General features: G+C 70.5%; 54 protein-coding genes (2 of these 54 cut by a window edge). 14 read left to right on the top strand and 40 right to left on the bottom strand.

The features are described 5' to 3' along the window. The 5 genes in view from VNR19_RS07440 to VNR19_RS07420 are tightly spaced (at most 50 nt apart) and all read right to left on the bottom strand, a layout consistent with a single transcriptional unit that may run on beyond the window. A protein-coding gene (locus VNR19_RS07440; protein WP_325725390.1) for a bifunctional riboflavin kinase/FAD synthetase crosses the window boundary here: on the bottom strand, nt 1-90 show its 5' portion. It extends 870 nt beyond the left edge of the window; only the first 90 of its 960 coding nucleotides appear in the window; the start codon lies at nt 88-90; its stop codon lies off the left edge, out of view. Next, nucleotides 87-554, bottom strand: coding sequence for a hypothetical protein (locus VNR19_RS07435; protein WP_325725388.1), 468 nt, complete (start codon nt 552-554; stop codon nt 87-89). Before VNR19_RS07435 ends, VNR19_RS07440 begins: the two co-directional genes overlap by 4 nt. Nucleotides 555-604: 50 nt before the next feature. After that, a complete protein-coding gene (locus VNR19_RS07430; RefSeq protein ID WP_325725386.1) occupies nt 605-973 on the bottom strand; it encodes a hypothetical protein in 369 nt (122 codons plus the stop codon). Beyond that, on the bottom strand, nt 970-1857 hold the full coding sequence (gene truB, locus VNR19_RS07425) for a tRNA pseudouridine(55) synthase TruB (protein ID WP_325725384.1): 888 nt from the start codon (nt 1855-1857) through the stop codon (nt 970-972). Before truB ends, VNR19_RS07430 begins: the two co-directional genes overlap by 4 nt. Next, entirely contained in the window at nt 1857-2543 is a 687-nt protein-coding gene (locus VNR19_RS07420) for a nucleoside/nucleotide kinase family protein (RefSeq protein ID WP_325725382.1), read from the bottom strand. Before VNR19_RS07420 ends, truB begins: the two co-directional genes overlap by 1 nt. 81 nt (nt 2544-2624) lie before the next feature. Here VNR19_RS07420 and VNR19_RS07415 point away from each other — a divergent pair, with 81 nt between their 5' ends. Then, nucleotides 2625-3494 carry an HhH-GPD family protein gene (locus VNR19_RS07415; protein ID WP_325725381.1) on the top strand — a complete coding sequence of 290 codons (870 nt, stop codon included), beginning with the start codon at nt 2625-2627 and terminating at the stop codon, nt 3492-3494. On the opposite strand, the gene VNR19_RS07410 is transcribed toward VNR19_RS07415, so the two are convergent. Next, nucleotides 3495-4790, bottom strand: coding sequence for a nucleotide disphospho-sugar-binding domain-containing protein (locus VNR19_RS07410; protein ID WP_325725380.1), 1296 nt, complete (start codon nt 4788-4790; stop codon nt 3495-3497). A gap of 65 nt (nt 4791-4855) precedes the next feature. On the opposite strand from VNR19_RS07410, the gene VNR19_RS07405 reads away from it, so the two are divergent. Next, nucleotides 4856-5482, top strand: coding sequence for a TetR/AcrR family transcriptional regulator (locus VNR19_RS07405; protein ID WP_325725378.1), 627 nt, complete (start codon nt 4856-4858; stop codon nt 5480-5482). A 24-nt stretch (nt 5483-5506) separates the two neighbouring features. Here the strand turns inward: VNR19_RS07405 and rbfA are convergent, their stop codons facing one another. From rbfA to VNR19_RS07380, 5 genes are all read right to left on the bottom strand, one after another. After that, nucleotides 5507-5941 (bottom strand): 30S ribosome-binding factor RbfA, encoded by a 435-nt coding sequence (gene rbfA, locus VNR19_RS07400; protein WP_325725376.1) that lies wholly within the window; start codon nt 5939-5941, stop codon nt 5507-5509. A 103-nt stretch (nt 5942-6044) separates the two neighbouring features. Beyond that, nucleotides 6045-8780: a translation initiation factor IF-2 gene (gene infB, locus VNR19_RS07395; protein ID WP_325725433.1), complete on the bottom strand. Its 2736-nt coding sequence runs from the start codon at nt 8778-8780 to the stop codon at nt 6045-6047. A gap of 77 nt (nt 8781-8857) precedes the next feature. Continuing rightward, nucleotides 8858-9130 (bottom strand): YlxR family protein, encoded by a 273-nt coding sequence (locus VNR19_RS07390; protein ID WP_325033160.1) that lies wholly within the window; start codon nt 9128-9130, stop codon nt 8858-8860. Nucleotides 9131-9174: 44 nt separating this feature from the next. After that, nucleotides 9175-10164: a transcription termination factor NusA gene (gene nusA / locus VNR19_RS07385; protein WP_325725374.1), complete on the bottom strand. Its 990-nt coding sequence runs from the start codon at nt 10162-10164 to the stop codon at nt 9175-9177. A 110-nt stretch (nt 10165-10274) separates the two neighbouring features. Then, a complete protein-coding gene (locus tag VNR19_RS07380; RefSeq protein WP_325725372.1) occupies nt 10275-12113 on the bottom strand; it encodes a lipase family protein in 1839 nt (612 codons plus the stop codon). Nucleotides 12114-12190: 77 nt separating this feature from the next. On the opposite strand from VNR19_RS07380, the gene VNR19_RS07375 reads away from it, so the two are divergent. Next, entirely contained in the window at nt 12191-12997 is an 807-nt protein-coding gene (locus VNR19_RS07375) for a DUF1206 domain-containing protein (protein WP_325725370.1), read from the top strand. Between the two features lie 12 nt (nt 12998-13009). Here VNR19_RS07375 and VNR19_RS07370 read toward each other — a convergent pair whose 3' ends face one another. After that, nucleotides 13010-14809, bottom strand: coding sequence for a proline--tRNA ligase (locus tag VNR19_RS07370; protein ID WP_325725368.1), 1800 nt, complete (start codon nt 14807-14809; stop codon nt 13010-13012). 61 nt (nt 14810-14870) lie between these two features. Between VNR19_RS07370 and pcp the strand changes: the two genes are divergently transcribed. Further along, nucleotides 14871-15506 carry a pyroglutamyl-peptidase I gene (gene pcp, locus VNR19_RS07365; protein WP_325725366.1) on the top strand — a complete coding sequence of 212 codons (636 nt, stop codon included), beginning with the start codon at nt 14871-14873 and terminating at the stop codon, nt 15504-15506. A 16-nt stretch (nt 15507-15522) separates the two neighbouring features. On the opposite strand, the gene VNR19_RS07360 is transcribed toward pcp, so the two are convergent. The 3 genes from VNR19_RS07360 to VNR19_RS07350 all read right to left on the bottom strand — a co-directional run bounded on the left by VNR19_RS07360 (nt 15523) and on the right by VNR19_RS07350 (nt 18039). Further along, nucleotides 15523-16692 (bottom strand): hypothetical protein, encoded by a 1170-nt coding sequence (locus VNR19_RS07360; RefSeq protein ID WP_325725365.1) that lies wholly within the window; start codon nt 16690-16692, stop codon nt 15523-15525. Beyond that, entirely contained in the window at nt 16689-17225 is a 537-nt protein-coding gene (locus VNR19_RS07355; protein ID WP_325725364.1) for an RNA polymerase sigma factor, read from the bottom strand. Before VNR19_RS07355 ends, VNR19_RS07360 begins: the two co-directional genes overlap by 4 nt. A 64-nt stretch (nt 17226-17289) precedes the next feature. Then, nucleotides 17290-18039: a metallophosphoesterase family protein gene (locus VNR19_RS07350; RefSeq protein ID WP_325725362.1), complete on the bottom strand. Its 750-nt coding sequence runs from the start codon at nt 18037-18039 to the stop codon at nt 17290-17292. Between the two features lie 60 nt (nt 18040-18099). On the opposite strand from VNR19_RS07350, the gene VNR19_RS07345 reads away from it, so the two are divergent. After that, nucleotides 18100-18975: a hypothetical protein gene (locus VNR19_RS07345; protein ID WP_325725360.1), complete on the top strand. Its 876-nt coding sequence runs from the start codon at nt 18100-18102 to the stop codon at nt 18973-18975. 10 nt (nt 18976-18985) lie between these two features. On the opposite strand, the gene ispG is transcribed toward VNR19_RS07345, so the two are convergent. Beyond that, on the bottom strand, nt 18986-20116 hold the full coding sequence (gene ispG / locus VNR19_RS07340) for a flavodoxin-dependent (E)-4-hydroxy-3-methylbut-2-enyl-diphosphate synthase (RefSeq protein ID WP_325725431.1): 1131 nt from the start codon (nt 20114-20116) through the stop codon (nt 18986-18988). 85 nt (nt 20117-20201) lie between these two features. Further along, nucleotides 20202-22136, bottom strand: a complete 1935-nt coding sequence (gene nhaA / locus VNR19_RS07335; RefSeq protein ID WP_325725358.1) for a Na+/H+ antiporter NhaA — start codon at nt 22134-22136, stop codon at nt 20202-20204. A gap of 426 nt (nt 22137-22562) precedes the next feature. On the opposite strand from nhaA, the gene VNR19_RS07330 reads away from it, so the two are divergent. Further along, nucleotides 22563-24518 carry an anthranilate synthase family protein gene (locus tag VNR19_RS07330; protein WP_325725356.1) on the top strand — a complete coding sequence of 652 codons (1956 nt, stop codon included), beginning with the start codon at nt 22563-22565 and terminating at the stop codon, nt 24516-24518. Nucleotides 24519-24826: 308 nt separating this feature from the next. Here VNR19_RS07330 and VNR19_RS07325 read toward each other — a convergent pair whose 3' ends face one another. Continuing rightward, nucleotides 24827-26152 (bottom strand): M50 family metallopeptidase, encoded by a 1326-nt coding sequence (locus VNR19_RS07325; protein ID WP_325725354.1) that lies wholly within the window; start codon nt 26150-26152, stop codon nt 24827-24829. A gap of 92 nt (nt 26153-26244) precedes the next feature. Between VNR19_RS07325 and VNR19_RS07320 the strand changes: the two genes are divergently transcribed. The 3 genes from VNR19_RS07320 to VNR19_RS07310 all read left to right on the top strand — a co-directional run bounded on the left by VNR19_RS07320 (nt 26245) and on the right by VNR19_RS07310 (nt 29468). Beyond that, entirely contained in the window at nt 26245-26847 is a 603-nt protein-coding gene (locus tag VNR19_RS07320) for a hypothetical protein (RefSeq protein WP_325725353.1), read from the top strand. 116 nt (nt 26848-26963) lie between these two features. Continuing rightward, nucleotides 26964-27686, top strand: a complete 723-nt coding sequence (locus VNR19_RS07315; protein WP_325725351.1) for a YcnI family copper-binding membrane protein — start codon at nt 26964-26966, stop codon at nt 27684-27686. Between the two features lie 111 nt (nt 27687-27797). Further along, complete coding sequence (locus VNR19_RS07310) at nt 27798-29468, top strand: Mur ligase family protein (protein WP_325725349.1); 1671 nt, start codon at nt 27798-27800, stop codon at nt 29466-29468. 8 nt (nt 29469-29476) lie between these two features. On the opposite strand, the gene dxr is transcribed toward VNR19_RS07310, so the two are convergent. Both dxr and VNR19_RS07300 read right to left on the bottom strand, forming a co-directional pair. Then, nucleotides 29477-30565 (bottom strand): 1-deoxy-D-xylulose-5-phosphate reductoisomerase, encoded by a 1089-nt coding sequence (gene dxr / locus VNR19_RS07305; protein ID WP_325725347.1) that lies wholly within the window; start codon nt 30563-30565, stop codon nt 29477-29479. Nucleotides 30566-30586: 21 nt separating this feature from the next. Next, on the bottom strand, nt 30587-31537 hold the full coding sequence (locus VNR19_RS07300; protein WP_325725345.1) for an FKBP-type peptidyl-prolyl cis-trans isomerase: 951 nt from the start codon (nt 31535-31537) through the stop codon (nt 30587-30589). A 210-nt stretch (nt 31538-31747) separates the two neighbouring features. Between VNR19_RS07300 and VNR19_RS07295 the strand changes: the two genes are divergently transcribed. Next, on the top strand, nt 31748-32464 hold the full coding sequence (locus tag VNR19_RS07295; RefSeq protein WP_325725429.1) for a lysophospholipid acyltransferase family protein: 717 nt from the start codon (nt 31748-31750) through the stop codon (nt 32462-32464). An 18-nt stretch (nt 32465-32482) separates the two neighbouring features. Here the strand turns inward: VNR19_RS07295 and VNR19_RS07290 are convergent, their stop codons facing one another. Then, nucleotides 32483-32965, bottom strand: coding sequence for an OsmC family protein (locus tag VNR19_RS07290; protein ID WP_325725343.1), 483 nt, complete (start codon nt 32963-32965; stop codon nt 32483-32485). 105 nt (nt 32966-33070) lie between these two features. On the opposite strand from VNR19_RS07290, the gene VNR19_RS07285 reads away from it, so the two are divergent. After that, nucleotides 33071-34060 (top strand): asparaginase, encoded by a 990-nt coding sequence (locus VNR19_RS07285; protein ID WP_325725341.1) that lies wholly within the window; start codon nt 33071-33073, stop codon nt 34058-34060. Nucleotides 34061-34094: 34 nt separating this feature from the next. Further along, complete coding sequence (gene ald, locus VNR19_RS07280) at nt 34095-35210, top strand: alanine dehydrogenase (RefSeq protein WP_325725339.1); 1116 nt, start codon at nt 34095-34097, stop codon at nt 35208-35210. Nucleotides 35211-35305: 95 nt separating this feature from the next. Here ald and VNR19_RS07275 read toward each other — a convergent pair whose 3' ends face one another. The 6 genes from VNR19_RS07275 to VNR19_RS07250 form a co-directional block, all read right to left on the bottom strand. Beyond that, nucleotides 35306-36535, bottom strand: a complete 1230-nt coding sequence (locus VNR19_RS07275; protein WP_325725337.1) for a saccharopine dehydrogenase family protein — start codon at nt 36533-36535, stop codon at nt 35306-35308. 24 nt (nt 36536-36559) lie between these two features. Continuing rightward, the gene (locus VNR19_RS07270; RefSeq protein ID WP_325725334.1) at nt 36560-38125 is read right to left on the bottom strand and encodes an APC family permease; all 1566 of its coding nucleotides are present in this window, start codon (nt 38123-38125) and stop codon (nt 36560-36562) included. Between the two features lie 9 nt (nt 38126-38134). Continuing rightward, nucleotides 38135-41026 (bottom strand): FtsK/SpoIIIE domain-containing protein, encoded by a 2892-nt coding sequence (locus VNR19_RS07265; RefSeq protein ID WP_325725332.1) that lies wholly within the window; start codon nt 41024-41026, stop codon nt 38135-38137. Between the two features lie 66 nt (nt 41027-41092). Continuing rightward, nucleotides 41093-42055 carry a PP2C family protein-serine/threonine phosphatase gene (locus VNR19_RS07260; RefSeq protein WP_325725330.1) on the bottom strand — a complete coding sequence of 321 codons (963 nt, stop codon included), beginning with the start codon at nt 42053-42055 and terminating at the stop codon, nt 41093-41095. A gap of 105 nt (nt 42056-42160) precedes the next feature. Continuing rightward, nucleotides 42161-43144 (bottom strand): aldo/keto reductase, encoded by a 984-nt coding sequence (locus tag VNR19_RS07255; RefSeq protein WP_325725328.1) that lies wholly within the window; start codon nt 43142-43144, stop codon nt 42161-42163. Nucleotides 43145-43211: 67 nt separating this feature from the next. Then, on the bottom strand, nt 43212-43946 hold the full coding sequence (locus VNR19_RS07250) for a large exoprotein (RefSeq protein WP_325725326.1): 735 nt from the start codon (nt 43944-43946) through the stop codon (nt 43212-43214). 207 nt (nt 43947-44153) lie between these two features. On the opposite strand from VNR19_RS07250, the gene VNR19_RS07245 reads away from it, so the two are divergent. Next, nucleotides 44154-44642, top strand: a complete 489-nt coding sequence (locus tag VNR19_RS07245) for a DUF4282 domain-containing protein (protein ID WP_325725324.1) — start codon at nt 44154-44156, stop codon at nt 44640-44642. 18 nt (nt 44643-44660) lie between these two features. Here VNR19_RS07245 and VNR19_RS07240 read toward each other — a convergent pair whose 3' ends face one another. From VNR19_RS07240 to prmC, 13 genes are all read right to left on the bottom strand, one after another. Beyond that, nucleotides 44661-45410 (bottom strand): YaaA family protein, encoded by a 750-nt coding sequence (locus tag VNR19_RS07240; protein ID WP_325725322.1) that lies wholly within the window; start codon nt 45408-45410, stop codon nt 44661-44663. A gap of 72 nt (nt 45411-45482) precedes the next feature. Then, nucleotides 45483-45743 (bottom strand): F0F1 ATP synthase subunit epsilon, encoded by a 261-nt coding sequence (locus tag VNR19_RS07235; RefSeq protein ID WP_325725319.1) that lies wholly within the window; start codon nt 45741-45743, stop codon nt 45483-45485. 1 nt (nt 45744) lies between these two features. Further along, complete coding sequence (gene atpD / locus VNR19_RS07230) at nt 45745-47205, bottom strand: F0F1 ATP synthase subunit beta (RefSeq protein ID WP_325725317.1); 1461 nt, start codon at nt 47203-47205, stop codon at nt 45745-45747. A gap of 23 nt (nt 47206-47228) precedes the next feature. Next, complete coding sequence (locus tag VNR19_RS07225) at nt 47229-48125, bottom strand: F0F1 ATP synthase subunit gamma (protein ID WP_325725315.1); 897 nt, start codon at nt 48123-48125, stop codon at nt 47229-47231. 20 nt (nt 48126-48145) lie between these two features. After that, a complete protein-coding gene (gene atpA / locus VNR19_RS07220; RefSeq protein ID WP_325725313.1) occupies nt 48146-49783 on the bottom strand; it encodes a F0F1 ATP synthase subunit alpha in 1638 nt (545 codons plus the stop codon). 63 nt (nt 49784-49846) lie between these two features. Beyond that, nucleotides 49847-50638 carry a F0F1 ATP synthase subunit delta gene (locus VNR19_RS07215; protein ID WP_325725311.1) on the bottom strand — a complete coding sequence of 264 codons (792 nt, stop codon included), beginning with the start codon at nt 50636-50638 and terminating at the stop codon, nt 49847-49849. Beyond that, the gene (locus VNR19_RS07210) at nt 50638-51207 is read right to left on the bottom strand and encodes a F0F1 ATP synthase subunit B (RefSeq protein WP_325725309.1); all 570 of its coding nucleotides are present in this window, start codon (nt 51205-51207) and stop codon (nt 50638-50640) included. The genes VNR19_RS07215 and VNR19_RS07210 overlap by 1 nt, the downstream gene beginning before the upstream one ends. Nucleotides 51208-51232: 25 nt before the next feature. Further along, nucleotides 51233-51469 (bottom strand): ATP synthase F0 subunit C, encoded by a 237-nt coding sequence (gene atpE / locus VNR19_RS07205; protein ID WP_179491144.1) that lies wholly within the window; start codon nt 51467-51469, stop codon nt 51233-51235. A gap of 44 nt (nt 51470-51513) precedes the next feature. Beyond that, the gene (gene atpB / locus VNR19_RS07200) at nt 51514-52323 is read right to left on the bottom strand and encodes a F0F1 ATP synthase subunit A (RefSeq protein WP_414684128.1); all 810 of its coding nucleotides are present in this window, start codon (nt 52321-52323) and stop codon (nt 51514-51516) included. A gap of 155 nt (nt 52324-52478) precedes the next feature. Continuing rightward, nucleotides 52479-53009, bottom strand: coding sequence for a Cg1360 family ATP-synthase-associated protein (locus VNR19_RS07195; protein WP_325725306.1), 531 nt, complete (start codon nt 53007-53009; stop codon nt 52479-52481). Beyond that, a complete protein-coding gene (locus VNR19_RS07190; protein ID WP_325725304.1) occupies nt 53006-54166 on the bottom strand; it encodes an MraY family glycosyltransferase in 1161 nt (386 codons plus the stop codon). Before VNR19_RS07190 ends, VNR19_RS07195 begins: the two co-directional genes overlap by 4 nt. Continuing rightward, a complete protein-coding gene (locus tag VNR19_RS07185; RefSeq protein WP_325725302.1) occupies nt 54163-54933 on the bottom strand; it encodes an L-threonylcarbamoyladenylate synthase in 771 nt (256 codons plus the stop codon). The genes VNR19_RS07190 and VNR19_RS07185 overlap by 4 nt, the downstream gene beginning before the upstream one ends. 33 nt (nt 54934-54966) lie before the next feature. Next, complete coding sequence (gene prmC, locus VNR19_RS07180; RefSeq protein WP_325725300.1) at nt 54967-55848, bottom strand: peptide chain release factor N(5)-glutamine methyltransferase; 882 nt, start codon at nt 55846-55848, stop codon at nt 54967-54969. A 105-nt stretch (nt 55849-55953) separates the two neighbouring features. On the opposite strand from prmC, the gene cysK reads away from it, so the two are divergent. Next, nucleotides 55954-56789, top strand: the 5' portion of a protein-coding gene (gene cysK, locus VNR19_RS07175; RefSeq protein WP_325725298.1) for a cysteine synthase A. It continues 103 nt past the right edge of the window; only the first 836 of its 939 coding nucleotides appear in the window; it begins with the start codon at nt 55954-55956; its stop codon lies off the right edge, out of view.

The raw sequence follows: 56789 nt of genomic DNA, 5'->3' as shown, positions 1-56789 counted from the left end.
GCCTGCGTGCACGCCGTCGAACTTGCCGATCGCCACGACCGACGGGCCGAACCCGTCGGGCACGTCGGCGGGGTCGCGGAAGACGATCATGATGCGGCTGCTGCGGTCGCGGACTCGGCGGGCGTCGTGACGGAAGGGCGGTGGGCGATGAGCCACCACAGGCCGAAGAACGGCAGCACGAGCGGCACGTAGAGATAGCCGAAGTAGCCGTCGGGTCCGAGGCCGCCGAAGTACGACCATACGGACGGATGCCCGAAGATCTCGGGCATCACGAAGCTCAGTGCGCCGACGACGAGGACCCCGACGAGCTCGAACCCGATGGCGATCCACGCGACGACGTACCACGTGTGCGAGCGCGAGAAGATGAGCGCCAGCGTCGCGAGGATGTAGACGAGCGCCGAGATGGCCGACAGCGTGTACGCGAGGGGTGCCTCGTCGAACCTCTCGACGATCTGGACGAAGGAGCGACCGGTCGAGGCGAGCGCCATGATCGCGTAGACGATCACGAGAACGCGGCCGATGCCGGTCATGCGGGTGCGAGTGGGCGACGACATGACTCGTCAATCCTAAGACGCCTGGTGCGCGCGGCCTCCCGCGTGGGGCGTCATGCGACCTGGATCGTCCAGATCACCTGCATCCGCCACACCATCACCGCCACAGCGAGCGCCGCGACGCCCATGATCACGGTGCTCCACCGGCTGCGCTCGAGAAGGGCCCACACGACGGCCGCGGGCGGCAGCAGCGCGGCCGAGACGAGGTACACCCAGAACTCGAGGATGCTGCCCGTGGGCGGGTTGCCCACCATGGGCGCGATGATCGCGATCACGATCTGCGCGATGAGGAGCAGCTCGAGCAGCGCGAGTGAGCCGACCGTGAGGTCGCTCGGCCGCCGGCCCGCGAGTCCGAGCACGATGCACAGCACTCCGGCCGCGCTCGCGACGATGACCTGCACGATCGTGAACCACAGGATCAAGGGAGGGCCTCCTCGGGCATGTTCATGGCGCTCTTGATGTCGTCTCCGCGGCGTTCGACGATCCCCACGAGGCGGCCGTCCGGGTCGATCGCCGCGACTCGGCTCGACGCGAGCCGAGCCGCCGCACCGGCGAGTCGCTTGCCGTGACGCAGGTCGCGCGCCTCGTCGGCGGACACGTCGAGGCGGCCGAGCACGGCGGCCGCCGCGTTCGCGGGGTCGATGGGGGTCGCGGTGTGCAGGTCGTCGAGCATCGCGGCATCCGCGACCCGGAAGGGGCCGATGCGCGTGCGCCGCAGCGCCGTCAAGTGACCGCCGACTCCGAGTGCCGCGCCCAGATCGCGCGCGAGGGCACGGATGTACGTACCGCTCGAGCAGTCCACGACGACGTGGAGGTCGACGAAGCCGTCGCCCCGTCGCTCCGCGAGCACGTCGAAGCGACTGACCTGGACGTCGCGGGCGCGCAGCTCCACCTGCTCCCCCGCGCGCGCGAGATCGTAGGCGCGACGGCCGCCGACCTTGATCGCGGACACGGTGCTGGGCACTTGCGAGATGCGTCCCGTGAGCGCCTCGACACCGGACGCGATCGCGGACGGGGTGACGTGCGAGGCATCCGTCGTCGCCGTGATCTCGCCGTCGGCGTCGTCGCTGTCGGTCGCGACCCCGAGCCGGATCGTCGCCTCGTACGTCTTGTCGAGCCCGACGATGAACGTGAGCAGGCGAGTCGCACCCTCGACGCCGAGGATGAGCAGGCCCGTCGCCATCGGGTCGAGCGTGCCGGCGTGGCCGATCTTGCGCGTGCCGAGCGCGCGGCGCGCTCGGGCGACGACGTCGTGGCTCGTGACCCCCCCGGGCTTGTCGACGAGCAGGACGCCCGCGCCGGCCATCAGCGGGCGCCCTCGGTCACGCGACGCGGGTGGTCGTAGTCGCTGTTGTCGACGATGACGGATGCCGCGGCCTTCGGCGCCGCCTCGCGGAGGTAGAGCTCCTGCCCCAGCACATATCGCGCGTTCGAGCGCGCGTTCGGGTCGGGATCCGCGCCGTCCCGCTGCGCCATGCGCTCGTACGCCACCTCGAACGGCACGTCGAGCCACAGCGACCAGTCCCACAGGTCGCGCAGCTCCGGGCGATGCAGGAAGATCCCGTCGACGATGAGCACCGCATCGAGGGGGCCGGTCACCCATTCCGACTCGACCGGCGCGTCGCGCGCGACGTCGAACGCGGCGAGCTGGAACCCCGTCGTGGCGCCTGTCTGCGCTCCGTCGCGGAACGGGTCGATGAGCACGCGGCGGAACGTCGCGTAGTCGTACGAGTCGCGGTAGAACCCCTCGGGACTCGTGCGGCCGCGCGCGTAGCGCTCGGCGCGCGGACGGTGGAATCCGTCGATCGAGGCGCGGAACGCGGCGGCACCGCTGTCGCGGAAGACGTCCGCGAGACCGTCCGCGAACGTCGTCTTGCCCGCTCCGTCGATGCCGTCCACCGCGACGATGACCCGCCCGCCGGGATACCGCCGACGCACCTCGTCGCGAAGCTCGCGCCACAGCGTGGTGACGGGGGTGACGGGCAGCCGCATGCGTCCAGCCTACGAGTTGCGGGTGATCGGCGAGTGCGCGCGTGCCTCGGCCGGCAGCGACAGCCGCCTAGGCTGGAAGGCATGCCCGACGCAGTCATGGCGTGGTACCGCGAGAACGCGCGCGACCTCCCGTGGCGGCGACCCGGGTTCGCCGAGAAGTACGGCGGCTGGGGCGTGCTCGTGAGCGAGTTCATGCTGCAGCAGACGCCGGTGACGCGCGTCATCCCGCACCTCGAAGCCTGGCTCGCGCGCTGGCCGACACCGAGCTCGCTCGCGGCGGATGCCCCGGCCGAGGCCGTCCGCCAGTGGGCGAACCTCGGGTACCCGCGACGCGCACTATGGCTCCACCGCGCCGCGGTCGAGATCCGCGACCGCCACGACGGCGTCGTGCCCCGCGACGTCGACGCCCTCCTCGCGCTCAGCGGCATCGGCGACTACACCGCGCGCGCGATCGCAGTGTTCGCGTACGGACAGAGGCATCCGGTCGTCGACACGAACACGCGTCGCGTGATCGCGCGCGCCGTCGAGGGTCGGAGTCAGCCCGGCGCGCCGTCGCGTCGGGACCTGGGGTCGATGGAGAGGCTGCTGCCCGCGGGCGACGCCGAGTCCGCGTTGTTCAACGCCGCGATGATGGAACTCGGTGCGACGGTCTGCACCGCCCGATCTCCGCAGTGCAATGCATGCCCGCTCGCGTATATGTGCGCGTGGCGACGCGCCGGCCGACCCGACACGGGCGACGCGCGGCGCAAGCAGGCGCGCTATGAAGGCAGCGACCGGCAGGCGCGCGGCGCGGTGCTGAAGGCGCTGCGGAACGCGTCGACCCACGCCGTGCCGATGGACGCGGTCATCCCCGAGTGGCCGGATCCGCTGCAGCGCGACCGCGCGATCGACTCGCTCATCGCGGACGGGCTGGCCGAGGCATCCGACGGTCTTCTCCGGCTGCCCGCCTGATCACGCCGCGCGGCTCGTTGCCATCACGCGCTCGACCACCTCGAGGAGGCCGGCCTCGCCGGGCGCGTCACGGATGTCGGCGGCGATCCGTCGCGCAGCGGAGCGGTACGACGGATCCGAGAGCACCTCGAGGACGGCGGCGCGGATGCGGTCGCTCGACGGCGTTCCCGTGCGGAGGTCGACCCCCGTGCCCGACCACGCGACCCGAGCGCAGGTCTCGACGTTCTCCTCGGTGTCGCCCGCCGCGACGATCGGCACCCCGTGCGCGAGAGCCGCGTGAAGGGATCCGTACCCCCCGTTGGTCACGAAGACGTCGACGTGCGGCATGAGCCGGTCGTAGTCCAGCATCCGCGCCACGCGAGCGTTCGACGGCACCTCCCCGACGTCGGACTCCGGTCGCCCTCCGGTTGCGACGACGACGAGCACACGCGGGTCATCGGCGAACGCCCGCAGCGTCGGGTGCACGAGCTCGCCGAAGTCGCGGTTCGCCAGCGTGCCCTGGCTCACGTGGATGACGGTCTCCGCGGCCTCGACGTCGCGCCACCAGGCGGGCGGCGCGGTGCCGACGCCGGGCGATCGGAGCGGTCCGACGAAGGTGAGGGATCGGGGCGCGTCGCTTCGCGGGTACTCGAACCCCGGGACCGAGAACTGCACGTAGGCATCGGCCGCCCTCGGCCAATCGGTCAGGAACACGGGGAGGCTCGCCCCGGTGTGTCGACGCGCCGCGGCATCCGCCTCGCGCTGGAGGCCGCGGAAGATCCCGTGCGCGACGATCCGGTTCAAGACCCTGTTGCGGGTCCGCCCCAGGAGATCGCTCCGAGGGGGCAGCCCGGTCATCGGGGGTGCCGTGTCGCGGCTGAGCAGCACGACGGGTATGGCTCCGTATGCGATCACTGCGGGGCGCTCGGAGCGGGGCCTCGCGCACACTGCCCCGAGGACGAACACCCCGATGTCGCCCGTGATGACGGCGGCGCCTCGTCCGATCTCCCGCTTGATCGCGTCGAACCAGCCGGGAAGGGTCGCGATGAAGTTCCGTCTCGTGTTGTCGATGGCGAAACGGATGCCGGTGAGACGCGTCCCGTCGCGTTCGCGGCCGGCGTCGAGCATCTCCGCCGTGATGTCCGCGGTCTTCGGAAGCTGCACATGCTCTCCGCCCGCCGACTCCACGGCATCGCCGTAGGCCGCCCCGGTCAGGAACCGCACGTGGTGCCCCGCTCGGGTGAGCGAACGGCAGACGGCGAGCATCGGCGCGACATGCCCGTCGAGGGGAATCGCACAGGCAAGGACGGATGACATGTGAGCGCCTCCTCCCATCGAGGGAGTCGAGCGCTCTTATTCACCCGTCTCCGACTAGGATCAATATGCCTCGCACCTACGACAACAGCAGACGCGCTGCCCGGGCGGCCGAGACACGGCGACGCATCGTGGACGCCGCGATCGGGGTCTTCCGCGAGCGGGGATACGCGGGCGCACGCTTGACTGAGATCGCCGAACGCGCCGGTGTGTCGGTCGACACGGTGAACGTCAACGGCCCGAAGTCCGCACTGCTGCAGGCTGCGGTCGAGGTCGCCTCCTTCGGGCAGGAGGGCGAGCACCTCGTGTTCGAGTTCGATCTGGGGGCGGACATCCTCCGTCAGCTCGACGCAGACGGTCTTGCGCGACTGCTCGCAGAGTTCCTCGTCGACCTCAACGAGCGCGTGGGAGCACTGTGGACCGTGCTGACGGCCGAGGCGATCGTCGACGAAGAACTCGCCGCTCGCCATGACGCGATGCTCGCCAGCATCATCCGCTCGACCCACGCGCTCGTCAGGCTGTGCGAAGAGCGCGGCTGGACGAGCGGCGACCTGACGCACGACCAGCGTGTCGCGACCCTGCTCACAATCGGTTCCATCGACGCGTACCGGCGCGTGCGCCACGGGCTCCGGTTCGACGCCGACTCCTACCGCGAGTGGCTGCGCATCGGGATCGTCACCGCCCTGCGCACGTGAGCGGGCGGCGGGACACGCGCCAGATCACTCCTCGTCGGCGGCCTCGCGCGGCTTGACGTACGGGTCGGCGTCGCCGGCGTACGACGCGGATGCCGCCATCCCCGCGACCGCCGCGTCGCGCTCGCGCGCCTCGCGCAGCAGGTCCTCGATGTGCCCCGCGTTCTCGGGCAGCGCGTCGGGGATGAACTCGAGCGTCGGGGTGAGGCGCACGCCGAGCTGGCGCCCGACCTCGCTGCGGAGCATGCCGGTCGCGGCTTTGAGCGCCTCGCCCGAGGCGATGCGCTCCTGCTCGTCACCGAGCACCGTGTAGAAGACCGACGCGTGCTGCAGGTCGCCCGTCACGCGCACGTCGGTGATCGTGACGAAGCCGAGGCGCGGGTCGCGCAGACCCTTCTCGAGCCGCTGCGCGATCAGAACGCGGATGCGATCGGCCAGTCGTGCCTGCCGTTCCGAAGCCATTTCCTCACCTCTGCTTGTCTGATTGCCTACCGCGGTCGAACCGCGGAGGCTCCGGATGCCTCCCTGATCGTCTCAAGGAGGCATCCGGAGCCGCAGCCCACGGTCACGTCCGGGGCTTCTCGACCAGCTCCGTCGTCTCGATCTCGTCGCCGACCTGGATGTCGTTGTACCGGCCGAGGCCGATACCGCACTCGAAGCCCTCGCGGACCTCGGTGACGTCGTCCTTGAAGCGACGCAGCGACTCGATCGCCAGGCCGTCGGCGATGACCACGCCGTCACGGATGACACGAGCCTTCGCGTTGCGCGTGATCGTGCCCGAACGGACGAGGACACCGGCGATGTTGCCGAACTTCGAGGAGCGGAACACCTCGCGGATCTCGGCGACACCCGACTGGACCTCTTCGAACTCCGGCTTGAGCATGCCCTTGAGGGACTGCTCGACGTCGTCGATCGCGTTGTAGATGACCGAGTAGAACCGGATGTCGACGCCCTCGCGCGCGGCGCGCTCGCGGGCCTTCGCGTCGGGACGGACGTTGAAGCCGATCACGATCGCGTTGTCGATCGTGGCCAGGTTCACGTCGGACTCGGTGATCGCACCGACGCCGCGGTGGATGATCCGCAGCTGCACCGACTCGTCGACCTCGATCTTGAGGAGCGATTCCTCGAGCGCCTCGACGGCACCCGACACGTCGCCCTTGATGATGAGGTTGAGCGACTCGACCTTGCCCTCTTCGAGAGCACGCGTGAAGTCCTCGAGCGAGATGCGCTTGCGGGCCTTGGCCAGCTGGGCGTTGCGCTCGGCGGCCTCGCGCTTCTCGGCGATCTGGCGGGCGGTGCGGTCCTCGTCGGTGACGATGAACGTGTCGCCCGCGCGCGGCACCGAGTTCAGACCCTGCACCTGCACCGGACGCGACGGCGCGGCCTCTTCGACCGGCTCGCCGTTCTCGTCGATCATCGCGCGGACGCGGCCGTACGCGGTGCCGGCGACGATCGCGTCGCCGACGCGCAGCGTGCCGGACTGGATGAGGACGGTCGCCACCGAGCCGCGGCCCTTGTCGAGCTTCGCCTCGATCGCGACGCCGCGTGCGGGCTTGTTCGGGTTCGCGCGCAGGTCGAGACCCGCGTCGGCGGTGAGCAGCACCGCGTCCAGGAGGTCCTGGATGCCGATGTTCTCGCGAGCCGAGACGTCGACGAACATGACGTCGCCGCCGTACTCCTCGGCGACCAGGCCGTACTCGGTGAGCTGCTGGCGCACCTTGGCCGGGTTCGCCTCGGGCTTGTCGATCTTGTTGACCGCGACCACGATCGGGACACCCGCCGCCTGGGCGTGGTTCAGCGCCTCGACCGTCTGCGGCATGATGCCGTCGTCGGCCGCGACCACGAGGATCGCGATGTCGGTCACCTGGGCACCACGGGCACGCATGGCGGTGAACGCCTCGTGACCCGGGGTGTCGATGAAGGTGATCGCGCGCTCGATGCCGTCGTGCTCGGTCCAGACCTGGTACGCACCGATGTGCTGCGTGATGCCGCCGGCCTCGCCCGCTACCACGTTCGTCTGACGGATCGCGTCCAGGAGGCGCGTCTTACCGTGGTCGACGTGGCCCATGACGGTGACCACGGGCGGACGGATCTCGAGATCCGCCTCGTCCTCGTTCTCGAGTTCCTCATCGAGGTCGAGGCCGAAGCCCTCGAGGAGCTCTTTGTCCTCGTCCTCGGGCGAGACCATCTGGATCTTGTAACCCAGCTCCTCGCCGAGGATCTCGAACGTGGCCTCGTCGAGCGATTCGGTCGCGGTCGCCATCTCACCCAGGTTGAACAGGATGGTGACGAGCGTGCTGGGCTGGACGGTGTAGCCCTTCAGCGACTCGAGCTTGTCGGCGAAGTCCGAGATGGACGCGCCGCGACGCAGGCGGATGACCTCGCCGTTGCCCTTCTGGACGTTGACGCCGCCGACGACCGGCGCCGACCGCATCTCGAACTCTTGACGCTTCGCCCTACGCGACTTGCGCTGCTTGGATTTGCCGCCGCCCTTGCCGAAGGCGCCTGCTGTGCCGCCGCCGGGTCCGCGACCGCGACCGCCGCCGCCGGGACGACCGGCGAAGCCGCCCGGTGCACCGGGTCGCTGGAAGCCGCCGCCACCGCCGGGACGACCCGCACCACCCGGACGCTGCTGGAACGGCGCGCCGGAACGGCCGCCGCCGCCACCGGGACGACCCCCGCCGCCCGGACGCGGAGCGCCGGGACGCGGAGCACCCGGGCGCGGAGCCTGGGGACGCGGGATGTTCGCCGGGGTCGGGCGCTGGCCCATGCCCTGCTGCGACGAGAAGGGGTTGTTGCCCGGGCGCGGGCCCGCGGGACGCTGGCCCATGCCCTGCTGCGATGAGAAGGGGTTGTTGCCGGGGCGCGGAGCGCCACCGGGACGCGGCGGCTGCGGGGTGGGCGCGGACGGCTTGGGAGTCGCCGGCTTCGGCGCAGCGGATGCCGCGGGCTTGGCCGCCTCGGGCTGCGCCGGCGCCGCGGGGGCGGCGTCGGGAGCGGCGGGAGCGGACTTGGGCGCGCTCGCACCGCCCTTGCCGCCGGCCGATCGGTCGGCGGGAGCCGCGGGGGCGGCGGGCCGCACCGGGCCGGGACGCCCGACCGGGCGCACCGAAGGGGCCGCCGGAGCCTCGGGCTCGGCGGGCTTCTTGGCCGCTCCGTCAGCCTCGAGGGCCGCGCGAAGCTTGCGAGCCACGGGGGGCTCGATGGTGGACGAGGGGCTCTTGACGAATTCGCCGAGCTCCTTCAGCTTCGCGAGGGCGACCTTGCTGTCGACGCCGAGCTCGGAAGCGATCTCGTGCACGCGTGGTTTTGCGTTTGCCACAGTTCTCCTGTCTGGGGCCTGCCCAGACAGGGCAGACCGTCAATTGCGGACGGGTCTCATTTCGAGCCGTTCACTTTGTGTCCATAGCCGTTCAGCCGTTTCTCGATGGTCTGCGTGTCAAGCGGGCCTGACACACGCAATGCTCGTACGAAGGCGCGACGCCGGATGGCTTTCTCCACGCACTCACGCGTCTCATGCACCCACGCACCCCGCCCGGGCATCGACGCGCGCTCATCGGGAAGAAGGACGGAGTCGACCGCCACCACCCTCAGGAGAGTGGATCGGGGGGCACGTGCGCGGCAGCCGACACACGTTCGTACAGGTTCCATTCTACACCCCAGCGCCGCGCACCCGCGGTCGCGGCCGGTCGCTGTCAGGCCTCTTCGAGGATCGAGTCGGGCTGGATGTCGATCTTCGCCCCCGTCAGCTTGGCCGCCAGACGCGCGTTCTGGCCTTCCTTGCCGATCGCGAGCGACAACTGGTAATCCGGCACGAGCGCGCGCACGGCCTTCGACGAGGCGTCGAGCACGAACGCCGACGTGACCTTCGCCGGCGACAGCGCGTTCGCGACGAACTTCGCCAGCTCCGGGTCGTAGTCGACGATGTCGATCTTCTCGCCGCCGAGCTCCTCCGTGACCGCGCGGACGCGACGGCCGAGCTCGCCGATGCACGCGCCCTTCGCGTTGATCGTCGGATCGTTGGCCTTCACGGCGATCTTCGAGCGGTGACCGGCTTCGCGCGCGAGCGAGACGATCTCGACGAGACCGTTCGCGATCTCGGGCACCTCCAGCGCGAAGAGCTTGCGCACGAGCCCGGGGTGCGTGCGGGAGACGGTGATCGACGGGCCCTTGGGCCCCTTCGCGACGCTCGTGACGTAGACGCGCAGGCGCGAGCCGTGCGTGTACTCCTCGCCGGGCACCTGCTCCTCCGGCGGCAGGATCGCCTCGACGGAGCCGAGGTCGACGTGCACCATGCGCGGGTTCGGGCCCTGCTGCACGATGCCGGCGACGATGTCGCCCTCCTTGCCGCGGAACTCGCCCAGCACGGCGTCGTCGGCGATGTCGCGCAGACGCTGGCTGATGACCTGCTTCGCGGCGAACGCGGCGATGCGGCCGAAGTCGTCGGGGGTGGTCTCCTCCTCGCCGATCACAGCGCCCTCTTCGTCGAGGACGGGGAGGTAGATCGCGACGTGGCCGGTCTTGCGATCGAGCTCGGCGCGCGCGCCGGCGGGGAGTTCGCCCGTGGTCGAGGTGTGCTTGGCATAGGCGGTCAGGATCGCCTGCTCGATGATCCGGACGAGTTCATCGAAGGGGATCTCCTTCTCGCGCTCGATCGTCCTCAGCAGCGCCAGATCGATGTCCACGGTTGACCTCCCATATTCAGCTCTCACCGGGCCATCACGCGCTCCGGCATCCAGACCACGTTACCGGATGCCGCGCCGCACGTTCCTGGGAGCCCACCGGGCGCGCCACGTCACCCCGGGCACCTGCTCACGGCCCCGGACCGCGCGCCGAACCGGTCGTCCGTCCAGCGCAGGAGCATCGGCAGGAAGGTCGAACGCGGCTGCAGCACGCTCAGGTGGTCGTAGCCGTGGAACACGGCCCAACGCACCTGGTCGCCCTGCGCGCACAGACGGTTCACGAGCCTGTGCTGGAGCAGCGGCGGGATGACCTCGTCGTCGGAGCCCCACACGATCAGCACGGGCTGCTCGAAGGGCCCCGTGACGGCGTTCTGCTCGAGGCGTCTGCCCAGGACGCCGGTGGTGAGGTCGCCGATGTAGAGCGGGCGGTCCTCCGAGACGCCCATCGCCGTGAGGACCGACACGATCACGCCCGGCTCGGTCGGGCAGCGCTGCGTCATCTCGCGGACGATCGTTCGTGCGCCGGGGACGACGTACTGGCGGAGGTCGACATCCGGGTAGGTGTCGGCGTACGGCACGAGCACCCACGACGTGAGCACGGCGAGGTTCGGGCTCGCGTCGCCGCGCAGCAGCTCGCGCGCGAGCGCGAGCGGGTCGCCGACAGGCGCGAGGGCGACGGTGCCGCGGATGCGGAGCTCGGGCGTGTACTCCGAGGCGAGCTGCGCCGTCCACAGCGCCGCGTGTCCGCCTTGCGAGTGCCCCCACACGACGACCCGGTCGTCGAGCCATGCGCCCTCGACCTCGTTCGCGGCGAGCACCGCGTCGAGCGCAGACTGCGCCTCCCCCTTGCCGATGAGGTACGGGAAGACCCCGGGCGCTCCCTGGCCGGTGTAGTCGGGCGCCACGACCGCCCAGCCCCGCTCGATCACGTCGTCGAGCGCGGGGATGGCCCAGCGCGTCGCGGCGTTGTCGCGCAGACTCGGTGCGCACCCGCGCGCGACGCCGGTCGTGCCGTGGTTCCACAGCACGACCGGCCGCGGCGCGAGCGATCGGCCCTCGGGCAGGATGACGAGGGCGCTGGCGACGGCACGGATGCCGCGGACGTCCGTCGTCGTGTAGAGGATGCGCTTCACGACCGCGCCCTCCGGCACCTGCCCCCGGTAGTCGTCCTCGCGGATGAGCTTGCCGTGCTCGCGGGGCACGTCCTCGGGAGGTTCGTAGAACGCGTCGACGACCGGGGCGCCGTCCTGGAGCCAGTCGTTGAGCCACCAGCCGACCGAGACCGTCCCGACCAGCACGACCGCGAGCGCGTAACGCCCGACCGCCATCCAGATCTGGCGCTTGCGACCGGGCGTGCCGGGCGGGTCGGGGCGCGTGGTCTCGCGACCCCGCCCGAGCATCCCCCGGGCACCTCGGACGGCGAGCCCGAAGCCGTAGATGACCGTGCGAACACCGAACACGACCGCCACCGCGAGCACGGTCACATCGGGCCACGAGAGCGCGAGCACTCCGAACGCGATCTGCGCACCGCCCCACACGGCGGAGAGCACGCGCTGGCTGACGAGCCCGCGCGAGATCGCCTCTCCGATCGAGGCGAGCCCGCCGATGACGAGCACGAAAGCGAGAAGACCCGGCAGCAGATCGAGGCTCCGGCCGATCCACACGATCGCGGCGAGACCGAGCACGATCTCGACGACGGCGATCACGCGCGTCCACCACGGAGAGGTGCGGCGTCTCGCGGCGAGCTCGATCACGCCGGAGGCGATGATGCTGAGACCGACATACAGCGACAGCAGCAGGATCGACGTGAGCGGACGGGTGACGATGAGCACGCCCAGCGCGATGAGCACGAACCCGACGACGACCAGCACGCGCGGCGGCGCCTGCGCGAGCAGGCGCGGCATCACGCTCCAGCGGAACGGCCGGCGGGTGGTTCGCCGTCCTGCGGTCATCTGCCCCATCGTAGGCGCGCCATATCAGGAAACGCTGGGGGCGGCATCCGAGTCGTCCGCTCCCCTATGCTGACCGCATGTCAGCGCCGACGGTGAAGCGCGCGGCGCGCGAGGCCCAGGACAATACGGTCTTCCGGCGCATCGCACGCGCGGGTTACGCCGCGAACGGTGTCGTGCACATCCTGGTCGGGATCGTGTTCCTCGTCGTCGCGTTCGGCGGCGAAGGCGAGTCCGATCAGGCGGGCGCCTTCAAGTCGGTCGGCGCGGCTCCACTCGGGTTCGTGGGTCTGTGGATCATCGCGATCACGCTGTGGGCGCTGGGTGCGTACCACGCGCTGGAGGGCATCCTCGCGTGGGGCGGCGACGCCGCGCGCAAGTGGGGCCGCCGCGTCTCGGAGTGGGGCCAGGCGATCGCGTTCATCGCGGTCGGCATCATCGCCGCGGCTGTCGCGATCGGCGCGCGTCCGGATCCGGACGAGGCCGCCCAGGAGGCCAGTCGCGGAGTGCTGGCGATCCCCGGAGGGCCGTTCGTCCTCGGGGCCGTCGGGGTGGGCATCGGCGTCGCGGGCATCGCATTCGTCGTGATGGGCGCGCGACGCAGCTTCCGCAACCGCATGACGATCCCCGACACCGCGCTCGGTGCGGCCGTGACGGCGCTCGGCGTCGTCGGGTTCGTCGCGAAGGGGATCGCCCTGCTGATCGTCTCGGTGCTGCTGGTCGTGGCGGCGATCCAGGTCGACCCGGAGGCCGCGGGTGGGCTCGACGCCGCAATCGACGCACTCATCGCGATGCCCTACGGCCCGCCGCTCGTGGCCGGAGTCGGCGTCGGGCTCATCGCCTACGGGATCTTCTGCCTGTTCCGCGCGCCCTACGCCGACCTCTGACGGCCGGCGCCGTCAGCGCCGCGTGAGCTCGGCAACGGCATCCGCCACCGGAAGGACCTCGCGCTCACCGGTGCGACGATCCCACAGCTCGACCTGCCCGTCGGCGGCCGCGCGGCCGGCGATCACGATGCGCGGCACGCCGATGAGCTCGGCGTCGCCGAACTTCACGCCGGGCGAGACCTTGAGGCGGTCGTCGTACAGGACGTCGAGACCGGATGCCTCGAGCTCGCCCGACAGTCGCTCCGCGAGCTCGTACGCAACCTGATCCTTGCCCGTCGCCACCACGTGCACGTCGAACGGCGCGACCGACTCGGGCCAGATGAGGCCCTTGTCGTCGTTGTTGAGCTCCGCGATGATCGCGAGGATGCGCGTGACGCCGATGCCGTACGAGCCCATCGTGACGGTCACGAGCTTGCCGTTCTCGTCGAGCACCTTGAGATCCAGGGCGTCGGCGTACTTGCGGCCGAGCTGGAAGACGTGGCCGATCTCCATGCCGCGCGCGAGGTGCACGGGACCGGATCCGTCGGGCGCCGGGTCGCCTTGGCGCACGGTCGCGACCTCGATGTAGCCGTCGGCGGTGAAGTCGCGGCCGGCGACGAGCGAGTGCACATGCTTCTCGTCGATGTTCGCGCCCGTCACCCACGACGTGCCGTCGACGACGCGCGGGTCGAGCAGATACCGGATGCCGGTGGCCGACTCCTCGCCGAGGACGGGCCCGGTCTCGGACCACGGTCCGATGTAGCCCTTCACGAGGAACGGGTTCTCTTCGAAGTCCTTCTCGGTCGCCGCCTCGACCTCGGCGGGGGCGAACGCGACCTCGACGCGCTTGTCGTCGACCTCGCGGTCGCCCGGGATGCCCACGATCACGAGCTCGCGCGTGCCGTCGAGGTGCTTGACCGCGAGCACGACGTTCTTGAGCGTGTGGGCGGCGGTCCACTCCGTGACGCCGTCGGTCGCGGGGCCTGCGATGCCCGGAGCGGGGGGCTCCAGGTTCGCGTTGCAGTGCGCGACCAGTGTCTCGATCGTCGGGGTGTTCGGCGAGTCGAAGATCACCGGCTGGGGAAGCCCGTCGAACGGGATCGGCTCGGGCGCGAGCGTCGTGAACGCCTCGACGTTGGCGGCGTACCCGCCCTCGGAGCGCACGAAAGTGTCTTCGCCGATCGGCGTCGGGTGCAGGAACTCCTCCGACCGCGAGCCGCCCATGGCGCCGGCATCCGCCTGCACGATCACGTACTCGAGTCCGAGGCGGCTGAAGATCCGCTCGTACGCTTCGCGCTGGGCCATGTACGACGCGTCGAGCCCCTCGTCGGTGTAGTCGAACGAGTACGCGTCCTTCATCGTGAACTCACGACCGCGCAGCAGGCCGGCGCGCGGACGGGCTTCGTCGCGGTACTTGTCCTGGATCTGGTAGATCGTCAGCGGCAGGTCCTTGTACGACGAGTACAGGTCCTTCACGAGCAGTGTGAAGACCTCTTCGTGGGTCGGCGCGAGGAGGTAGTCGGCGTCCTTGCGGTCCTTCAGGCGGAAGATCGCGTCGCCGTACTCCTCCCACCGGCCGGTCGCCTCGTAGGGCTCACGGGGAAGCAGCGCCGGGAAGTGCACCTCGTACGCACCCGCCGCGGCCATCTCCTCGCGGATGATCTGCTCGATGCGACTCTTCACCCGGAGGCCGAGTGGCAGCCACGCGAAGATGCCGGGCGCCTGGCGTCGGATGTAGCCGGCGCGCACGAGCAGACGGTGACTCGTGACCTCGGCGTCGGCGGGGTCTTCACGGAGCGTGCGGAGGAAGAAGTGCGAAAGGCGGGTGACCACGAGGGTCAAGTCTAGGGCGGTCGGATGCCGCGCTCCGGCGGCCCCTCCGTACGCTGGACGCGTGACGACCGTGCTGCTGACCGGATTCGAGCCCTTCGACGGCGACCCCGCGAACCCCTCCGGCGAGGCGGTGCATCTGGTCGCCGACCGCTGGACCGGGCCCGAGGAGCTCGTCACCGCGACGCTGCCGGTGACGTTCGCCGGGGCGGCGGCGCGCCTGCGCGAGCTGATGGACGAGCATCGGCCGGACGTCGTCATCGCGAGCGGGCTCGCCGGCGGTCGCGCCGCGATCGGGGTCGAGCGCGTCGCGATCAACCTCATCGACGCGCGCATCCCCGACAACGCAGGCGACCGCCCGATCGACGAGCCGAGCGTCGAGGGTGCACCGGCCGCGCGATTCGCGACGCTTCCCGTGAAGGCCGTCGTCTCGCGCATCGCGGAGGAGGGGATCCCCGCCGAGGTCTCGTACTCGGCGGGGACGTTCGTGTGCAACCACGTGTTCTTCACCGCGCTCGAGGTCGCGGCATCCGCGACCCGCGTCGGATTCGTCCACGTGCCGTGGTCCGCAGAGCACGCGCCCACAGCGGATGCCCCGACCCTCCCCCTCGCCGACATCGTGCGCGCCCTCGAGATCGCGGTGCGCACGAGCCTCGACGTCACCGACGACGACAAGGCGTCTGCCGGCGCAATCCACTGAACATGCGACGGGGCGCTCAGGGACGCATGAGGGCGAAGATCACCTCCGTGAGCGGGATGGTCTCCACCGGATCGCGGATGTAATCCCCCGACACCATGAGCATGTTCACGCCGTCGGTCGCGACGACGACATCGGGCGACCCCTCGTAGCGGTCGAGTCCGGGCACGATCACGGCCGCCTCCGCGCCGTCGACGGTCACCGTCTGCGCGTACTCCGCCCCGACGGCCGACGGGAAGGCCACGGCGCCGCCCGGCACGACGTCGACGCGCACGACCTCTCCCGTGCTCGAGTCGCCACTGCCCGACGTGAAGTGCAGTTCGCATGCGAACGCAGCGTCTCGAAGCCACGGGATCCGGCCCGGCAGCGGCGCTGACCCAGGATCGGTCGCATAGGGATCATCCAGGAGGGTCACGCGCTCGTAGCCGTAGACCGCGGGATCGATGCGCTCGACGAGCGCGGCGCAGTCGGGCCGTGCCCACCACGCCTCGGTCCGTGTCGCGGGCATGGCTCGCGGGTGGGCGTCGACGCGCGAGGCAGCGCTGTCGTAGAGCGCCTGGACCTTCTCGGCCGAGATCAGCTCGGAAGCCGCCCGTGCCTGCACGAGCAGCCATAGGCCGTCGACGGTCCCCACCGAGGTGCACGTCAGGCGATCGTCGTGCTCCTCCTGCCGGCAGCCCGGGACCATCGCGGTCGCGAACTCGGCGGGCACGACCTCCGCTGGATAGGCGTACAGGTGAAGCGTGGCGATCAGGTATCCCTCGTCGGAGACCCACACGCAGTCGATCCCGCCCAGCACGTCGTTCGCGCCCGTCCTCCAGCGGTAGTCCGACCGTGTCATCCCGATGCCGCGCAGCCCGTCGGCCTCCGGGTCGGTGATCGCATTGGCGCAGTCCCCGCCGAACGGCGCCACACCGAGCGACGGGGGTTCCGGCGTCGGAGTCGGGGTCGGCTCCTCAGTGGGCGTCGGGCGGTCGGTCGGCGTCGTCACGGGAGCCGGGGTCGCGTCCGATCCGAGCAGCGCCGCCGTCGTGATCGCGCCGCCGCTGACACCGCCGACCAGCACGAGGGCGACCGCCCCGGCGATCAGCTGCGAACGCCGTCGCCCTGCCGGATGAATCCGCTGCGTGCCGGCCAGCACCAGGTCGCGCATCTCCGCTCGTTCGCGGGGTGTGAGCTCGTCGCTCATGCCCAGCCCCTCTCGATCAGCGCCATCTCGTCGCGCAGCTTCGCTTTCGCCCGGGCCAACCGGGACTTCACCGTTCCGACGGGGATGCCGAGCGTCTCGGCCGCCGCCCGCTCGGGGTATCCCTCGAGCACAGTGAGGACGACGACGCTCTGCTCGCGGGCGGGCAGACGCCGGAGCGCGGCGAGCACGCCGCTTTCGTCCTCGCCGCGGACCTCTCCGCCCGACGTGCGGGCAGGCGTGTGGGCGACGAGGGCGCGGTACCGCCGGCTGGAGCGCTCCAGGTTCCGCGCCGAATTCGACACGGTGTTCAGCAACCACGGCAGCGGTGAGCCCTCGACGAGCCGAACCGACTCGCGCTTGCGCCACAGTTCGAAGAACGCGATGGTGACCGCGTCCTTCGCGTCCTCGCGCGCCGTCAGCAGACGGCGCGCGTGCCGGAACAGCCGCGCGCTGTGGCGGTCGAAGAGAGCCGCGAGCGCCGACTCCTCGCCCGCGAGGACCCGTCTCCAGACCGCCGCGTCATCATCGTCCATACCGTGTAGTGTCCGGCATCGACGGAAAGGTTCACACGGGTTCGAGATCCGTGCGGTGCGCGGCTCAGGGCGTGTGGGTCTGGAACCGGCGGTACACTCCCGTGCGCAGCTCGACCGCCCACACATCCGCCTGCGGCATACCGCGCTCGAAAGCGACGGCGACCTCGGCGTCCACGTCGTACGGCACGCGCACGAAGCTCACGTTGAGCGGCGCCGGGTTCTCGGCGCCGACCGCACCCTCGACGATCGCGTAACTCGGCGTCGGCTCGTCGAGCGGGTTGCCGACGCTGCCGACGTTGAAGATCGTGCGGCCGCGCCGCGACCGGATGTACGTGTCGTGCAGGTCACCGTATCCCACCACGGTGGGCTCCGGCCCGTCGCCGGTCATCTCGGTCGCGCGGAACATCCCGTCGAACTCCTCGTCGGTGTGTTCCGCCCACACGCGCACGTGCGGACTCTGCGCGGACGCGTGGAACAGACGGATGCGGCGCCCGCTGACGAGGAGGTCGTGGCTCAGCTGCTGCGCGGCCAGCCACGCGCGCTGCTCGGGCGACAGCTCGTCGCGCCACCACGCCAGCTCCTGCAGGTCGTCGCCGAGGCGGTCGATGAAGTCGTCCCAATTGCCGCGGATGCTGACCTCGCACACATCGCGGACGCGGTCGACGACCTCCGCTCCGCGCGGTCCCTTCCCCACGCTGTCGCCGAGGTTGAAGATCCGCGTGATGCCGCGCGCGGCGATGTCGGCGAGCACCGCTTCGAGAGCCGTCAGGTTGCCGTGAACGTCGGAGATGAGGGCGATCCGTTCGAGAGGCATGCCCGGATCATGCCACGAGCCACCCGGCCCAGGACGGCGGCCGCCTGACAGTATGGGCCGATGGAACGGATGCGACGCCGCCGTCGCCCTTCACCGAGCGACCGCCGCGGCGAGCTGCTCGCCCTCGCTCGGGAGGATGCCGCCGCGCGGCGGCCGACCGACCTCGTACGGCAGTGGATCGACGACGCGACCGTCCGCCCGTCGGCAACGGACCAGCGCACGGCGACGGCGTACGACGCGCTCGCGCTCGAATCGGCACCGGAGTACGAGGCGCTGCTCCTGTCTCCGGTCGCCCCGCTGGGGACGAGCTCGGTCGTCGCACCGATGTCGCAGGATCGCATCCTCACCACGATCCGCCCGAACGAGGTCGTGTCCGATCCGACGAACGTGCTCGCGCTCGAAGCGGCCCGGCGGCTGCGTGACGACCCCGCGGGGCACGTGCGCCTGTGCACGGCCCACCAGGTGCTGCGCATACAGTCCGTGCCTCCCGGCGTGGGCTTCACACGCCACTTCCGGCTCTTCTCACTCCTCGACGCCGGGCCGAGCCGGCCCGACGACGGCTTCGAGGTCGACGCGGTCGTCGCGCAGCTCGGCATCCACCTGCGCATCCTCACGGCGGCTTCCGAGCGGTTCGGCCTTCAGTGGCGGGATCCGATTGCGAAGATCTTCGCGGATGATCGGCTTCCGGCGATCGCCGATCGCCTCTCGTCGGCGCTGTCGGCCGCGCATCCGGATCTCGGCATCGAGCACGCTCCTCTCGAGTCCGCGTACTACGGCGGTCTGCGCGTGAAGCTCATCGTCCACGACCGCACGGGAACGCCGTGCGACTGGATCGACCTCGGCGCCCACGACTGGGTCGCCCAGCTCACGAGCAACCGGCGCCGGCGCTGCATTGCGAGCGCCGTCGGCATCCAGCTCCTGCCGCGGCTCGGCTGAGCTCAGCTGCTCAGGCCGTCACGACCTGCGCGGTGCCGAGCGGCGCATCCGGACCCATCTCGTCGGCGATGCGGTTCGCCTCCTCGATGAGGGTGGCCACGATCTCGGACTCGGGCACCGTCTTGATGACCTGACCCTTCACGAAGATCTGACCCTTGCCGTTGCCCGATGCGACGCCGAGGTCGGCCTCGCGCGCCTCGCCCGGTCCGTTGACGACGCAGCCCATGACGGCGACGCGGAGGGGCACCGTCATGTCCTTCAGGCCCTCGGTGACCGAGTCGGCGAGCGTGTAGACGTCGACCTGCGCACGGCCGCACGACGGGCACGACACGATCTCGAGCTTGCGCTCGCGCAGGTTGAGCGACTGGAGGATCTGGTGTCCGACCTTGACCTCCTCCGCCGGCGGGGCCGACAGCGAGACGCGGATCGTGTCGCCGATGCCCTCCGAGAGGAGGATGCCGAACGCAGTCGCGGACTTGATCGTGCCCTGGAACGCGGGGCCCGCCTCGGTCACGCCGAGGTGCAGCGGCCAGTCGCCTCGCTCTGCGAGCATCCGGTACGCCTTGACCATCACGACCGGGTCGTTGTGCTTGACCGAGATCTTGAAATCGTGGAAGTCGTGCTCCTCGAAGAGCGACGCCTCCCACACGGCGCTCTCGACGAGGGCCTCGGGGGTCGCCTTGCCGTACTTCTCGAGGAGGCGCTTGTCGAGCGATCCGGCGTTCACTCCGATGCGCAGCGAGACGCCGGCGGCCTGCGCGGCCTTCGCGATCTCACCGACCTTGTCGTCGAACTGGCGGATGTTGCCGGGGTTGACGCGCACCGCGGCGCATCCGGCATCGATCGCCTGGAAGACGTACTTCGGCTGGAAGTGGATGTCGGCGATCACCGGGATCTGGCTCTTCGCCGCGATGATGTGCAGCACGTCGGCGTCGTCCTGCGACGGGACGGCGACGCGCACGATCTCGCAGCCCGAGGCGGTGAGCTCTGCGATCTGCTGCAGCGTCGCGTTGATGTTCGTCGTCGGCGTCGTCGTCATCGATTGGACGCTGATGGGAGCGTCGCCGCCCACGAGCACCTTGCCGACCTTGATCTGACGGCTCTTGCGTCGGGGAGCGAGGACTTCCGGCACGCGAGGCATCCCGAGATTCACTGCTGGCACGCTTCCCAGCCTACGCCGCGCGGGTGGGCCGAGGCTGGCGATGAGATGAGAGCGGATGCCGCGCTCAGTGCTCCTCTGCGGCCTCTTGCCGCTCCCCTGCGGCCGTCTGCTCGGGCTGGGCAGCGCGCGCCTCGTCCTGGTCGGGCGCCGTCGCGAGCAGCGCGCGGATGAGCGACTGGGCGTCGTACGGCCCCGTGTGCCGCTTGCCGTTGATGAAGAACGTCGGCACGGACGTGATGTCCATCGCCTCCGCGTCGAGCATGTCGTCGCGCACGCGTGCGGTCACCTCGGGCGAGCGGAGATCCCTCTCGAACTTGTCGACGTCGAGCCCGAGCTCTTCCGCGCGGCGCAGGATGTCGGACGGCATCTGGTGGTCCTGGTCGGCGAAGAGGCTCTTGGCGAACTCGGTGCGCTTGCCCTGCAGAGCCGCCGCCTCGACGGCCTCGGCGTCCGCGACCGCGTTGGGATGCACGCGTTCGAGCGGCGCGTGCCGCCACACGTAGCGCAGGCGGCCGTTGAGCTCGCGCACGACCTCCTCGATCGCGCCGGATGCCTTGGAGCAGAACGGGCACTGGTAGTCGCCGTACTCGACGATCGTGAGCGGGGCGTCGACCGGACCCCACACGTGATCGCGCTTCGGGTCGACCGGCCGTGCCAGCGTCATGCCGGCTTCCTCCTCAGGGTGGCGGGCGTCCGAGACGCGGAACAGGATCGTCGCGAGGATGAAGGCGATGACGGATCCCACGAGAACGCCCACGCGCGCCTCGTTCTGCGCCAGGTCGTCGTCGATCGCGAGCTCGATGATGAACAGCGAGATCGTGAACCCGATGCCGCACAGCGCGGCGCCACCGGCGAGCCGATCGAGCGTGAGACCCGGACCGAGGTCGCCGATGCGCAACATCCGCAGCACCGCCACCGAGCCCAGGACGCCGACGAACTTGCCGATGACCAGCCCCGCCACGATCGCCCATGTGAGTGGCGAGGTCATCGCCGCGCCCAGGATGTCGGGGCTCACCACCACACCCGCGTTCGCGAGCGCGAACAGCGGAAGGATCACGTACGCGACGTACGGTGCGTATGCCGACTGGAGGCGCTCGTTGATCGAGATGGATTCGCGCAGGCTGTTCGCGGCCTGCCGGGCGTACTCGCTGTTGGGCGACTGGCGGAACGTCCGTGCGAGCTCGAGCGCGTGCTCGACGTCGCGCCGGTTGGGGCGGTAGACGGGCACGAGGAGCGCGATCGCCACTCCGGCGAGGGTCGGGTGCACGCCGGATGCGAGGAAAGCGAGCCACACGATGATCGACAGCGTCGCGTAGATCGGTCCGCGCCCGCGCGGCACGTACCGCGTGAAGTACACGCCGACCAGCCCGACGGCCGCGATGATGAGCGGCAGCGGAGTGAACGACTCCGTGTAGAAGAGCGCGATGATGCTGAGCGCGCCGATGTCGTCGACGACCGCGAGCGCGAGCAGGAACACGCGGAGGCGACCAGACGCACGGGGGCCGATGATCGCGAGCGCTCCGACGAGGAACGCCGTGTCGGTCGAGATCACGACTCCCCACGCGTGCTCCTGCCCGGTGCCGTTGGCGATCAGCAGGAAGATGATCGCCGGCACGACGAGGCCGGCGATCGCGGCGACGACCGGCACGAGCGCCCGTGACCAGCTCGTGAGCTCGCCGATCGCGAACTCCCGCCTCACCTCGAGCCCGACGGTGAAGAAGAAGATCGCCATGAGCGCGTCATTGACGAGCGCGTGCAGCGTGAAGTCGAGCGTGATGTCGCCGACGCCGACGGTGAGCTGCGTCTCCCACAGGGCATCGTAGGTCTCATGCGACAGGTTCGCCCACAGGATGGCGACGACGGTGGCGATCAACAGCAGGAGTGCGCCGATGCGGTTCTCCCCCATCGCCTGGATCTTCTCGGCGATGGACGGATGCCGGCGCTCCCGCGAGCCCCGAGAGTTGTCCGATTGGTCGATCGTCGTCAGCGGCTGGGTCATCCGGCTCCCTGCTGTCCGGGTTCGATTCGCGAGTTCTCCTCGCCGATGTCGGATGCGCGCGGCGGGGCTTGGTTCCACGGCTCGTCGAACGCGATGCTGTCATAGAACGCGAGGCCGCCCGAAATCTTCCCACCCGAGTGCCCGTGTTCCGTCCGCTCCGCCTTCCGCACATGGTGCACGACGAGGCCGCGGGGCCAGTATCGTGCACGTCGGGGGGACGCCGCGACCGTGTTCGCGAAGAGCCGCGCTCGAACCCACCCCCGTGTGACGGCGGGCCGCGGCGCCGGGCCGGTCGTGTGGTAGGTTCGGCGCATGCTCGCGAACCGCACCTGGTGGGCCGCCTTCTAGGCGGTGCGTTCGAGCGACGACAGACCGCCCCCGGGCGGTCTTCTTCGTGGGGAAGCCGCCCCCGACGAGAGACACACGATGACCGGGACCGCACCCCTCTCCCTCCGCGAGCTCGCCGAGAGCGGCCGCCCGTTCGCCCTCATCGCGCGCGACGACGCGACCGTCGAAGTGCTCGCCGGCGATGTCGTCGACGTCGAGCTGCTCGGCGACATCCCGCTCGAAGACGCGTCGGGCGCGCCGCGCGAAGTGCTCGCGCTCGTGCCGTTCCGCCAGGTCCGCGAACGCGGCTTCGAGTGCCACGACGACGGCGCGCCGCTGCGGTGCCTGATCGTCTCGGAGCACACGCGGATGCCGCGAGCCGACGCGCTCGCGCAGCTCCCCGCCGAGCAGATCCCGCTCGTCGACCCGGGCTTCGACATCTCCGACGACGACTACGCCGACATCGTGCGGCGGGTCATCGCCGACGAGATCGGCCGCGGCGAGGGCGCGAACTTCGTCATCCGCCGCGACTTCACCGCGGGTGTGGCATCCGACCCCGCTTTCGCGGCCCTCGCGTGGTTCCGTGCGCTGCTCGAACACGAGCGCGGTGCGTACTGGACCTTCGCGGTCGTGACGCCGGGGCATGTCGCGGTCGGCGCGAGCCCCGAGGCGCATGTGAGCGCGAAGGACGGGTTCGTCACGATGAATCCGATCTCGGGCACGTTCCGGCACCCCGCGGGCGGTGCGACGCCCGAGGCGCTCAGCGAGTTCCTCACCTCGACGAAGGAGACCGAAGAGCTCTTCATGGTCGTCGACGAGGAGCTCAAGATGATGAGCGCCGTGTGCTCGGACGGCGGGCGCATCACCGGGCCCCACCTCAAGGAGATGTCGCGGCTCACGCACACCGAGTACGTGCTGCGGGGGCGCAGCCGCCTCGACCCGCGCGAGATCCTGCGCGAGACGATGTTCGCCCCGACGGTCACCGGCTCACCCATGCAGAACGCGTGCACGGTCATCACACGCCACGAACGCACGCCGCGCGGCTATTACTCGGGCGTCGCGGCGCTGTTCACACCGCGCTCCGACCTCCATGCGGGCGCGGACGCGGGCGACGGACCGACGCACGACCTGGACGCCCCGATCCTCATCCGCACGGCGTATCTCGTCGACGGACGCCTGCGCGTGCCCGTCGGCGCGACGCTCGTGCGCCACTCCGATCCGTACGGCGAGGTCAGCGAGACCCACGGCAAGGCGGCCGGCGTGCTCGGCGCGATCGGCGCCGTCCCCCGCGATCGGGCCGCCGAACTGGCCGCCCTGCGCGCCGAGGACGCGATCGACGAGGACGAGCCCGCGCCCGAGCCGCGGCGGCTCGCCGACGACCCCGCGATCGCGGAGCTGCTGCGCTCGCGCAATGCGCGCCTCGCGCCGTTCTGGCTCAACCCGCAGGACGCGTCGGAGATCGGTCCGTTCGACGGTCGCGACGCACTCGTCGTCGACGCGGAGGACCGTTTCACGACGATGCTCGCCCACCAGCTGCGTCACCTCGGTCTCGACGTGCGGATCGTGCATTGGAGCGAGGTCACCGACCCGGAGCTCGACGAAGCAGGCCTCGTCGTGTCGGGCCCCGGCCCCGGTGACCCGCGCGATCCGTCGAGCCCGCGCATGAAGCGGATGCGCGAGGTCGTCGCGCGCCGCCGCGCGAGCGGGCGCCCGCTGCTGGCGGTGTGCCTGAGCCACCAGGTGCTCGCCGACTCGCTCGGGATCGAGCTCGCTCCGCTCGATCGTCCCCATCAGGGACTGCAGCGCACGGTCGACGTGTTCGGCGAACCCGCCTCGATCGGCTTCTACAACACCTTCACCGCGCGCGTGCGACCGGGCACGACGACCGTCGGCGACGCCGAGGTCGCGGCCGACCCCGCGTCGGGCGACGTGCACGCGCTGCGTGGACCGGGGTTCGCGTCGGTGCAGGGCCACCTCGAGTCGATACTGTCGCGCGACGGCATGCACACGCTCCAGCGGCTCGTCGAGCACGCGCTCACTCCGGTCGACGCCTGAGTCCCACTGCTCGCCCGCGATGCGCGCGGCGAGCAGCCGCCGCTCCGCCTCGTTCGCGGTGAGGTCGCGGGCGCGCGAATCGGCGAGGTCCGCCTCGGCCGTGCGCCCGAGGTCTCGCAGCAGTCGACCCCGCACCGCGTGTCACAGGTGGAATCCGTCGAGCGAGCGGAAGCGAGCGCGACGGTGCGGTTGAGTCGCACGATCGGCGACGGATCGCGGGCGACGAGCAGATCGTGGAGAGTGAGCACGTGGAGCCAGTCGGTGTCGGCCGCGGTGTGCGCGTCGGCGTGCGGTGACCGCACGCGGGGTCAGCCGAACAGCGAGATGGGGTTCACGAGATCCGACACGATGAGGACGACGCCCATGGCGATGAGCGCGATCACGACGACGAACGTCACCGGCACGAGCTTCGTCGCGTCGACCGGCTTGGGCTGCGGCCGATTGGTCAGCTTCGCCCACGCGCGTTTGAGGCCGTCCCACAGCGCGACCACGACGTGCCCGCCGTCGAGCGGCAGCAGCGGGATGAGGTTGAAGACGAACAGTGCGACGTTGAGCGACGCGAGCAGCCCGATCAGGCCCGCGACGCGGTTCAGCACGGGTGCGTCCGCTGCGGCGACCTCGCCGGCGAGCACGCCTGCGCCGACGACGCTGAGCGGCCCGTTGGGGTCGCGCTCCTGACCCGTGATCGTCGAGACTGCCGTGTCCCAGACCATGACAGGCAGTCGCCAGATGACCCCGGCCACCGCGCCGACGTTCTCGAACGTCGCGGTCGCCCCCGCCCAGATGGGCTGCCGCACGTAGTCGACCTCGGCGCGCATGCCGGCGTAGCCGACGTCGATCGTCTGCGCCTCGCCGTCGGGTCCGGTGACGGCGCGGCCCGCGGCATCCGTCTCTGGGACCGTCACGGTCGCCGGGGTGAGGCTCAGCGTCACCTGCTCGCCGTCGCGCTCCACGACGACGGGGATGGTCTCGCCCGCGGACTCGCGGATGATCGCGGATGCCTCGGCGAACGTCGCGACCTCGACCCCGTCGACCGACACGAGCGTGTCACCTGCACGCAGACCGGCCTCCACGGCCGGCGCCGCGGGGTCGTCGGCGGTGCACTCGGTGCGCTGCTCGGTGGGAGGGATCACGCACTCGCTCACGCTCTGCACCGTCGTGGTCGCCGTCTGCACGCCGATCGCGCAGAGCAGGATCGTGAACAGCACGATCGCGAACAGGAGGTTCATGACCGGACCGCCGAGCATCACCACGACGCGCTTCCACACCGGCAGCCGGTAGAACACGCGCGGGTCGTCGTCGCCCTCGAGCGTCTCATCGTTCGCGACGCGCGCGTCCTGCACCATCGTCGCGAAGAAGCCACCGCCCGCGCGCCCCGCCCGGGCCTCCTTCGGCGACGGGGGGTACATGCCCGCCATCGAGATGTAGCCGCCCAGCGGGATCGCCTTGAACCCGTACTCCGTCTCGCCGCGGCGGCGCGACCACAGCGTCGGGCCGAATCCGATCATGTACTGGCCGACGCGCACGCCGAAGCGCTTGGCGGGCACGAGATGCCCCAGCTCGTGCAAGGCGATCGACACCGCGAGCCCCACGACGAGCAGGACGATCCCGATGATGAAGGCGACGACGGTCACGTGGCAACGTTAGCGGCGCCGGCTCTGAGTGCGCTCCGAGAACGGGCGATCGCGGTCGCGCGCCGGGACTACGCTGGCACTCGGGAGGAGATGTGGACGCACGCCGACAGCGCACCCTGCGCGGTACTGCTGCGGCGTCCGTCGCGACACTCGTCTCGGCGACCGCGCACACGCTGGCCGGCGGCGGCGCGGGCTCGCCGCTGCTGCTCGCAGCGGTCGTGGTGCTCGCGTCACCCGTCGCAATCGCCCTGGTCGGCCGGCGCTCCTCCGTGCTGCGTCTAGCGCTCGCGGCCACGGTGAGCCAGATCCTGTTCCACGCGGCGTTCGCGATCACATTCCCCGTGGCGGGCTCACAGCCGCCGCCGACCCTCTCGCACGTTCACGCCCCGCAGCTCACGCAGCCCGCAACCATGGCTGTCGCCCACCACGCGGCGCTCATCCCCGACGCGCCCATGCTCGCCGCGCACGCGATCGCAGCCGTCATCACGGTCTCACTCCTTGCGAGGGGCGAGCGGATGCTGCGCACGATCGCGCGCGGCATCCGCGAACTCGTCGAGCGACACGTCTCGCTCGTCCCGCTCGCCGTCGTCGCCGTCCCGCGCCCTCGGGGTATCGAGAACGCCGCCGCCGTCCTCCGCCGTTTCGCGGCAGACATCTCCCGGCGCGGCCCTCCCCTCGTCTCGCTGTCGCACTGACCGCGCCGAGCCCGATGCTCCGCGCGGTGCGGCGGCGGCATCGCCGTGCGCCGCGACGCCCGCCAGGGCATCCACTCGGCGCGCCCGCTCCCGCGCGCCCGACCGGAGACGAGAACATGACCGAACACACCCCCGCGCGCTCGCGCGCACACCGACTCACCTTCCCGCTCGTGGGCGCGGCCGCCGGCATCGCCCTCGCCGTCGCCACGCCCCTCGCCGCGTCGGCGCACGTCACCGTGACGCCCGACTCGGCGACCGCCGGACGTTCGGGTGTGCTGACGTTCGCGTTCAGCCACGGCTGCGACGGCTCCCCCACGACCGCGCTCCGAATCGAGATCCCCGACGGGATCACGTCGGTCACCCCGACGATCACCCCCGGTTGGACCATCGACGTCGAGCGCGGCGGCACCGACCACGACGGCCTCGTCGAGTACGTGACCTACACCGCCGATGCCCCCGTCCCGTCCGGATACCGCGCCGCGATCGAACTGAGCGTCGGGTTCGCCGAAGACACCGCCGGTGAGACCCTCGCCTTCCCGGTCACCCAGGAATGCGAGCAGGGCGAGGTCGCATGGGCCGAGGTGGCCGAGGACGGCGTCGACCCGCACTCCCTCGACGCGCCCGCGCCCCTTGTGACGGTCGCAGGCGCCGATGCTGTCGAAGCACACAGCGCGGGTCATGGTTCCGACGCCGCTGCGGCGGATGACACGGATGCCACGACCGCAGCACAGGCGACGGGCGCCGCGCCTGCGATCCTCGGCGCAGCGGGACTCGCGGTCGGCATCGCGGCGCTCGCGGTGTCGCTCGTGGCCCTCGCGCGCACGCGCCGGAGGGCGTAGGCACTCGGTCGTCGGGCGGGCGGGCGTTCGTCCCGCTCGCTGCGCTCGCTCGCTCGCTCAACGACCGGGTGGAGGCCGCTCCCGGGCTGGTCTGACAAGATGGTTGGCGCCATGCCGACAGAACCCGTCGCCGCGCCCGCCGGCAATCTTCCCCCTGTGCTTCGGCCGGAGCATCCGCCCGTCCGCCCCCTCGACGAGCTCGCGCGCCGTTTCGCCCGCGATGTCCGCGGCGACCTCACCGGCCGCACCCTGTCGGGCATCACTCTCGCGACCGCCGACCTGCGGCCGGGCGAGGCGTTCGTGGCGATCCAGGGCGCGAACCGCCACGGCGCCGAGTTCGCTCGCGACGCCGCCCAGAAGGGCGCGGTCGCGATCGTGACGGATGCCGCGGGCGCCGACCTCGCCGCCGACGCCGGAGTTCCCGTGCTCGTCGTCGACAACCCCCGTGCGCTGTTGGGCGATCTGTCGGCGTGGGTGTACGGGACGGGCCCCGGCGACGACCTGCCGCTGCTGTTCGGCACCACGGGGACGAACGGCAAGACGAGCGTCTCGCACATCCTCGAGGGCATCCTCGGGCAGCTCGGGGTCGTGACGGGACTCTCGTCGACCGCTGAGCGGCACATCGCGGGGCAGGTCATCGTCTCTCGACTCACGACGCCCGAGGCGTCCGAATTCCACGCCCTCCTCGCCCTCATGCGCGAGCGCGGCGTCCAGGCGGTCGCCGTAGAGGTGAGCGCGCAGGCGCTCAGCCGTCACCGCGTCGACGGCATGGTGTTCGACATCGCGGCGTTCACGAACCTCAGCCACGACCACCTCGACGATTACGCCGACATGCGCGAGTACTTCGAGGCGAAGCTGCCGATGTTCCGCGCCGACCGGTCGCGTCGCGCGGTCATCTCGCTCGACTCGGCGGCCGGGCGCGACGTCGTCGCGATGTGCGAAGTGCCGTTCGTCACCGTCGGCACGCCGGAGATCGCCGCCGAGCCTGAAGAGGCGGCGGCGGCGGACTGGGTCGTCGACATCCTCGAGGAACGCCAGACCGGGACGGAGTTCCGTCTCTCGGCGAAGGACGGCCGCACCCTGACGAGCATCGTGCCGACGATCGGCCGGCACATGGCCGCGAACGCCGGTCTCGCGATCGCGATGATCCTCGAAGCGGGCTACGCGTGGGACGACCTCGTGGCGGCGCTCGAGCGCGACGGGCGCATCGACGCCTACCTCCCCGGCCGCACCGAGCGCGTCTCGGGCGACCGCGGCCCCGCCGTGTACGTCGACTTCGGGCACTCCCCCGATGCGTTCGAGAAGACGCTCGCCGCGGTGCGGCGCGTGACGCCGGGCAGAGTCCTCATGCTCGTCGGCGCCGACGGCGACCGCGATGCGACGAAGCGCCACGACATGGGCCGCACCGCCGCCGAGGGCAGCGACATCCTCGTGATCACCGACCACCACCCGCGCTTCGAGAACCCCGATTCGATCCGCGCGACACTCATCGAGGGCGCGCGGCGCGCGAAGCCGGATGCCGAGATCCACGAGTACTCGCCGCCGGAGCGCGCCATCATCGAGGCCGTCAAGCTCGTCGGCGAGGGCGACGCGATCCTGTGGGCCGGCCCCGGGCACCAGGACTATCGCGACATCCGCGGCGCACGCACGCCGTACTCCGCGCGCGAGCTCGCCCGCCGGGCGCTGCGCGATGCGGGATGGCCCGTGCCCGAGCCGCACTGGCCCGTGCCCTACCCGGCCGACGAGACGCCCCTCTCCGACCCGACGCGCGACTGGCGCTGACGGCCGGATCAGCGGGCGGATGCCGCGATCACGCGGTCCGCGGTCTCTCGCGCCCAGCGTTCCGCCTCGGCGAGCGACTCACGCGTGAGGGATGACGGAGCCTCGTGCTTGTCGACGACGCGCTGAACCGTGTCGACGATGCCCAGGAACCCGATGCGCCCCTCGTGGAACGCGTCGACCGCCTGCTCGTTCGCCGCGTTGAACACCGCGGGGAACGTGCCGCCCGCACGCCCGACGCTCTTGGCCAGACGCACCGCGGGGAAGGCGGCGTGATCGAGCGGTTCGAACGTCCACGACGACGCGACGGTCCAGTCCAGCGGCTTCCCGACGCCGCCGATGCGGTGCGGCCAGTCGAGCCCGAGCGAGATCGGCAGCCGCATGTCGGGCGGCGACGCCTGCGCGATCGTCGACCCGTCGACGAACTCGACCATCGAGTGCACGATCGACTGCGGATGCACCACGACCTCGATGTCCTCGTACGGCACGTCGAACAGCAGATGCGCCTCGATGACCTCGAGCCCTTTGTTGACGAGGGTCGCCGAGTTCGTCGTCACGACACGGCCCATGTCCCACGTCGGGTGCGCGAGCGCCTGCGCGGGTGTGACGTCGGCGAGAGACGCGCGTGAGCGGCCGCGGAACGGTCCGCCCGACGCCGTGAGCACCAGTCGGCGCACCTCTTCGCGGTCTCCCGCGCGCAGCGCCTGCGCGATCGCGGAGTGCTCGGAGTCGACGGGCACGATCTGCCCCGGCGCGGCGATCGCGGTGACGAGGTCGCCCCCCACGATGAGCGACTCCTTGTTCGCGAGCGCGAGCGTGCGGCCGCGCTCGAGGGCCGCAAGGGTCGGGCCGAGTCCGACCGAGCCGGTGATCCCGTTGAGCACGACGTCGGCCTCGACATCGCGGACGAGCTGCTCGGCCTCGACGGCGCCGAGCGCTGTGTGCTCGACGTCGAACTCCTCCGCCTGGGCGGCGAGGGTCGCCGCATCCGTCCCCGCGGCGAGGCCGACCACTTCGAAGCGGCGCGGATTCGCGCGGATGACGTCGAGCGCCTGGGTGCCGATGGATCCGGTCGAACCGAGGACGATGACGCGGCGCATCCGCCCAGCGTACTCAGTCGGTCACTGGGTGATCTGCGGCTGCGCGGCGAGGATGTCGACCACGAAGACCAGCGTCTGGCCCGTGAGGTCGCTGTCGTTGATCTCGCCCTCGCCGTACGCGACCGACGGCGGAAGCACCGCGATCACCTGCGAGCCGACGGTCTCGCCGACCACCGCGTCGGTGAAGCCCTGGACGACGCCGCTGCCGGCCGTGAAGCTGAACGGCTGCGCGCCCCAGCTCTGGTCGAAGACCTCGCCCGAGTTCCACGAGACGCCGTGGTACTGCACCATCACGGCGTCGCCGGTCTCGACGACCTCGCCGTCGCCCTTCTTGAGGGTCGCCTTCTGGAACTCGGTGGGGATGTCGCCCTCGGGAAGCGTCACGGTCGGGACGTTGTCGGAGTCGAGCTCGACCGTGGGCATGCCCTCGACCGCGTCCTGGTCCTCACCGGTCGCGTGGTCGGGCACCACCGAGAGCAGGTCGAAGATGTAGACCTCGCCCGGGTTCGTGTCGCTCGCCGGGAAGGTGGCGACCACTCGGGTGCCGGGCGCGGCGCAGCCGAGGATCTGGCCGATCGGATTGTCGGGCGAGATCTGGGCGGGAAGCAGCGGCGCGTCGCTGTAGCCGGCGGTGCCGAGCTCCTCGCCCGTCTCGGCGCTGAACGCGCTGAGCGCGTACGACACGAGGTCGCCGGACTCGACCGGGTCGCCCGAGCCCTCCTCGATCACGGTCGCCTGGAGCTCGTCGATCTCGAGCGGCGCGGTGAAGGTCGCCGTCGACGCCTCGCCGACCTCGCCCTCGACGGTGACCGCGTCCGACGCAGCGCCCGGGTCGACGGCGGCCGAGCAGAGGTCGGCGATCGTCGGTTCGGGCGACGACTCCGTCTCAGGGTCGTTCCCGCTCGCGCAGCCGGCGAGCAGGACGGCCGTCACGGCGGCGGCGGAAAGAGCGGCGATGGGGCGGAAGCGCACGATGGAAACCTCTACAGGTGGAGACCGGGGACGCTCCATCCTCCCCTACTTTTCCTTTGGCTGGGCTGGGAGTCCCGGGCGTGGTCGGCCCGTCGAGCGGGGATCGTCATGCCCTGTCCGGAATGGATCGCGGAGTACCCTCTTCAGGTGACGACCGAGGAGAACGCCCCCCAGGCAGAGGCCGAGGCATCCGTGACACCCGTCAAGCGCATGGGCGCGACCTACGCGTTCGGACGCTACTTCGTCGCCCCGTTGGGCCGCCTGGTCTACCGGCCCCGCGTCGAGGGCAAGGCGAACGTCCCCAAGACGGGCCCGGTCATCTTCGCAAGCAACCACCTGTCGTTCATCGACTCCGTCGCGATCCCGGTCGCCGCGCCGCGGCCGGTGCACTTCCTCGCCAAGTCGAGCTACTTCGAGGGCACGGGCTTCTCGGGCTGGCTGACGCGCGAGTTCTTCCTCGCGATCGGCGCCGTGCCTGTGCAGCGTGGCGCGGGGCAGGCGGCGCTCGACGCGCTCGACCAGCAGCGGAAGCTCCTGCTCGAGGGCAACGCCGTCGCGCTGTACCCCGAAGGCACGCGCTCGCTCGACGGACGCCTCTACAAGGGCCGCACGGGCGTCGCGTTCCTCGCCCTCGAGACCGGCGCTCCCGTCGTTCCCGTCGGACTCATCGGCACCGACCGCGTGATGCCGGTCGGCGCGAAGTTCCCCTCCTTCCGCGAGCGCGTCACGGTGCGCTTCGGCAAGCCGCTCGACCTCTCGCACCACGGACCGGCGTCGTCGGGCCGCGCGCGGCGCACGGCGACCGACGAGATCATGGCCGCGATCCACGCCCTCTCGGGGCAGGAGCTCGCGAACGCGTACAACGAGGCGCCGGCGTCGAACCCGATCGAACGCATCAAGCAGGTTCTGCCGCACGAGCGGCGCTGACGGCTCGCGGCATCCGCCTCACGCGAGCTGCGCGGCGACCTCGATCGTCGGCTCGTGGCGCACAGGGAAGTTCACCGAGTTCGCGATGAAGCACCACCCGTTGGCGACCTCGTGGGCGTGCATCGCTGCGTCGACCATCGAGGCTTCGGCGACGACGACCCGCGGGCGCAGCACGACCTCGCGGAACGAGCCGCCGCCGCGGCCGTCCTCGACCATGACGCCGGATGCGTCGTCCTCGTAGCCCACGACGACGACGCCCGCCGTGACACACGCGTGCAGGTACGACAGCAGGTGGCACTGGCTGAGCGCCGCGAGCAGCATGTCCTCGGGGTTCCACCGCGAAGGGTCGCCGCGGAACGGCTTGTCGCTCGACGCGAGCAGGTCGGGTTTGCCCTCGATCGAGATGGTCGCGCTGCGGTCGTAATCACGGTAACCCGTCGTGCCCGTGCCGCGGTCGCCGGTCCACGAGGTGCGGAGGGTGTAGTGGTGCTCGCCGATCATCGTCCCAGTATGCCCGCGGCGGAACGCGGCGCAGCGGGCCCGCGGCTCGCGCTCGTCGCAGGCACCCGGGGCGGTACGACCTCCCACCGGCGATAGGCTTTCCTCGTGCCGCAGACCTTCGCCGCATCCGACGCCGTCGAACTCGCCGTGGTCGAGCGCAGCGGCTTCGTCGAGTCCCGGCACCTCGGGTCCGCGGTCGTCATCGGCGCCGACGGGGAGGTGGTCGAGCAGCTCGGCGACACCGCAGCGCCGATCCTCCCCCGATCGACCCTCAAGCCCCTTCAGGCGCTCGCGTGCCTCGCCGCGGGCGCACCGCTGGAGGGCGAGCGCCTGGGCCTTGCGACGGCGAGCCACTCGGGCACCGACCGCCACGTCGCCGTCGTGCGCGACATCCTCGATTCCGCGGGCCTCGACGAGCGCGCGCTCGCGTGTCCGCCGGACTGGCCCGGCGACACCTCGACGCGAGACGCGATCGTGCGCGCGGGGGGCGAGCGTGAGCGCATCCGCATGAACTGCTCCGGAAAGCACGCGGCGATGCTCCTGACGTGCACCGTGAACGGGTGGGACACCGCCGCGTACCTCGACCCGACGCATCCGCTTCAGCTCCACGTCCGCGAGGTGACCGAGCGCCTGATCGGCGAGCGGGCATCGGCGGTCGCGGTCGACGGATGCGGCGCCCCGATCTTCGCGATGAGCCTCACGGGCCTCGCGCGGGCGATCCACCGCATCGGCGGCGCGTCGGAGCGGTCGCCGTTCGCGCTCCACCGCCAGGCGGCGACACTCGTGCGCGCGGTGCGCGAGCACCCGTGGACGATCGCAGGACCGGGCCGCCCCGACACGATCGTGATCGAGCGGCTCGGCGTCTTCGCGAAGGGCGGCGCCGAGGGTGTCACGGTGATGTCGACGCCGGACGGGGCGACGGTCGCCCTCAAGATGCTCGACGGAAGCGGGCGCGCGACCACGGCGGTCGCGCTGCGCCTGCTCGAGCGCGCGGGTGCCCTCCAGGCATCCGATGTCGCCGAGGCGATGGCGAGTCTTCCGCTGGCCGTGATGGGCGGCGGACATGAGGTCGGGGCGATCCGCCCCGCGTTCTAGAGCACCCCCATAAGGGGTGGAAAGGATCTCGACGATGAGAATCTGCGTCCCCACCGAGGTGAAGAACAACGAGTATCGCGTTGCGCTCACCCCGTCCGGAGTCCACGACCTGGTGCTGGCCGGGCACGAGGTCTACGTGCAGAAGGGGGCGGGCGCCGGCTCGTCGATGACGGACGACGAGTACTCGGATGCCGGAGCCACCCTGCTCGACGACGCGGCCGAGGTGTGGGCGCGCGCCGAGCTGCTGCTGAAGGTCAAGGAGCCGATCGCGAGCGAGTACGACCACTTCCGCGAGGACCTCGTGCTCTTCACCTACCTGCACCTCGCCGCCGATCGCGCGCTCACGGAGCGCCTCGTCGCCGACCGCGTCACGGCGATCGCGTACGAGACGGTGCAGCTGCCGGGCGGCGGTCTGCCCCTGCTCGCGCCGATGAGCGAGGTCGCCGGGCGCCTCGCGCCCACCGTGGGAGCGACGACGCTCATGCGGTCGGCGGGCGGACTGGGCCTGCTCATGTCGGGCGTGCCCGGAACGCGCGCGGCCGCCGTCACGATCATCGGCGGTGGCGTCGCGGGTGCGAATGCCGCCGTGATCGCAGCCGGCATGGGCGCCGATGTGACGGTGTTCGACACGAACATGCAACGCCTGCGGTACCTCGACGACCACTTCCAGGGCCGCATAAAGACAGCCGCATCGAACCCGCTCGATCTCGACCGCGCTGTCACGGCATCCGACCTCGTGATCGGCTCGGTGCTGATCCCGGGAGCGCGTGCGCCCAAGCTCGTGACGAACGACATGGTGAGCCGGATGCGGCCGGGCAGCGTCCTCGTCGACATCGCCGTCGACCAGGGCGGATGCTTCGAAGACACCCACCCGACGACGCACGACGACCCGACGTTCCTCGTGCACGGCTCGGTGTTCTACTGCGTCGCCAACATGCCCGGAGCGGTGCCGAACACCGCGACGTCGGCGCTCACCAACGCGACGCTCCCCTACATCCGCCAGATCGCGCGGCTCGGCTGGACCGATGCGCTGCGCAACGACCCGGCGCTCGCCGGCGGGCTGAACACCACGGCGGGTGCGATCGTGAACCCGGGTGTCGCGTCGGCGCACGATCTCGAGCTCACGCCGCTCGCGGAGGTGCTCGCGTAGGGGGGCGTGCTGGTGCGCTCAGGCGGTGGGCGCGCAGCGCGCTCAGGCGGTGTCCAGCGCGCAGGCCGTGCGCGTGACACGCACCGTGCCGGCGCTCAGGCCAGCGACTTCTCCTCGATGCCCCACGGGGAGCCGTAGCCCTCGGGCGTCGGCGCGGCGAGGAGGTCGAGAAACGGTCGTGCGTCGAACGCCTCGGGCCCGAGCACTCCCGTGCCCGACCAGGTTCCGCGGGCGAGGAGCTCGAGCGCGATGACGGGGTTGATGGCGGTCTGCCACACGACCGCCTGCGAGTTGTACTCGCGCATCGTCTCCTCGTTGTCGGCGACGTGGTAGAGGTACGTCGAGCGCGGCTGACCGTCCTTGCCCTTCCCGGTAACCCACACACCGGCGCATGTCTTGCCGGTCATCTTGTCGCCGAGAGTCGCGGGGTCGGGCAGCGTCGCGGCGACGACGTCGCGCGGAGCGACCTTGACCCCTTTCACGTCGACGGGGTCGGTGCGGTCGAGGCCGGTCTTGTGCAGCACGCGGAGCACTTCGATGAACTCGTCGCCGAGGCCGTACTTGAACGTGACGCGCTTCGCCTTCGTCCACCGCGGCATGAGGAGCACCTCCTCGTGCTCGACGTTGACGCATTCGACGGGGCCGATGCCCTCAGGGAACTCGAACACCTCCGGCTCGGAGAAGGGCGCCGTCGTATACCAGCCGCGATCCTCCTCGTAGATGACCGGCGGGTTGAGGCACTCCTCGATCGTCGTCCAGATCGAGAACGACGGCGCGAAGTCGTAGCCTTCGACGACGAGGTTCGCGCCGTCGCGCACGCCCAGCTCGTCGATCTCGCTGAAAAGCTCGTCTTCGGCGTAGCGCGCGAACACGTCGGAGAGTCCGGGCTCCACGCCGATTCCGACGAGGGCGAGGCGTCCGGCGTCCTTCCACTCCCGGTCCTTCGCGAACTGCTCGTCGCCGAGCTTGACGCCGGGCAGCTCGTACGGCTTGTCGGGGTGCGGATGCGACAGACTCATCGCCATGTCGAGGTAGGTCGCACCGGCGGCGAAGCAGCCGTCGAAGATCGGCATGACGAAGCGCGGGTCCACGGCGTTGAGCACGTGCGTCGCTCCGGTCTCGCGTACGAGCGCGGCGACCGCGTCGGCACTCGATGCGTCGACCTGCGCGGCCGACACGCGCGGGTCGCCGAGCTCGGCCACGAGGGCCTCGGGACGGGCGGGGTCGTAGTCGGCGATCACGAGCGAGTCGAAGAAGTCGCGGCGGACGGCGATGCGCGCCGCCGCCGAGCCGACGCCTCCCGCGCCGACGATCAGGATCCGCATGGCCACTCCTTTCTGGCGTACGGCCTAGACCAGGCCGCCGTCGACCGACCGCATGTAGTCGGCCGGCTCCTCCGGCACGAGCACGGGGGTGTCGCGGTTGAGGCTCTCGCCGCGGAAGAACGGCTTCGACCGAGGGAACGCGAACCAGATGAACATGAGCACGACGCCGAGTGCGAGCGCGCCGACGCCGACGACGAATGTGCCGCCGATGCCGAGCAGGACCGTGTAGCCGTAGTCGACGTCGTACATGTCGATCGCGGACTGGACGAACGCGTACGTGAGCATGAGGGCGCCCGCGAGCGGCAGCAGGAACCGGAAGACGAAGTTCCGACCCGAGTCGAACAGCTCCTTGCGGAAGTACCACACGCACGCGTACCCGGTGATCGCGTAGTAGAACGCGATCGCGAGGCCGAGCGACAGGATCGAGTCCTGCAGGATGTTGTCGCTGATGAGCGTCATGCCGATGTAGTACAGAGACGCCACGACACCCATCACGATCGTCGAGAACGACGGCGTGCGGTACGTGGGGTGGACCTCCTTGAACTTCGCCGGGAGCGCGCGATACACCGCCATCGAGAGCGTTCCGCGCGCGGTCGGCAGGATCGTCGTCTGGGTCGACGAGACGGCCGAGATGAGCACCGCGACCACGAGCACCCAACCGACCGGGCCGAGCAGTCCGTCCTTGATCGCGAGGAACACGTCGTCGGCGTTGGCCTCGTTGCTCAGGCCCGTGCCGGTCTCGCCCAGGCCGGCGTACATCATCGCGGCGACGGTGACCGAGACGTAGGTCAGCAGGAGGAGCACGCATGTGAGAAGGGCCGCGAGCCCGGGGATGCGCTTGGGGTCCTTCGTCTCCTCGTTGAGGGCGAGGCACGTGTCCCAGCCCCAGTAGATGAACAGGGCGAGCAGGACCGCCTCGGTGAACCCCTGCCATTCGCTGAACGCGAGCGGGTTGAACCACGCCCAGTCGAAGGGCGTCGGGTCGGGGGCCGTTCCCGCGAAGAACTGCCACAGTGCCGCGACGACGAAGATCACGAGCGCGAGGTACTGGATGGCCAGAAGCACGTTCTGAAGGCGCTCGCCGATCTCGATGCCCCGCCAGCTGACGTACGTCATGAGCGCGATGAACACGACGCCGGTCGCGGTCACGAGCAGCACGTTGTCGGAGAGCAGGGCGTCGTCAGGGTTGCCGACGAACCCATCGATGAGCGCCCAGAAGTAGATTCCCCCGATCTGCGCGAGATTCGCGAGAACCACCATGCCGGCCACGGCGACGCCCCACCCGCCCATCCATCCGACCCACGGCCCGAAGGCCTTCGTACCCCACGTGAACGTGGTGCCGCAGTCGGGAACGTCATTGTTGAGCTCGCGATAGGCGAAGGCGATGAAGAGCATCGGGACGAACGCCACGATGAAGGCGATGGGCGCCTGGGCGCCGACCGCGAGGACGACGAACCCGAGCGTCGCGACGAGTGAGTACACCGGCGCGGTGGAGGCGAGACCGATGACGGTCGAGCCCCAGAGTCCCAGCGTGCCGGCAGCGAGTCCCTTGCCGTCGGGTCGGTCAAGGTGAACGGGCGACGTTGCCATAGGCCGACGTTAGGGGTCGCGATCATCGGCGGTCAATACTGGTCGCGACGCGTCGTCGGCGGGCAGCGCGACGCGCCGGACGGCTCCAGCCCGGAGCAGCCACGCGCGCGGTCTTCCGGGCGCGCAGTACGGCGGCAGCGAGCGGTCGCCCGTGAGCACGCGATACTCGGCGGCGCACGAAGTGTCGATGATGAGGTCGTGATCGGAGCGCACGTCGGAGAGCACGCGCCAGTGCCGTTGCCACTGGTCGGGGTCGCCGGTGACGACGGTGCGGCCACTCGGAGTGTCTGGCATGTCCCCCACGACGAAGTCGTCGATGGCCACGATCCGCGCATCGCCCCGCTTCCATGCGGCGAGCGCCGCGCGTGCCGTCGCCGTCGGTCGCGCGACGAAACCGGCGACGGCTGTGCTCGGCGCGAACTCGAGGGCGTCGGATGCGGCGCCCCCGCGCCGTTCGTGCGCGGAATCCGCGAACGCCACCTGCACCGCGCGTCCGTCGAGGCGCGCGCGTCCGGGCGGCGCACCCGGCATGTAGTGCGCGGATTCGCCGCCGGCGGCGAGATGCTCCTGGCGCGAGGCCATGGGAAGCAGCAGGCGCCTCGGCAGCAGGTCGCCGACGCGGGCCGCTGCGCCGGAGAGACGCTGCGCCGCGACGGCGTACAGCACGCCGTCGTCGCCCGCGCGGCGCATCGCGAGATCGAGCCGCTCCACGATCTCACGGCCGTAGTCGGCGGGCAGGCGCGCGCCGAGCGCGTCGAGGTCGTCGATCAGCACGATCGAGCCCGGCGCGGGCGATTCGTCGGAGAGTCGCTGCACGGCGTCCCACGCCCCCTCGGGATCGGAGGGCACGTGCACGATCTGTCCGCGCGCCTGCCCGGCGATCGTCTCGAGGACCGTCGACTTGCCGGAGCCGGGGCCGCCCACGACGAGCAGACCGCGATCGCCGATGCGCACGCCGATCGGACGCTGTCGTTGCCGCTCGGGCTCGTCGGCGAGGCCGATCAGGAGGACGCCCCCGTTCTGAGGTGCACCGTCGTGGCGCACGAGATCGCTGAGGTCGATCCGCGCAGGAAGGTCGGGCAGCCAAGGCCGTCTCGGCTTCGGTCCGCGAGCCGATGCGGCGATCGCGCGGATGTCGTCCGGCGACGAAAGAGCGATGCGCACCGGATGCGGAGCGGTGTCGGCCGCGCGACGCACCATCGCGGCTCCGCGCCCGGACACACCGCCGGGCAGCGTTGCCGCGTCGTCCGTCCCGACGACCGCCCTGCTGTCCGCGGCATGCGTGACGCGCAGACTGATGCGCAGCGGACAGTTCGCGAGCAGCGCGTCACGCACGATCCCGGAAACGCGCTGGGTACCGAGGATCAGGTGGATGCCGAGCGCCCTCCCGCGCGCGGCGACGTCGGCGAACACGGCGTTCAGCTCGGGGTGATCGGCGAGAAGGGCCGCGAACTCGTCGACGACGACCACGAGGCGTGGGAGGCGCACGCGCGGATCGTCGACGTCGCGCGCCGAGCACCGGGCCAGCTCGCCCTCGCGCCACCGGATCTCGGCGCGCAGGCTCTCGATCGCGCGCCGAGCGCCCGCCCCGTCGAGGTCGGTGATGACCCCTGTCACGTGAGGCACCTCCTCGAGTGCCTCGAACGCGGTGCCGCCCTTGAAGTCCGCGAGCAGGAAGCTCACCTCCTCGGTCGAATGCGTCGCGCACAGGGCGAGGATCCACGTGATGAGCAATTCGCTCTTTCCCGACCCGGTGACACCCGCGACGACGGCGTGCGGGCCGTCTGAGACGAGGTCCACGACGAGCGCCCGCCCGCCGTCCGCGCCGATCGGAGCCGCGAGCGCGCCGCGTCGCGAGGGCGGCGCGTCGGCCAGCATCTCGACCAGCGGCACGATCGCAGCGGCGCCTCCGAGTCCGGGAACCGCCCCGTTCGACGCCCGCTCCGCGAGCGAGAGCGCGAGCGCGTGAACCTGGTCGCGTGACAAGGCCTCGACTTCGATGTCGTGCACTGCACCGGCGCGGTCGAGGCGCGCGGCATCCGGCGCTTCGACGACGACCGTCGCGCCGCATCGCGGTGGGATCGGATGCCCCGGCTCCACCCGCGCGATAACGATCTCCGCGGCCGGCGGCACGGGCTGACCCGGCGCGAGCACCGCGGCCGCGACGCCCGTCGCCGCCGCGCGGTGCGGCAGGGCGTCGGCCCACTCCGGGGCGGCGATCAGGCGAAGCCGCCCGGGCGGATGAGCGAGGCACAGCTGCGCGACGAGCGCCCGCACGACGGCATCCGCGACCACCGGCGGCCCGACGACCGCGATCCCGTCGCTCGCGGTCACGAGGATCGGCCCTCCCTCGAGCTTCGCCGCCCGCGCGCGCACGCGGTCGGATGCGGGATCGCCCTCGCCGCCGGTCACCCGCAGCGACGACGTCGTGTCTCCTGAGCCCACCACGAGCGTGTCGGCGCGCTCCGCGACGGGCCGCCACACCGCGCCGTCGTTCGCGAGGAAGCCCGCGACATCGGGATGGGCGGTTCGGCGCCGAGCGCGCTCCTCTCGGTGTCGCGCCTCGACGACGGCGGTGATGCGCCGGCGCGCCGCGTCGGCCTCGGCCTCCGCGCGCCGTCTGTCCCTCCGCATCGTGCGCTTGCGGTCGAGCACCGTCGCCGCGGCGATCACCGGCACGAGTCCCGCGAGCCACAGGGAGAGCATCGACCCCGTGACGAGCCAGATCCCGACGGCCCCCAAGACCGGCACGACGGATGCGAGGACGGGGAACCCCGTGCGAGGAGGCGCCTTCCACGGCTCCGGCAGCGTCAGCGCGCTGTCGACGATGTCGTGCGGAACGGACTCGGGCTCGATGGGAGGCGATGGTGCGGCGGGTGCGGGCGCGGGGGCGAAGCGCATGCGCCCAGTCCAGCGCCCTCCCGCACGCCGACGCGGCCGACGGTGGGGATCTGTGCGCTCGAAGGCCTAGCGGGCCTGTGTGGAGGAGTCGCCGGCCTCGGGTTGCGCCTCAGTTGCGGCGTCGGCGGGGTCCGCATCGTCCGCGGATGTCGCCTCCTCCGCGGGCTCGTCGCCCGCGGCATCCGTCTCATCGTCTGCGTCGTCGACCGTCTCCCACTCCGCCGTGTCGGACTCGTCTTCGTCGGGGTCGTCTTCGATGACCGGGGGGCTGCCGACGTTCAGCACGATGATCGAGATGTTGTCGCGGCCGCCGTTCTCGAGCGCGGCGTCGAGCATCGCGCGCACCGCGTCGGCGGGGTCGGGGTTCTCGTCGAGGAAATGGCGGATGCCGTAGTCGGTCAGCTCCTTCGTGAGCCCGTCCGAGCAGATGACGAATCGGTCGCCCGGAACGATCTCGACGCGCACGTAATCCGGCGTGACGCTCTCACTCGGTCCGACCGCGCGCGTGATGACGTTGCCGTACGGGTGGTTCTCGGCCTCTTCCGGGCTCAGACGGCCCGCGGCGACGAGCTCCTGCACGACCGAGTGATCCGTGGTGAGCTGCGCGATCATGCCCTCGCGCACGAGGTAGACGCGCGAGTCGCCGATGTTCAGCGTCACCCAGTGCGGTTCGCCGCGGCTCGTGTCGAGGAACACGCCGGTCACGGTGGTTCCCGTGGCCTCGTCCGTGGCATCCGGATGCGACGCGATGTCTTTCACCGCGCGCGCGAGCGACTTCTCGAGACCCTTCGCCGTGATCGCGCCCGACTCGGCCAGCTCGCGCATGCGCGCGACCGTGCTCGTGCTCGCGATCTCACCGCCGACGTGACCGCCCATGCCGTCGGCGACCACGAACAGCGGGAACTGGGCGAGGACCGCATCCTGGTTGACGTCGCGGCGGCGACCGCGATGGGTCACCGCTGCCCACGACAGCTCGATTTCGCCGTCGGGCAGGGTGATCGTCGTGGAGTCGGCGGTGACCTTGGGCACTCCCCCGTCCTCCCGTCGCCGTACAGGTTGGCCGCGCCTTTCGGGCGGGCGTGGTCACATCCTAGTAGAACGCACCTTCGGGCCCTCGTGCGCGACGCCCCGAGATTAAGATGCGCGCGCCGGACCCGGGAAGAACCCGTCGATCAGCTCGAGATCCTCCTCCGTCGGCGTCCACGCGGTCGCCGCCGCCGCGTTCGACTGAACCTGCTCCGGGGTCGTGGCGCCCGCGATGACGCTCGACAGCGACGCCTGCGCGAGAAGCCACCCGAAAGTCGCCTCGAGCATGGTGATGCCGCGGTCGTCGCAGAACCGCCGATACGCCTCGAGCGCGTCCCACGGCGCGTTCTCGTAGATGTGCGGCCGCTGGCGCATGATGCGTGTGTCGGAGGGCGCCGACTCGCGCGTGAACTTGCCCGTGAGCAGGCCGTTGTGCAGCGGGAAGCACGGGAAGAACCCGAGCCCGTAGCGCCGCACGGCCGGGAGCACCTCCCGCTCGGCGTCGCGCGCGAGCAGGCTGAGCTGGTTCTGCGCCGACACGAACGGCACGGCGTTTCGCATCTCGGCGGTGAAGTGCGCCTCGGCGATCTGCCACCCGGTGAAGTTCGAGTGGCCGATGTAGCGCACCTTGCCCTCGCGCACGAGGTCGCCGAGGGCGTCGAGCGTCTCTTCGATCGGTGTCGCCTCGTCAGGCGTGTGCACCTGGTAGAGGTCGATCCAGTCCGTCTTCAGCCGCGTCAGCGATGCTTCGACCGACCGGCGGATGTACGAGCGCGATCCCTTCGACCCCGTGAAGCCCTCGGGATTGGGCAGCGCGCTGTGCCCGAACTTCGTGGCGAGCACGACACGATCGCGACGGCCCTTGAGTGCTTCCCCCAGGAGCTCCTCACTCAAGCCCGGGTGCCCCCCGTACATGTCGGCCGTGTCGAGGAAGGTCACGCCCGCGTCGATCGCGGCGTCGAGCACGTCGCGTGTGCCCTCGAGGGTCTCGGTGCGTGTTCCGGGACGCCCGAGGTTGTTGCATCCGAGGCCGACAGCAGAGACGAGAAGGCCGGATGCGCCGACACGGCGCAGGGGAACGTGAGACGTCATCCCTCCACGCTAGTGCGCCCCGAACACGCGGAAGGCCCCCGCGAACGGGGGCCTTCTCATCGAGTGGTCAGACGCGCGGCGGCTCGTCCGACGGCGGCTCGGGCGCGGCCGGAGGGGCTGCGGGTGGCTCGGATGCCGGCGGCTGGGCCGCGGGCGCGGAGGTCGGCGGAGCCGGAGGCGCGGCCGGCGGAGCGCCCGCACCCGGGGCAGGAGGCTGATAGCCACCGGGCGGCTGGTAGCCGGGAGGCGGGTACGCGCCCGCGCCCGGCGAGGTGACGGGGTTCGGCGGATAGCCACCGGCCGGTGTCTGCACCGGCACACCCTGCCACTGCGTGTTGTCGGCGAGGAAGCTGTTCGCCCACGGAGCCGCCGGGATGGCGGTGTTCCAGCGCGACGAGTCGAACGCGTTGATGCCGTACCAGACGATGCTCAGGAAGAAGTACAGGATGAGCCAGACGGCTTCCTTCTGGAGCTTCAGGCCCACACGCCACGCCGCGAGCAGCGTGTAGAGGAAGACCGCGACGCCGATGAGCCACCCGAGCACGGGAACCCACCCGAGCACGATGGCACCGCCCCACAGCACGAGCAGCCACCACGGGTTCAGGTCACCGAGTTTGACGAAGATGAGGGTGTTGTAGACCGGCACCCACGCGCGCCACCTCCCCTGCACCCCGGCCTTGTCGAAGATCTTCATCAGGAACCAGGCGAAGATGACGTACGCGATGACGGCGAAGATCAAACCGAAGACCACGAGAGCGGCGTAGGCGGCTACGGCAGCGCCATCGTAGGGGAAATCATCCATGGAATCCTCCGGGTGATGGATGTTCGAGGCACGATCGCGGCACGGCGCGCCGCGGTCCACATGCTAGCGGCGCCCTGTCGCAGTGACCACCGCTTCCCGGCGTGTCTCCGCACGCCACGCGGGCGGCCCTTGCCTCCCTGGGCAGGCCCGCGGATAGGGTGAGCGCAAAGGGCACCCCGCCCCGAACCTCACACGAAGGGATCGCCGATGAGCGACGCCACGCCCCCGACTCCCCCGCCCCTTCCGCCGCAGCCCGCCGGCGAGGCGGCCGCCGCCGCGGCTTCGCCGAAGCGCCCCGCGTACGACCCGGCGACCGACCCCGACAACACCGGGGTCTCGCAGTCGGCGCTGAGCGGAGACGTCACGGAGGTCGGCCGAGGCTTCTTCCGCGCGCTGTTCGACTTCTCGTTCCGCACGTTCATCACGCGGCGCCTCGCGAGCGTCTTCTATCTCGCCGGTCTGATCGTGATCGTCATCGGCGCCGTGCTGTACCTCGTGACCGGAATCCTCAACGGCGTGGCCGCGCTGTGGTTCAACCCCGGAGCGGGCATCACCCTCATCATCGCGACGATCATCCTCGTCCCGCTCATCGCATTCCTCGCGATCGTCGCACTGCGTCTGGTCATCGAGGCCGTCGTCGCACTCATCGCGATCGCCGAGAACACGGAGCGCACCGCAGACCACACTCGACGCTGAGGCATCCGGCGCACCGCGTCACGCGACCAGGTCGAGCCCGTCCTCACCTCGATCGACGACGCGGATGCCGACGCCGGCGGCCCACCGCACGAATCCGGCCCGCGAGCCGATGCGCGGACGCTCGTCGGCCAACCGACGAACGAGGGCGCCCTTCGCGTGCTTGTTGAAGTGGTTGAGGGCGCGCACCGCGCCGTCGTCGGTCTCCGTCACGACTCGCACATACGCCGACGGCACCCCGGCGGGAACGGGTCCGAGCGCGACATACGCCTCGGACCGCAGGTCGAGCACGAACGACGGCGCCGCGTCGGCGATGGCGGCGGTCACGGCATCCGCCCACACCCGCCGCAGCGGCGGAAGACCCGGCAGCGACGAGGCCGCGCCGAGCCGATACGCGGGAATCGCATCGAGCGCGCCGACCGGACCGAACGGCGCCGAGTGGATCATGACGTGCCGACCCAGCCAGCGCCGGCCGGCCGGATCGACGGATGCCGCACCCAGCGCGTCGTACAGGACGCCGGTGTAGCGGTCGATGGCCGCCATCGTCGGCGCTTCGCGCAGCGCCGCGTTGACGGCGACCTCGCCGAGCTGCGTGCGACCGAGCTTGAGCACTCGCGCCGCTTCCTGCTCGTCCGCCGAGAGCGCGACGAGTGCATCCACGACGGAGTCACGCACGGGGGCCAACGCCGGCAGCGTGAGAGACGCCGCGTCGAACGGCGCGCCGGCGCCGCCCGGGCGCTTCGTCTCGGAGGGCGGAAGCAGGATCAGCATGATGTGGCGCGGACTCCAGGCAGAGGAACGCCCCAGCGCTCCGAGGAGGCTGGGGCGTTCCGACGAGGTTTGTCAGGCGACGAGGGCTGCGTTCCCCGCGACGATCGTCACGACATCGCTCTCGATCGACAGGAACCCGTCCTGTGCGTTCGCGACGACCTTCGTGCCGTCCGTCTGCGTGATGCGCACCTGGCCCTCGGCGAGGATCGCGAGCACAGGCTCGTGACCCGCCATGAAGCCGATCTCGCCCAGCACGGTCTTGGCGACGACGAGCGACGCCTCCCCCGACCAGACCTCGGCGTCCGCGGACACCAGGCTCACGTTGAGAGCCATGTCAGCCGTTCTCCTTCTGGATGCGGGCCCACGCCTCTTCGACGTCGGAGATGCCGCCGACGTTGAAGAAGGCCTGCTCGGCGACGTGGTCGAACTCGCCCTTCACGATCGCGTCGAACGACTCGATCGTCTCCTTGATCGGAACCGTCGAACCCTCGACACCCGTGAACTTCTTCGCCATGTAGGTGTTCTGCGAGAGGAACTGCTGGATGCGGCGCGCGCGGGCGACGACGACCTTGTCCTCTTCGGAGAGCTCGTCGACACCGAGGATCGCGATGATCTCCTGCAGTTCCTTGTTCTTCTGGAGGATCTGCTTCACGGCGGTGGCCACGCGGTAGTGGTCCTCACCGATGTAGCGCGGGTCGAGGATGCGGCTCGTCGAGGCGAGCGGGTCGACCGCGGGGTACAGGCCCTTCGACGCGATCTCACGCGAGAGCTCGGTCGTCGCGTCGAGGTGGGCGAACGTGGTCGCCGGCGCCGGGTCGGTGTAGTCGTCGGCGGGGACGTAGATCGCCTGGAGCGACGTGATCGAGTGGCCGCGCGTCGAGGTGATGCGCTCCTGCAGGATGCCCATCTCATCGGCGAGGTTCGGCTGGTAGCCCACCGCGGAGGGCATGCGGCCGAGCAGCGTCGACACCTCGGAGCCCGCCTGTGTGAAGCGGAAGATGTTGTCGATGAACAGGAGCACGTCCTGCTTCTGGACGTCGCGGAAGTACTCCGCCATCGTCAGGGCCGACAGCGCGACGCGAAGACGCGTCCCCGGCGGCTCGTCCATCTGGCCGAACACGAGGGCGGTCTTGTCGAAGACGCCCGCCTCCTCCATCTCGTGGATGAGGTCGTTGCCCTCACGCGTGCGCTCGCCGACACCGGCGAACACCGACACACCACCGTGGTCCTGCGCGACGCGCTGGATCATCTCCTGGATGAGGACGGTCTTGCCGACGCCCGCACCGCCGAAGAGGCCGATCTTGCCGCCCTGCACGTACGGCGTGAGCAGGTCGATGACCTTGATGCCCGTCTCGAACATCTGGGTCTTCGACTCGAGCTGGTCGAACGACGGCGGACGACGGTGGATGGGCCACCGCTCGGTGACCTCGATGGTCTCGCCCGGCTCGGCGTTCAGCACGTCGCCGGTCACGTTGAACACGTGGCCCTTGGTGACGTCGCCGACGGGAACCGTGATCGGCCCGCCCGTGTCGCGCACCTCCTGGCCGCGGACCATGCCGTCGGTCGGCTTGAGCGAGATGGCGCGCACGAGGTCGTCGCCGAGGTGCTGCGCGACCTCGAGCGTGATCTCGGTCGACTCCTGGCCGACGGTGATCGTCGTCTTGAGCGCGTTGTAGATGTCGGGGATCGCGTCGTGCGGGAACTCGATGTCGACGACGGGACCGGTGATGCGCGCGACGCGGCCGACACCGAAGGACTCGGTCTGCGCTTCCGTCTTCTCAGCGGTGAGGCTCATGGCTTCTTCTCTTTCGTATGGTCTTACTTGCCCGACGCCAGGGCGTCGGCGCCGCCGACGATCTCGGCGATCTGCTGCGTGATCTCGGCCTGGCGTGCGTTGTTGCGCAGGCGGGTGTAGTCGGTGATGAGCTTGTCGGCGTTGTCGCTGGCCGACTTCATCGCCTTCTGCGTCGCGGCGTGCTTGGCCGCCGACGACTGCAGGAGGGCGTTGAAGACACGGCTCTGGATGTACACCGGCAGGAGCGCGTCGAGCACCACCTCGGCATCCGGCTCGAATTCGTAGAGCGGATACACGACGGCCGTCGACGACTCCTCGGCCTCGACGACCTCGAGCGGCAGCAGGCGGACGGTCTCGGGCGACTGGGTCATCATGCTGACGAACCGGTTGTAGACGAGGTGGATCTCGTCCACGCCGCCGTCCTGGCCGCCGCGGTCGTACGCGTCGAGCAGTGTCGCCGCGATCTCCTCGGCCGTGTGGAAGTGCGGCGTGTCCGTGTCACCCGTCCACTCGGCCGCGGCCTCCATGCGACGGAACTGGAAGTAGCCGACCGCCTTGCGACCAACGAGGTAGAACACCGGCTCGCGGCCTTCCTGGCGCAGCAGCTCGGCCAGCTCGAGACCCTCGCGGAGGATCTGCGAGTTGAACGCGCCGGCGAGCCCGCGGTCCGAGGCGAAGATCACCACGGCCGAACGGCGGATGACCTCGCGCTCGGTCGTCAGCGGGTGCTCGACGTTCGAGTGGGTCGCGACGGCGGACACGGCTCGCGTCACGGCGCGCGCGAAGGGGGTCGACGCGCGCACGCGCGCCATCGCCTTCTGGATGCGCGAAGCCGCGATGAGCTCCATCGCCTTCGTGATCTTCTTGGTCGTCTGAGCAGAGTTGATCTTCTGCTTGTAGACCCGCAGTTGTGCGCCCATGGTCCCTTACCGGTGCCGGCTCAGTGGCGGCCCTTGACGATCTTCTCCTGGTTCACGTCTTCGGGGGCCGCCGCGGCGACCTCCTCGTGACCCGGGCGATCGATCGCCTGGCCCTTGCCCGCGCGGAACTCGAGGATGAAGTCGTCCGTCACCTTCTCGAGCTCGGCCACGGTGTCGTCATCGAGCACGTTCGTCTCACGCAGACGGTCGAGGATCGTCGTGTTGCGACGCAGGTAGTCGAGGAGCTCGCGCTCGAACGCGAGCACGTCCTCGACCTCGATCGAGTCGAGCTTGCCGTTGGTGCCTGCCCAGATCGAGACGACCTGCTCCTCCACCGGGTACGGCGAGTACTGCGGCTGCTTGAGCAGCTCCGTCAGGCGCGCACCACGGGCGAGCTGACGACGCGACGCGGCGTCGAGGTCACTCGCGAACATCGCGAACGCCTCGAGCGAGCGGTATTGAGCCAGCTCGAGCTTCAGCGTGCCCGACACCTTCTTGATCGACTTCACCTGGGCGTCACCGCCGACGCGCGACACCGAGATGCCGACGTCGACCGCGGGACGCTGGTTCGCGTTGAACAGGTCGGACTGGAGGAAGATCTGACCGTCGGTGATCGAGATGACGTTCGTCGGGATGTACGCCGACACGTCGTTCGCCTTCGTCTCGATGATCGGCAGACCCGTCATCGAGCCCGCGCCCATCTCGTCCGACAGCTTCGCGCAGCGCTCGAGGAGACGCGAGTGAAGGTAGAAGACGTCGCCCGGGTAGGCCTCGCGCCCCGGCGGGCGGCGGAGGAGCAGCGACACGGCACGGTAGGCCTCGGCCTGCTTCGACAGGTCGTCGAAGATGATCAGGACGTGCTTGCCGCCGTACATCCAGTGCTGGCCGATGGCCGAGCCGGTGTAGGGGGCGAGGTACTTGAAGCCGGCGGGGTCGGATGCCGGGGCCGCGACGATCGTCGTGTACTCCATGGCGCCCGCGTCCTCGAGCGCGCCCTTCACGGCCGCGATCGTGGAGCCCTTCTGTCCGATGGCGACGTAGATGCAGCGGACCTGCTTGTTGACGTCGCCCGACTCCCAGTTGGCCTTCTGGTTGATGATCGTGTCGATCGCGATCGCGGTCTTGCCCGTCTGGCGGTCGCCGATGATGAGCTGGCGCTGGCCGCGGCCGATCGGGATCATGGCGTCGATCGCCTTGATGCCGGTCTGGAGCGGCTCGTGCACGCTCTTGCGCTGCATGACGCCCGGCGCCTGGAGCTCGAGGGCACGGCGGCCCTCGGTCTTGATCTCGCCGAGACCGTCGATGGGGTTGCCGAGCGGGTCGACCACGCGGCCGAGGTAGCCGTCGCCCACCGCGACCGAGAGGACCTCTCCGGTGCGCGTGACGCTCTGGCCCGCCTCGATGCCGGAGAACTCGCCGAGGATGACGACGCCGATCTCGTGCTCGTCGAGGTTGAGCGCGAGGCCCTCGGTGCCGTCCTCGAAGCGGACGAGCTCGTTCGCCATGACCCCCGGCAGGCCCTCGACGTGGGCGATGCCGTCGGCGGCGTCGATGACGGTGCCGACCTCGGTCGCGACGGCCCCGGTGGGCTCGTAAGCGGCGACGAAGTCCTTCAGCGCGTCACGGATGACGTCGGGGCTGATAGAGAGATCTGCCATTGTTTTCCTTCGTTCATGGGGCCGCGGCCCCGAAGTCTCCGCCCGGGACGGGCGGGAAGTCTGCTAGCCGGCCAGCCTCTGGCGCAGGTCGGCGAGGCGGGACGACACGCTCGCGTCGATCACGTCATCCGCGATCTCCACTCGCAGACCGCCGACGACCGACGGGTCGACGACGGTGTTCACCGACACCTTCTTGCCGTAGCGCTTGGACAGCGCTGCGGCGAGCCGGTCGGCCTGTGCCGCGCCGAGCGGTGCGGCCGCATAGACCGTCGCGACGGTGCGGTCGCGCTCGTCGGCGACGATCTTCATCGCACGGGCGAGCACCTGGCGCACGCGACGCTCGCGCGGGCGCTGGATGACGGATGCGGCGATGAGCGTCGTGGCTCCGCTCGCGCGTCCTCCGAGCAGCCGCTCCACGAGGGCGCCCTTCGCCTCGGCGTCGCCCAGACGGCTGCCGAGCGCGAGTTCGAGCTCCGCGTTCTCGGCGACCGTGCGCGAGAAGCGGAACAGCTCCCCCTCGACGTCGGCGCCGGGGTCGGACTTGGCCGCTGCGCGGATCGCGAGCTCCTCGATGCCGTCGACGAGATCGCTCGCCGTCGACCAGCGCTGCTCGACCGCGGTCTTCAGCACGGAGACCGTCGCGGGCGACAGGCGCGAGCCGAAGACGTCGTCGACGACCTTCGTCCGCGCCGCCGGCTCCGCGGCGGAGTCGGCGAGCGCACCGCTCAGCTGCGGCGTGTCGCCCACGGCGCGCGCCGCGGCGAACAGCTCGCGGGCCACGTCGAGGTCGACACCCGACACGGCGTCGAGCGCCGCCGTCGTCGCCGCGAGGGCCTGAGTGGTCGCACTGCCCATTACGCCCTCTGTCCTTGAGCCGCGGCCTCGGACGCCTCGAGCTCGGAGAGGAAGCGGTCGACGACCGCCTTGGCCTTCGCGTCGTCGGAGAGCGTCTCGCCGATCACGCCGCCGGCGAGGTCGAGCGCGAGCGAGCCGACGTCGCTGCGCAGCGACACGAGGGCCGCCTGGCGCTCCGCCTCGATCTGCGCGTGCGCGGACGCGGTCAGGCGCGCAGCCTCGGCGGACGCCGTCTCCTTCGCCTCGGCGATGATCTTGCGACCGTCCTCACGGGCGGCGTCGCGGATCTCACCGGCCTCCTTGCGCGCCTCGGCGAGCTGGGCGGTGTACTCCTCGAGCGCGGCCTCGGCACGGCGCTGGGCCTCGTCTGCCTTCGCGATGTTGCCCTCGATCGCGGCGCTGCGCTCGTCGAGCAGCTTCTTCATCCTCGGGAGGGCGACCCTCCAGAAGAGGAAGAGGATGATGACGAAGCACACCAGCGACCAGATGATGTCGTACCACGCGGGAATGAGAGGGTTGTGCTCGGGAGCACCCTCTTCCGCGGCGTACGCGACAAGAGCGTTCAGCATCCTGTCTCCTTAGGTCGAGTCGCGATCAGAATCCGAAGATGAAGCCGGTCGCGATGCCGATGAAGGCCAGCGCCTCGGTGAAGGCGATACCGATCCACATGAGCACCTGCAGGCGGCCGGCGAGCTCGGGCTGGCGCGCCACGCCCTCGATCGTCTTGCCGACGACGATGCCCACGCCGATGGCCGGGCCGATCGCCGCGAGGCCGTAGCCGACGGTCGCGATGGAACCCTGAACCTCGGCGAGAACCGTAGTTGCGTCCACGGGGGTGTTTCCTTTCGGTTATGGGCGGCTTTGGGCCGACCCGCTCAGTGCTCTTCCGCGACCGCGAGCTGGATGTAGACCGCGGTGAGGAGAGCGAAGACGTACGCCTGGAGGACGGCCACCAGGATTTCGAACAGAGTGAAGACGAAGCCGAATGCGAGGCTGCCCGCCGCGAGCGCCGACCACCAGCCTCCGAGGTCGAAGAGGAAGAACTGCGTCGCCGCGAAGAACAGCACCAGCAGCAGGTGGCCGACCATCATGTTCATGAGCAGTCGGAGCGTCAGCGTCACGGGCCGCACGATGAAGGTCGAGATGAGCTCGATCGGCGTGACGATGAAGTAGATCGGCCACGGCACGCCCGACGGGAACAGCGAGTTCTTGACGAAGTTCTTGGGGCTCTTCTTGATGCCCGCGTAGATGAACGTCACGTAGCTGATGACGGCGAGCGTGAGCGGCACCGCGATGATCGCCGTGCCGGCGATGTTCATGAACGGGATGATGCCCGTGATGTTCATGAACAGGATCATGAAGAAGATCGTCGTCAGCAGCGGCAGGAAGCGATCGCCGTCCTTGCGGCCGAGCAGGTCGTGCGCGATGTTGATGCGCACGAAGTCGAGTCCCATCTCGACAAGGCTCTGGAACCGGCCGGGCACGACCTTCATGCGGCGCGTCCCGAGCCAGAAGATCAGCACGAGCGCGATCGTCGCGATGAACTGGATGACGTGGATCCGGTTGATCGTGAGCGGCGCGCCGAACAGGACGATGTCGGGGAAGGTGATCAGCGCGTCCGGGAAGAATTCTTCGATCGAGGGACCGTGGAACCCGCCCCCGTCCTCAGCGGCGGTGTGGGCGATGAGAGTCGCAATGTGAGTAGACAGCGCTGGCTCCAGCTTCGGGGCACCGGAGAAGATCCGGTGCGACGATTGGGTTGGTGAGCGTCACTCCGCAGGCGCTCAGAAGGCGAGCAAGCGGGCGCCAGATCAGCCTATCAAACTCACAGGCGCGCTGATTACGCGCCCCTCCCCTCCGCGTCCGCGTCGGATTCCGATGAACGGGATGAACCGGATGCGCGGGGTGCCGCATCCGGCTCTTCCACGGTCGTCGGCAGTGTCGTGTCGCTCACGTGCGGGATGCGCATGCGCGTGAGCACGACCACGTCGACCACGAGCGACGCGAGCACGCTCACGACGACCGCGACGAAGAAGACCATCGGCTCGATCCACGGCTGTCCGCGCAGCACGATGAGCGCGACGATGAACAGCACGAGCTTGAGGATCCACCCGCCCAGGACGATCCCGAAGAAGATCGGCACGTACAGCGGGTCGCCGTACCAGCAGTTCGCGATGAGGATGCTCGCGGCGGTGATGCCGAGGAAGAGCGCCGCGAGGAGCACGCCGAGCAGCGCGCTCCACAGACCCGTCGTGCCGGCGACGAGGAAGCCGACGACGGCGGCGACGACCAGGAGCGCGCCGGTGACGACGGCCGACCAGATCAGGACGGTGCGCAGGACGGGCGTGCTCGAGACGGGGCTGGAACTCATCGGGCGTCCTCCAGGACAGGCTGGCGCGCAGGCACGCGCCGGCGCGAGGGAAGGAAGGTGATCACGAGGCACGCGGCGACGCCGACGACTCCGAACGCGACGCCGAACAGGTAGCCGCCCGCCCAGTCGTCCTGCGTTCCGATGTACATGAGGAGCACCGCGAGTCCGACGATCGCGGTCCACGCGTAGAAGATGAGCGTCGCGTCGCGGTCGGAGTGGCCCATGTCGAGCATCCGGTGGTGCAGGTGCTTTCGATCGGGTGAGAAGGGCGACTTGCCCTTGCTCATGCGCCGCACGACGGCAAGGCCGAAATCGAGCAGCGGCAGCAGGACGACGACAACCGGCAGCAGGATCGGGATGAACGCACCGAGCAGCTGCGAGCGGCCGAATTCGTCGGGGTTGAGCAGCGACGGCTCGAGCTGGCCCGTGATCGCGATCGCCGAGCACGCCATGAGCAGGCCGAGCATGAGCGCGCCGGAGTCGCCCATGAACAGCTTCGCCGGGCTCCAGTTCATCGGCAGGAACCCGATGCACGCGCCGATGAGCACCGCTGCGATGAACGAGGCGAGGTTGAAGTACGTGCTCGCGCCCGTGTCGCGCACGAGCATGTAGGAGTACGCGAAGAAGACGCTGTTCGCGATGAGGCACACGCCCGCGACGAGCCCGTCGAGGCCGTCGATGAAGTTCACCGCGTTCATGACGACGACGATCGACAGCACCGTGAGGATGAAGCTCTGCCACGGCGACACGATCACGAGCCCGCCGATCGGGATCGACAGGATCTGCAGCTTGCCGAACCACGCGATGATGCCCGCAGCGAGGAACTGCACGCCGAGCTTGATCATCCAGTCGAGATCCCACAGGTCGTCTGCGACACCGACCGCGACGATCAGCAGCGTCGCGACGAGGATCGCGTAGACGGGTTCGGGGCGCTCCCAGAAGATCGCGAAGTACGGATGCTGCGACGACACCGCGAACGCCGCCACGACGCCGATGAACATCGCGACGCCCCCGAGCCTCGGGGTGGGAGTCTTGTGCACGTCGCGCTCGCGGATGCCCGGATAGAGCTTGTACTTCAAGCTGAGCCGCCACACGGTCCACGCCATCGCCAGCGTGACGGCGGCGGTGAAGATGACGATGAAGACGTACTGCTTCACTCGGTGCCGCCGCGGGGCTGTCCGGTCGAGGAGGCGTCGGCCCCCTCCGGGGTCGAGTCGTCCTGCTGGGTCGAGTCGTCCTCCTGAGCCGAGTCGTCTTCGAGCAGGTCGCCGAGCACGGCGCGCAGGTCGTCGCGCGTGACGGCGCCTTCGCGCAGCACGCGCACGCGGGCCTCGCCCTCGCCGCCGGCGCCCACGAGCGACGTCGCGTCGATGATGGTGGAGGCGATGCCGGTCGTCGACGGTCCGTCGTCGAGGTACGCGGCGACGCTGTCACCGAGCATCCGCTCCGCGTCGTCCGCCGAGATCGCGGCGGCCAGCCCCGTGCGGTTGGCGCTCGACACGGCGAGGGGGCCGGTCTCTTCGAGCAGCTCGAGCGCGATGCGGTTGGCGGGCATGCGCACGGCGACCGTGCCGTGCGTGTCGCCCAGGTCCCACGAGAGGGACGGCTGCGAGCGCAGCACGATCGTCAGCCCGCCGGGCCAGAACGCGTCGACGAGACGCTCCACCGGCTCGGGGACCTCGGCCGCCAACGCGCGCAGCGTGCGGATGCCCGGCACGAGCACGGGCGGCGGCGACTGGCGGCCGCGGCCCTTCGCGTCGAGCAGGCGCTGCACGGCGGCAGCGTTGAAGGCGTCGGCGGCGACGCCGTACACCGTGTCGGTGGGCATCACGATGAGCTCGCCGCGGCCGATCGCCTGACGCGCGTGGCGCATCCCGGCGAGCAGCTGCGCCTCATCGCGGCAGTCGTAGAGGGGGGAGGACATGTCCAGCCCAGTCTAGATTCCCCGCGGGAGCGATCACGGGCGGACCGCGGTCGTCGCGCGGTCGCGCATCGTGAGGTCCTGGTGCGTCGCGGTCGCCCGCCACCCGGCCGCCGAGAGCAGTTCGCGGATCGGCTCGCCCTGCCACTCGCCGTGCTCGATCACGAGGGACCCGCCCGGATGCAGCAGCCGCATGCCCACGTCGCTCAGCACACGCACGACGTCGAGCCCGTCCGGTCCGCCGTACAGCGCGGCCGGCGGGTCGAAGAAGCGCACCTCGGGGTCGCGCGGGATCGCGTCGTCGGGCACGTACGGCGGGTTGGAGACGAGCACCGAGACCGTGCGGTCGAGCTCGGGGAAGGCGTGCTCCAGGTCGATGAAAGCCAGCCGCGCGTTCTCGGCCCCGACGAGGGCGAAGTTCTCCTTCGCCCACACGAACGCGTCGACCGAGTTCTCGGCCGCGTACACGCGCGCGTGCGGTACCTCGGTCGCGAGCGCGAGCGCGATCGCACCGCTTCCGGTTCCGAGGTCGACGGCGACGGGTTCGGCGGATGCCACGGCCCGCAGCGCGTCGATCGCGAGCTGCGCCACGATCTCGGTCTCGGGCCGGGGGACGAACACGCCGGGACCCACTCGGAGCTCGAGGTGACGGAACGGCGCGACGCCCGTGAGGTGCTGCAGCGGCTCGCGCGACGCCCTGCGGCGCACGAGGTCGGCGAACGCATCCGCCTTTTCGCGCGTGACCGTGTCGCCGCGGACGCGGGCCGCCTCGATCTCTCCTCGCCCGCCGCCGAGGACGTGCGCCGCCAGCAGCACCGCGTCGACGTCGGGGTCGGGCACACCCGCGCGCGACAGGGTCTCCACGGCGTCGCGCAGGACGGACGCGAGCGGGAGGTCGGCGGGCGGTTCGTGGGCCATGGGCGCCCTCCAGCCTATGCGGTGCGGTTCGTCACAAAATCACCGGGCGGGGTGACGCTCCCCTAGAGTTGTTCGGCAGTCGATTTCCGTCCCGAAAGGCGCCTCATGCCCGGCATCCACTCCGACATCACCACGGCGTTCGGCAACACACCCCTCGTGCGTCTCAACCACGTCACCGAGGGCGTCGGCGCGGAGGTGTACGCGAAGCTCGAGTACTTCAACCCCGCGTCCAGCGTCAAGGACCGTCTGGGCATCGCGCTCGTGAACGCCGCCGAGGAGGCGGGCGCCCTCGGCGAGGGCGGCACGATCGTCGAGGCGACCAGCGGCAACACCGGCATCGCGCTCGCGATGGTCGGCGCCGCGCGCGGCTACAAGGTCATCCTCACGATGCCCGCCTCGATGTCGAAGGAGCGTCGCCTGCTCCTGAAGGCGCTCGGCGCGGAGCTCGTGCTCACCGACCCGACGAAGGGCATGGCCGAGTCCCTGCGCGTCGCGAACGAGATCGTAGAGAAGACGCCCGGCGCGATCCTCGCGAAGCAGTTCGAGAACGAGGCCAACCCCGCGATCCACCGCAAGACGACCGCCGAGGAGATCTGGCGCGACACCGACGGCGACATCGACATCTTCGTCGCCGGCATCGGCACGGGCGGCACCATCACGGGCGTCGGCCAGGTGCTCAAGGAGCGCAAGCCCGACGTGAAGGTCGTCGCGGTCGAGCCGAAGGACTCCCCCATGCTCACCGAGGGCCACCCCGGCCCGCACAAGATCCAGGGCATCGGACCGAACTTCGTGCCGCCCATCCTCGACCGCAGCGTCATCGACGAGGTCATCGACGTCGAGTTCGAGCCGTCGCTCGCGGTGTCGCGCGACCTCGCCGTCAAGGAGGGCCTGCTCGTCGGCATGTCCAGCGGCGCGGCCGTGTGGGCGGCGCTCGAGGTCGC

Origin of the sequence: Microbacterium sp., from assembly GCF_035556355.1 — a bacterium.
Classification (GTDB): Bacteria; Actinomycetota; Actinomycetes; order Actinomycetales; family Microbacteriaceae; genus Microbacterium.
Note: the sequence above shows the minus strand (reverse complement) of the source record. Positions and strands in the feature narration are given on the sequence as shown.

Bases quoted from the DNA above. Each gene is read 5' to 3' on its own strand.
- VNR19_RS07435 (WP_325725388.1), bottom strand. From the start codon at position 554: ATGTCGTCGCCCACTCGCACCCGCATGACCGGCATCGGCCGCGTTCTC.
- truB (WP_325725384.1), bottom strand. From the start codon at position 1,857: ATGGCCGGCGCGGGCGTCCTGCTCGTCGACAAGCCCGGGGGGGTCACG.
- VNR19_RS07420 (WP_325725382.1), bottom strand. From the start codon at position 2,543: ATGCGGCTGCCCGTCACCCCCGTCACCACGCTGTGGCGCGAGCTTCGC.
- VNR19_RS07415 (WP_325725381.1), top strand. From the start codon at position 2,625: ATGCCCGACGCAGTCATGGCGTGGTACCGCGAGAACGCGCGCGACCTC.
- VNR19_RS07410 (WP_325725380.1), bottom strand. From the start codon at position 4,790: ATGTCATCCGTCCTTGCCTGTGCGATTCCCCTCGACGGGCATGTCGCG.
- VNR19_RS07405 (WP_325725378.1), top strand. From the start codon at position 4,856: ATGCCTCGCACCTACGACAACAGCAGACGCGCTGCCCGGGCGGCCGAG.
- rbfA (WP_325725376.1), bottom strand. From the start codon at position 5,941: ATGGCTTCGGAACGGCAGGCACGACTGGCCGATCGCATCCGCGTTCTG.
- VNR19_RS07390 (WP_325033160.1), bottom strand. From the start codon at position 9,130: ATGGAACCTGTACGAACGTGTGTCGGCTGCCGCGCACGTGCCCCCCGA.
- VNR19_RS07380 (WP_325725372.1), bottom strand. From the start codon at position 12,113: ATGACCGCAGGACGGCGAACCACCCGCCGGCCGTTCCGCTGGAGCGTG.
- VNR19_RS07375 (WP_325725370.1), top strand. From the start codon at position 12,191: ATGTCAGCGCCGACGGTGAAGCGCGCGGCGCGCGAGGCCCAGGACAAT.
- VNR19_RS07360 (WP_325725365.1), bottom strand. From the start codon at position 16,692: ATGAGCGACGAGCTCACACCCCGCGAACGAGCGGAGATGCGCGACCTG.
- VNR19_RS07355 (WP_325725364.1), bottom strand. From the start codon at position 17,225: ATGGACGATGATGACGCGGCGGTCTGGAGACGGGTCCTCGCGGGCGAG.
- VNR19_RS07350 (WP_325725362.1), bottom strand. From the start codon at position 18,039: ATGCCTCTCGAACGGATCGCCCTCATCTCCGACGTTCACGGCAACCTG.
- VNR19_RS07345 (WP_325725360.1), top strand. From the start codon at position 18,100: ATGGAACGGATGCGACGCCGCCGTCGCCCTTCACCGAGCGACCGCCGC.
- ispG (WP_325725431.1), bottom strand. From the start codon at position 20,116: ATGCCTCGCGTGCCGGAAGTCCTCGCTCCCCGACGCAAGAGCCGTCAG.
- nhaA (WP_325725358.1), bottom strand. From the start codon at position 22,136: ATGACCCAGCCGCTGACGACGATCGACCAATCGGACAACTCTCGGGGC.
- VNR19_RS07330 (WP_325725356.1), top strand. From the start codon at position 22,563: ATGACCGGGACCGCACCCCTCTCCCTCCGCGAGCTCGCCGAGAGCGGC.
- VNR19_RS07315 (WP_325725351.1), top strand. From the start codon at position 26,964: ATGACCGAACACACCCCCGCGCGCTCGCGCGCACACCGACTCACCTTC.
- VNR19_RS07310 (WP_325725349.1), top strand. From the start codon at position 27,798: ATGCCGACAGAACCCGTCGCCGCGCCCGCCGGCAATCTTCCCCCTGTG.
- dxr (WP_325725347.1), bottom strand. From the start codon at position 30,565: ATGCGCCGCGTCATCGTCCTCGGTTCGACCGGATCCATCGGCACCCAG.
- VNR19_RS07295 (WP_325725429.1), top strand. From the start codon at position 31,748: ATGGGCGCGACCTACGCGTTCGGACGCTACTTCGTCGCCCCGTTGGGC.
- VNR19_RS07290 (WP_325725343.1), bottom strand. From the start codon at position 32,965: ATGATCGGCGAGCACCACTACACCCTCCGCACCTCGTGGACCGGCGAC.
- ald (WP_325725339.1), top strand. From the start codon at position 34,095: ATGAGAATCTGCGTCCCCACCGAGGTGAAGAACAACGAGTATCGCGTT.
- VNR19_RS07275 (WP_325725337.1), bottom strand. From the start codon at position 36,535: ATGCGGATCCTGATCGTCGGCGCGGGAGGCGTCGGCTCGGCGGCGGCG.
- VNR19_RS07270 (WP_325725334.1), bottom strand. From the start codon at position 38,125: ATGGCAACGTCGCCCGTTCACCTTGACCGACCCGACGGCAAGGGACTC.
- VNR19_RS07265 (WP_325725332.1), bottom strand. From the start codon at position 41,026: ATGCGCTTCGCCCCCGCGCCCGCACCCGCCGCACCATCGCCTCCCATC.
- VNR19_RS07255 (WP_325725328.1), bottom strand. From the start codon at position 43,144: ATGACGTCTCACGTTCCCCTGCGCCGTGTCGGCGCATCCGGCCTTCTC.
- VNR19_RS07250 (WP_325725326.1), bottom strand. From the start codon at position 43,946: ATGGATGATTTCCCCTACGATGGCGCTGCCGTAGCCGCCTACGCCGCT.
- VNR19_RS07245 (WP_325725324.1), top strand. From the start codon at position 44,154: ATGAGCGACGCCACGCCCCCGACTCCCCCGCCCCTTCCGCCGCAGCCC.
- VNR19_RS07240 (WP_325725322.1), bottom strand. From the start codon at position 45,410: ATGCTGATCCTGCTTCCGCCCTCCGAGACGAAGCGCCCGGGCGGCGCC.
- VNR19_RS07235 (WP_325725319.1), bottom strand. From the start codon at position 45,743: ATGGCTCTCAACGTGAGCCTGGTGTCCGCGGACGCCGAGGTCTGGTCG.
- atpD (WP_325725317.1), bottom strand. From the start codon at position 47,205: ATGAGCCTCACCGCTGAGAAGACGGAAGCGCAGACCGAGTCCTTCGGT.
- VNR19_RS07225 (WP_325725315.1), bottom strand. From the start codon at position 48,125: ATGGGCGCACAACTGCGGGTCTACAAGCAGAAGATCAACTCTGCTCAG.
- atpA (WP_325725313.1), bottom strand. From the start codon at position 49,783: ATGGCAGATCTCTCTATCAGCCCCGACGTCATCCGTGACGCGCTGAAG.
- VNR19_RS07215 (WP_325725311.1), bottom strand. From the start codon at position 50,638: ATGGGCAGTGCGACCACTCAGGCCCTCGCGGCGACGACGGCGGCGCTC.
- VNR19_RS07210 (WP_325725309.1), bottom strand. From the start codon at position 51,207: ATGCTGAACGCTCTTGTCGCGTACGCCGCGGAAGAGGGTGCTCCCGAG.
- VNR19_RS07195 (WP_325725306.1), bottom strand. From the start codon at position 53,009: ATGAGTTCCAGCCCCGTCTCGAGCACGCCCGTCCTGCGCACCGTCCTG.
- VNR19_RS07185 (WP_325725302.1), bottom strand. From the start codon at position 54,933: ATGTCCTCCCCCCTCTACGACTGCCGCGATGAGGCGCAGCTGCTCGCC.
- prmC (WP_325725300.1), bottom strand. From the start codon at position 55,848: ATGGCCCACGAACCGCCCGCCGACCTCCCGCTCGCGTCCGTCCTGCGC.